The sequence below is a fragment of the Aggregatibacter sp. 2125159857 genome, assembly GCF_017798005.1.
Classification (GTDB): Bacteria; Pseudomonadota; Gammaproteobacteria; order Enterobacterales; family Pasteurellaceae; genus Aggregatibacter.
The window spans coordinates 862,508-920,178 of record NZ_CP072548.1 but is presented as its reverse complement, the minus strand read 5'-3'; the positions used below and the strand labels follow the sequence as shown (position 1 = coordinate 920,178).

Here is a 57,671-nt window from a genome sequence, read left to right as displayed (position 1 = left end):
AACAAAAACAAAAAATAAAACACCTTGAGGCATATCAAGGTGTTTTTGTTTATGTTGACGCATAATGAAAGGGCTTTTTAAAACGTGTCTTCCTCCAAAATACCGAGGAAGCCAAAGACTAAAAATAGGTGACATCCTCTCTTTCAATTTTCAGAGTAAGCTATGAACTATTTCTTTGTTTTTCTTATTCAAACCCTGCTCCCGTTTTCTTTACTACTGGCGTGCAGCTGGGTGCCGTATCCTCACGCTAATCGCAAAAAATTAGTATGGCTTGCCATCTTCGGGTTTATCATCGGCAGTGTCATCACATTAAGTTTGCCCAATACGCAAAGTGTTAAACTCACCCTCGCCATTTTTAGCCTCGGTATCTTCCTCTTTGCTTACGTTTTTCAATTTATTCATTGGCAACGTTTAACCACGCTTTGGCATGTTATGCTCGCCGTATTAGCCGGCAGTTTTTGGGCGAAAGATCCCAACATCGCCGCGATCACCGGCACCGATGTCATCAACACGGATTTCTTATTACACATCAGCGCCATTGCACTCGGTTTTATTTTCTGTTTAGTCGTTGCCGGCTGGTGTGAGATTTTATTTGCGCAAAGTAAAATATCGAAAAAAACGACCGCACTTCGTCTCCTGCTCACCACGGTACTCACCCTCATTTTAGTCACGCCACTCCTTGGCGATGTATTACTGATTTTGATGAAATTGCAAGTCATCGAACTGACCAAAGTGCGGTTAAGTTTTGTGGCAAAATCCGGCAATATCACCACGTATTTAAACTACATTAATGCGGCTATTCTTGCCATTATCGTCCTTATTTTTGCGTTAAATATTCATCGCCCACGCGTGCGCACAGCCAATAACGAACAACAACCTATCGAAAAACGCAAAGCCCTTGCCGCCAAACGCACTTCCGGCAAGATCATCGGCTATGGTATAACGGCAATTTTCATTATGCTCGCCACGCAACTTTATTGGGACAAAATCGCGTCCCAGCCGCCACAACTTTCGGAAGCGCAAAGAGTCACCTTAGATGCGGAAAACAACGTACACATCCCAATCGAACAAGTAAAAGACGGGAAATTACACCGTTTTCTTTGGGTTGCCGACGATGGCAAAGCGGTACGTTTCTTCATTATTAATCGTCTGCCCGACAAACTCAGTCTTGCTGCCGTATTCGATGCCTGCATTTTATGTGGCGACCAAGGTTATGTCATGGAAGGCAACCAAGTGGTATGCGTGGGTTGCGGCGTACGTATGTTTACCCCTTCCATCGGCAAACCGGGCGGTTGCAATCCGGTGCCGATTGATAATTGGAAACAAACAGAGACGGAAGTCATTATCAATAAGAAAAACTTGGAAGATGGCTTGAATTACTTTACGACCATCATTGAAATTGAAGTGGTGGATCCCGTCAATGGTAAGAAATTGACCAACACCAAAACAGAATACAAATACAACCATGAAGGCAGAACCTATTTCTTCACGGATGAAAAGAATTTAAATCTGTTCCGCGATAATCCGGAAGCCTATTTAAATAAAGCCGATGAAGCCTCAACCGCCAAGGAGGAAAAATAATCATGTTAGCGCGTATGTTATTTCAATCTTGGCGTTATGGGCTAAAACGCAAGCTTCTTGCCATTGTCACTATTTTCCTCGCTGCCGGTTTGATTTCCGCCTTGCTCGCCGTGTCCATCGACATTGGCGACAAAATGGCAAAAGAGTTGAAATCTTACGGTGCCAATATTTTGGTGGAACCGGCTAGTAGTGCCGTTTTGCCGGATGATGTCAGCGGTCGTAGTTCCCTCGCCACACAAGATTTTTTAGATGAAAAAGAACTGCCGAATGTGAAAGACATTTTCTGGCGCAACAACATTGTGGGGTTTGCCCCCTTACTCAGCACGCAGGTGAAAGTCAGCGTGGCTAACGGCGTAGAAAACGATGTGAGCATCCTCGGGACGTTTTTTGATCATAATATTCCTGTGCCGGATGAAGAGGATTACCACACCGGGCAAAAAATCATCAGCCCTTACTGGCAAGTAGAAGGCGAGTGGGTGGATGATGCTACTGATGATTTCGGTGAACAAATTCCTGCCCTACTCGGTGCCCAGCTTGCCAAACAACAGCAATGGAAAATCGGTGATGTGATTACCTTAAGTTATCAGACGGAAGAACACGCACAGCAACAACACATGACCGCTATCGTAAAAGGCATTGTTAAAACCGGTGGCACAGAAGAACAACAATTGATTTTGCCGTTAAGTGCGGTGCAAAATTTACTTGGATTAGAAGGCAAGGTACAGGCAATTAAAGTCTCCGCGCTCACCGTGCCGGAAAATGATTTATCCCGCAAAGCCCGCGCCAATGTGGACGGTTTAGCCGCAGAGGAATATGACCGTTGGTATTGCACGGCGTACGTTTCCTCTATTTCCCATCAATTGGAAGAAGCGATTTCCGGTGCGATTGTTCGCCCTATTTGGCAAGTCGCGGCTTCCGAAGGCGTCGTCATTGAAAAAATTCAATTATTACTCGCTGTTGTCACCCTTGCCGCACTGATTGCCGCCGCCATGGGCATTGCTTCATTAATGACCACAACCATTATTGAACGCAGCAAAGAAATCGGTTTAATGAAAGCTCTCGGCGCCTATCAATGGCAAATCGTCTTACTGTTTTATTGCGAAGCCATCATCAGCGGTTTAATCGGTGGCATCTTAGGTTGCATTGCCGGTTGGGGGTTAGCTCGTTTTATCGGTGCCACGTTATTTGGCGCACCGCTCAGTTTCGCCTGGATCGTGATCCCTTGCGTATTGGTACTTTCCGTCTTGATCGCCGTGATCGGCGCTTGGTTCCCGGCACACCGAATTGCCCGTCTTTATCCTATCGAGGTGCTTTATGGCAGACAATAAACCTATCAATATGTTTTGGCGCTTGGTATTACGCGCCTTGCGTCTGCGCTTGCAACGGGTATTCATCATTTTTGCCGCACTCACGGTAGGCGCAAGCATTGTGACGGCAATGGCGGCGGTGTACTTCGACATCAACACTAAAATGAGCCAAGAACTGCGTACCTTCGGCGCCAATTTTTATATTGGCCCTAGCAACGGCAATTTAATCAAAGTGGAGCAAGTGCAACAGATCCTTGACCAAGCACCGAAAGGCTTAATCACGGCGGCAAGCCCCTATTTATACGGTGTGACACGTAGTGATTTGGAGAAAATCGTGATGATGGGCGTGTGGTTTGAAGACATGAAAACCCTTGCGCCTTATTGGCAAATCACAGGCAATCCTATCGGGGTGAACTTCGATGAGCGCAACGCCATGATCGGTAAAACTCTCGCGGAGCGGCTCAATTTAAACGTAGGCGATAAACTCACGTTAAGCCTCAATTCCGTGGATAAACACCAGTTCAATATTAAAGCCATCGTAGAAGCAGGCGATGCCACTGACAATATGTTGATCGTGAGCCTCGATTTTGCACAAAACTGGTTGGAAAAAGAAAACTTGGCGACCAACGTATTATTAAACGTCAAAAACGATCAAGGCCAAGTAGATCAATTTGCCCAACAGTTGCAACAACAATATCCCGATTTAGACATTCATCCGATCCGCAAAGTCTCCGCCTCCGAAGGGCAAATTTTAGATAAAATCAAAGGCTTGATGGGCTTGATTTCTGTGGTAATTTTGATTTTAGCTACCCTTTGCGTGAACACCACCTTAATCGCTATTGTGGGTGAACGGGCGAAAGAATTTGCGTTGCAAAAAGCTCTCGGTGCGAAAAGCCGCGACATCATCAAACAAATCGGCGCAGAAACCTTGATTATCGCCCTTTGCGCCATTGTATGCGGCTTAATCATCGGCTATCTATTAGCACAGGTGCTCGGCTTAACCGTATTCAAAGCCTATATTGATATGCGCCTGCCGGTGATTCCGATTACCATCACTTTATCCTTATTAGTGGCGTTTATCGCGGTTATCGTACCGACCCGCCGCGCTTTAGACATTCAAACCGCCAACGTATTGAAAGGGGAATAACATGGCTAAAATCGTCATTGAAACACAGCATTTATACAAAAGATTCGGCCAAGTGACCGCACTTGAAGACATTAATATTCAAATTGCCGAAGGTGAATTCGTCTCTATCATGGGGGCCTCCGGTTCCGGTAAAACCACATTAATGAATATTCTTACCGGCTTGGATACCGCGACAGAAGGCAAAGTGATTTTAGACGGAGTGGACGCAGCACAACTGGACGAAACGGGCAGACAACGTTTCCGCGCGGAAAAAATCGGCTTGGTGTTCCAACAATTTCACCTCATCCCCTATTTAACCGCGCTTGAAAACGTGATGCTGGCGCAACATTATCACAGCGTGGTAGATGAAGCCGCCGCCAAAGCAGTGTTAGATCAAGTGGGCTTAGCACATCGCATGAATCACCGCCCAAGCCAACTTTCCGGCGGGGAACAACAACGGGTGTGTATTGCACGCGCCTTAGTGAATCAGCCGCCAGTCATTTTTGCCGACGAACCGACCGGCAACCTTGATGAAACAAATGAACATTTAGTGTTGAATTTACTCACAGAATTAAACCGGCAGGGGCGTACGATCGTCATGGTGACCCATAACCCGGACTTAGGCAAACTCACCAACCGCATTATTTACTTGCAACACGGCAAATTATTGCGTGAGGAAAAAAATGCTGGCTAATTTTCTTCGTTTTCTGGGGATAAGTGCGGTTATTTTTTTTAGTGTTTCCTGCAAAGAGGAATCTGTGCAAATTGGCCAACCTGCCCCGGAAATTGCCGCCTTCGATCTGCAAGGCAATAAAGCCTCATTAAGCGATTGGCAGGGCAAAACCGTGCTCATCAACTTCTGGTCGGAAACCTGTGGCGCATGCATTGCGGAATTAAGAACCTTGCAACAATGGGCGGAAAAATACCCGAACCAAGTGCAACTGGTCGCTATGAATATCGACGGCGAAAAGGCCGATACACAAGCGATTGTGACCAAACGACAACTCACCTTGCCGATATTTAAAGATCAAATGAAAATTACGGCAGAACGTTACCAACTTGTCGGCACACCAACCTCTTTCGTGATTGACCCAAGCGGCAAAGTAATATATAAATTCGAGGGTTTACTCCCTGAAGAGGAACTACAACGTCTCTTTACCCCAACGAAAATCAATTAAGGAAAATCATGAAAATTTACTCTACTATACTCTCTCTTATTGCATTAAGTGCAATTTCAAGCGTTCATGCGGAAGGCAATATTGAACACGGACAAAAGATTTTTAACCGTTCATGTGCACTTTGCCACGGAAAACAAGCTGAAAAATCAGCGATGGGACAATCTCAAATTGTGAATACGTTCTCCCAAGAGAAAATTATTAGCTCACTTCAAGATCGTAAAAGCGGAAAAATTGAAGGTCCCGGCAATCGCGTGAAAGAAGGATTAAGCGAACAAGATATGCAAGATGTTGCGAGTTATATCCAGACCCTCAAACAATAATGGAAGTGCGGTGAATTTTAGCGCTATTTTTCATCGGAATGCATTCGCTAAAATAGGCATTTTGCTTTAGAATCACCGCCTCCCTTTTTTCAAGAGATTATTATGTCGATTACATTATCAACCAAACAAAAACAATATTTAAAAAGTCTTGCCCATCATTTAAGCCCGGTGGTGATGTTAGGCGGTAACGGATTAACCGAAGGGGTATTGGCGGAAATTGATTTATCCCTCAGCCACCATGAGTTAATTAAAGTGAAAATTAGCGGGTCCGATCGTGAAACCAAACAACTGATCATCAATGCCATTGTGCGTGAAACCGGTGCGGCTGAGGTGCAAACGATAGGACATGTGTTAGTGTTGTATCGCCCTAGTGAAGAACATAAAATTTCACTGCCACGCAAATAACTTAACCTTAAAATAAACAAGCCATAAAAAATCAGCCCCCTTAAAAATAAGAGGGCTGATTGGTTAGAGATTGCAATTAAAGTGCGGACACATTTAAACGAGAACCGCCTACGATGCGTACACGTGCGCCAGGAACAAGATTCGCTTCTGCTTTTTGCACCACAACGATTTCTTTACCGTCATCTTTCTTAATCACCATTTCAAGCGCACTAACTTGGCTGGCTTTTTCTTCGACTTTGCTACCAATGACCGCACCGGCAACCGCGCCTACCGCCGTCGCAATGGCTTGACCTGTACCGCCACCGATACCGGAACCGGCGATACCGCCGATAGCGCCGCCACCAATGGTACCAAGCACACCTTGATTATCTGCTTGAATTTTCACCGGACGGGTGGAAACAATGGTACCGTAGCTAATTGAACGCGCTTCTTTTGCTTGATCGCCAGAATAGACGTTACCGCCATAAATGTCTTCATTGGCACAACCCACAAGAGTTAAGCTCATTAGCACAGCGAATGCAATTTTTTTCATAAATGCTCCTTAAATACTGGATTAATTGTTACGTCGCCTTATTCATAAAGCGAGGCGACTCATTTTAGTAAAATCGTTTCATACAATCAAACCGCACTCACGATTTGTTTAATACTGTATGGATGAACCTTAATGCAAACATGATTACAGTGCTTATCTGCAAAACTGATCGCCACCGATAAATTGGCCAGTTTTTCACCATCCGCTTTCGGTTCGCTCGTTTTGACTTTCAATTCTGCCGATTGGTTCCGTAAAAACAAATTTTTTATGCGCGCTAACCATGCGGTGGCGGTTTCATCCGATAAAAATGGCACAACCACTTCAATATGCTCCCATGTTTCTTTCGGATACGCTTTATCCTTAGGAAACGGCAATTCCACAATATCAATGGGACGACCTGCAAGGTATAAAGGCTCCGCTAAAGCAATTAAATAAATCACCCGCCCATTCACTTGATTATCACTTAACACGGTGCCATAGTTTAATAACAATGCCAGCCAAGCACAGGCTCTCTGTGCCGAATTAACCCGGAGCGAAAGATGATCAATTTCATATTGGTTTAAATCTAAATTGATCTGTTGTGCCAATGCCTGAATTTTTTGCTCAAAATCCTGAAAGTCGGCAAAAAGTGCGGTCTGTTTTTCAAACATTTTATGGGGAAAGCGAAACGACATAATTTTCCTTTTTGGCTTTTCTGAAAGGTGAAAGAACGGTATTATATCGAGCTATTTTTATCAGCCCAAACTTATTTCAAAAAATTAAGGTTCAGCCGTGAATATTCAATCTATTTTATCCGAAAAAATCAAACAGGCGATGATCGCTGCCGGTGCCGACGCACAATGTGAAGCCCTCGTTCGCCAATCGGGCAAAGTGCAGTTTGGTGATTATCAAGCTAACGGCATCATGCCGGCCGCCAAGAAATTGGGATTAAACCCACGTGAATTTGCTCAAAGCGTATTAGACAAAGCCGAATTACAAGATATTGCAGAAAAAACGGAAATTGCCGGCCCGGGATTTATTAACATTTTTCTAAAAGACGCTTGGCTGGCAGACAACATCAACCGCGCGGTACAAGATCCGAAATTAGGTGTACACAATCCGGAAAAACAAACTGTCGTGGTGGACTATTCCTCCCCAAACGTTGCCAAAGAAATGCACGTGGGACATTTGCGTTCAACCATTATCGGTGATGCCGTCGTACGCACACTTGAATTTTTAGGCAACAACGTCATCCGCGCTAACCATGTAGGTGACTGGGGCACCCAATTCGGTATGCTGATTGCCTATTTGGAAAAAATGGAAAACGAACACGCCACCGAAATGGAATTGAGCGATTTAGAAGCTTTTTATCGCGCGGCAAAAAAACATTATGACGAAGATCCGGTCTTTGCCGAAAAAGCCCGTAATTACGTGGTGAAATTACAAAGTGGTGATGAATATTGCCGTACCATGTGGCAAAAACTGGTGAAGATCACCATGCAACAAAACCAACATAACTACGATCGTCTCAACGTGACTTTAACAGACAAAGATGTGATGGGTGAAAGCTTGTATAACCCAATGTTGCCGGGCATTGTTGAAGATCTGAAAAAACAAGGTTTGGCTGTAGAAGATGACGGCGCATTAGTGGTTTATTTGGATGAATTTAAAAATAAAGACGGCGATCCAATGGGCGTTATTGTACAGAAAAAAGATGGCGGTTTCCTTTACACCACCACTGACATTGCTGCCGCTAAATACCGTTATGAAACCTTAAAAGCCAACCGTGCATTAGTCTTCTCCGATACGCGCCAAAGCCAACATATGCAACAAGCTTGGCTGATTACTCGTAAAGCAGGCTATGTGCCGGATAGCTTCCAGTTGGAACACAAAAATTTCGGCATGATGTTAGGCAAAGACGGCAAACCGTTCAAAACCCGTAGTGGTGACACCGTAAAACTGGCGGATTTATTAGACGAAGCCATTGAACGTGCGGGCGTATTAATTTCGCAAAAATCCACCGCACTTTCTGAGCAAGAAAAAGCGGATGTGATTGAAGCTGTTGGTATCGGTTCGGTGAAATATGCGGACTTATCGAAAAACCGCACCACGGATTATGTATTCGACTGGGACAATATGTTGAGCTTTGAAGGCAACACGGCGCCTTATATGCAATATGCCTACACCCGCATTCGTTCGATTTTCAATCGTAGCCAAATTGCCCTAAGCGAAGTAGAACAAGCCCAATTAAGCATTACGGATGAAAAAGAACGTGCTTTGGCAATCAAATTATTGCAATTTGAAGAAGCCGTTCAAGTGGTTGGAAAAGAAGGTACACCACATGTACTTTGCGCTTATTTATACGAATTAGCTGGCGTATTCTCTTCCTTCTACGAGCATTGTCCAATTCTGAATAACGACGATCAGCAAGTGAAACTCAGTCGCTTAAAACTGGCGTTGTTAACAGAAAGAACGCTAAAACAAGGATTGGATTTACTCGGCATTAAAACCGTTGAGAAAATGTAATCTCACACAACAACCTCAAAGGGCGCGTGTTCATGGGAGTTTTCCCATTCAACACCGCCCTTTTTTATTAAAATAACAATCCACACGTAAAACGTGCGTTTTTTAGGCTCCCCTATAAGGGCCTATACTTCACAAGCCCCTCAAGGGGCTTGTGAAAACCGGTCACCGTTTTATTTTCATATCACTATTTTAGTAAATCGTAGCGTGCAACTTGTTGCACGAAATGAATAACGCGCTTGACGGTTGATAATACGTTGGTTGAAAGAATACCTCCAAAAATCACCGCACTTTATTTCGTTCCGTGATTGATTCTGTCGTGTATCAAGATGCACGCTACGCAGGAAATCATAAATCGTAGCGTGCAACTTGTTGCACGAAATGAATAACGCGCTTGACTGTTGATAATACGTTGGTTGAAAGAATACCTCCAAAAATCACCGAACTTTAGTTCGTTCCGTGATTGATTCTGTCGTGTATCAAGATGCACGCTACGCACTATTTGGATCCATACGCATAGCGTATGGTTTTATAGCCGGACTTTGGCTGGCTATAAATAAAAAAGCCGATCTTAAGAAAACTTAAGATCGGCAATCAGCAAAATGCTTATTACAAGCTTGCTGTCTCTATTATTTTTTTAGAACCAATACCACGGAGTCACCGGCAACCACTTCCCCGGTTTTCTTCTCAAGATGATTAATCTCATCCATATTGGAAATCACCACCGGCGTTAACACAGACTTCGCTTTGGATTCCAATAATGGCAAATCTAATTCAATCACCGTGTCGCCACGTTTAACGGTTTGACCTTCTTGCGCCACACGGGTAAAGCCTTCACCTTTTAATTCTACGGTATCAATACCAAAGTGAACAAATAACTCCACGCCTTCTTTGGATTCCATGGAAAACGCATGATTAGTTTCAAAAATTTTACCAATCACACCATCTACCGGCGCAACTAATTTATTGCCGGTTGGGCGAATAGCAATGCCATCACCAACAATCTTTTCAGAAAAAACGACATCCGGCACATCTTCAATATTCACGATCTCACCGGAAAGTGGGGCATAGATTTCCACTTCAACCGCTTTCTTCTCTTTTGAGCCAAATAGTTTGTCAAATAAACCCATTTTAATCATCTCCTGAAGTTTGAAATTTAGTCGTATTTTAGCTTAAAAAGCCTAATTTGTATTTAATTTAATGCTTTTTCTGCTAAAAAATCAATCACTAAACGTTCGATTTCTGCCGCAGTCGGTTGTTGTAACGCCTTTTCTGCCAGTAATTTTGCGTCTTGATAATTAACATTACGAATTAATTTCTTAATCCGCGGCACAGAAATCGCACTCATACTAAATTCATCTAGCCCCATTCCTAACAACAAGACAGTAGCACGTTCATCGCCGGCTAATTCACCGCACATTCCCGTCCATTTTCCTTCCGCATGAGAAGCATCAATCACTTGTTTAATTAAACTCAGTACAGACGGACTCATTGGGTTATATAAATGAGAAATGAGCTCATTGCCACGATCTACGGCTAACGTATATTGGGTTAAATCATTTGTACCAATGCTAAAGAAGTCCACTTCTTTCGCTAAGAATTTGGCATTCACTGCCGCTGATGGCGTTTCAACCATGACACCAATTTGAATATTTTCGTCAAAGGCCTTACCTTCATTACGCAATTCAACTTTCAATTCTTCAATCACAGATTTAAGCTCTCGAATTTCTTCCACAGAAATGATCATCGGGAACATTACCGCTAACTTACCGTAAGCCGAAGCACGCAATACTGCTCTTAATTGCGCATTTAAAATTTCGCGGCGATCCAACGCAATACGAATAGCACGCCAACCGAGGAATGGATTCATTTCTTTCGGCAAATCCAAATACGGCAATTCTTTATCACCGCCAATATCCATGGTACGCAATATCACCAAATTGCCATTCATGGCTTCCACGACGTCTTTATAGGCGATAAATTGCTCTTCTTCTGTCGGCAATTGATCACGATCCATAAACAAGAATTCCGTGCGGTATAGCCCCACCCCTTCTGCGCCGTTACGCTCCGCACCTTCGATATCACGAATGGTACCGATATTCGCAACCACATCCACGCGGTGTCCATCTAGCGTTAATGCCGGCAAATCTTTTAACTTCGCCAACTCAGCTTTCTCATCGGCTAATTTCGCTTGCAACGCTTTTAAACGCTGAATGTCTTCTTGAGAAGGATTAACATAAACCACATTATTTAACGCATCCAGAATTAAAAAATCACCGGTATTTACCAACTCGGTAACATTGTTCGTCCCAACAATTGCCGGTAATTCAAGGGAACGCGCCATAATGGAGGTATGTGATGTGCGACCACCGATATCCGTCACAAAACCTAACACCTTATCTAAATTTAGCTGTGCTGTTTCAGAAGGCGTTAAATCATAGGCAACTAAAATCACCTCTTCATTAATTTCACCTAAATCAACGATGTGCATGCCTAAGATATTTTTAATTAAGCGATTGCCAATATCACGAATATCACCGGCACGCTCTTTTAAATACTCATCGTCGATTTCCGACAAAATGGCGACTTGCTGATCAATCACCACATTCGCCGCCACTGCCGCATTCACATGATTTGAACGAAGATAATCAATGATTTCCTCTTCCAGCTCTTCATCTTCCAAAATCATTAAATGTCCTTCGAAGATGGCCGCTTTTTCTTCACCTAAAGATTGATAAGCACGCGCTTTAATTGAGTTTAACTGCTCTACAGCCGCCTCACGCCCTGCGTAAAAACGCGCGATTTCTTCATCGACTTGGCTGTCTTTAATCTTTTGCATATCCAGTACAATTTTTTCTTCTTTAAGCACAAGTGCTTTACCAAAAACAATGCCTGGTGAAGCCGGAATTCCTGAAATCATAGTTACCTTCTATAAAAAATCTATCCTAAAACTCAAATTGATTAAAAATCAATCATTCTTAAAATAAAGCAAAAGCCATGACCTGCTACATCGCCTCTTTAATCATAAAGAAAGATTGCCGCAAATCATGGCTTGGTTATTATTCTAAGGTTGGAATTAATGCCACAAGATGTTCAACAGCTTTTTCTGCATCCTCACCTTCTGCAGAAATCGTAATCACGGTACCTTGCGTGAGCATCAACGTTTGTAATTTAAACAAACTTTTTGCACTGGCACTTTTACCGGCTGAAGAAACCGTAATATCAGAAACAAATGCTTTCGCTTCTTTAACGAATTGTGCTGCCGGACGCGTATGCAAACCATTAGGTGCAGTGATTTCAACATCTTTTGAATACATATGAGTTTCCTCTAAAAAATTAATTGAATCCGATAAGTCCATTTAGCATTTTGATGGAATCTTGTCTAAAAAGACTAAAATAAATGCGCCGTAGTATCCTGATAATCGCTCCATTACGCAAGGCGATTTCAATAAAAATTTGAACTGGATCACAAAAAAACGACGTCAAAGTTTAATTTATTAACCCAAATTTAACAAGGTTTTGCGCAAAAGAAGTGGCTGACATTGACTTATTCAGCAGAAAAATGGCGCTGCGATTTCATTTCCTTTTTGCTGGTTAACAAACGATGATAATTTTCATAGCGAACGGCACTGATTTTTCCTTCTTCTACCGCCTGACGTAAGGCACATCCGGGATCATTTAAATGCTTACAATCACGAAACTTACAAGTCCCCAGCACCGTTTGGAATTCTCGATAACCTTTTGTAATCTGCTCATCTTCCAAATGCCACAAACCAAATTCACGGATGCCCGGTGAATCAATTAAACTGCCTCCCTGCGGTAAATGATATAAACGAGAAGAAGTGGTCGTGTGTTGCCCAAGGCCTGAGGTTGAACTAATTTCCCCGACCAACGCGTCCACCTCCGGCAAGACAGCATTAATCAAACTGGATTTTCCTACACCGGATTGCCCTACAAAAATAGACACGCCATCCGATAAAAGTGCGGTCAGTTTTTTCAGATTTTTTTTATTTTGCGCCGAAACCATCAGCGTTTGATAGCCGATATCACGATAAATTTTCAGTTGTGAATCCACGTCTTGCCATTGTTCTTCCGTCAACATATCGGCTTTATTCAAAACAATAATGGGTTCAATGTTGGCCTCTTCGCATACCACCAAATAACGATCAATAATATTCAGCGACAAACTCGGCAATACGGAAGAAATGATGATAATACGATCAATGTTAGCAGCAATAACTTTAATGCCGTCGTAATAATCCGGACGAGAAATTTCATTTTTGCGCGGATGAACCCCCTCAATCACGCCATTTACACCTTGCAACTGCTCATTACCTTGTCGCCAGATCACACGATCGCCCACGACGACACTCGCCAATGTGCGACGCAAGTTACAACGAAAAATCTCGCCTTGCGCATTTTCCACATCCGCATGACGGGCATAGCGCGTGACGACCAAACCCTCCTGCGAATCGCCCAGCATATCATCCTGCCAATCAATGTCTTTCTTCTGGTGGCGATGTAATACCTTATGATTATTGGATTGAATTCGGCGTTTTTGATTTTGCGTTAATTTAGGTTTACTCATATAAGTGCGGTCGTTTTTTCTCGCGTTTTTCGCTAGAATAAGGAAAATTTTCGCATAGGATACCTTATATAATGACATTAGATAAACAAAATCTGATCTGGATTGATCTTGAAATGACAGGCTTAGATCCGGAAAAAGAACGCATTATTGAAATCGCAACCATTGTGACCGATAAAAATTTAAATATTCTTGCCGAAGGGCCGGTACTCGCCATCCATCAATCGGATGAATTACTCAATAAAATGAGCGACTGGTGCGTGAAAACTCACACCGCCAATGGGCTGGTTGAACGTGTTAAAAACAGCAAATTAACCGAACGCGCCGCCGAATTACAAACCTTAGATTTTCTCAAAAAATACGTGCCGAAAGGGGTATCACCGATTTGTGGCAACAGTGTGGCACAAGACAAACGCTTTCTCTTTAAATATATGCCGGAGCTTGCAGATTACTTCCACTATCGCCACCTTGATGTCAGTACATTAAAAGAATTAGCCGCCCGCTGGAAACCGGAAATTCTGAACGGCTTTAGCAAACAAAACACCCATTTGGCCTTAGACGACATTCGCGAATCCATCAAAGAGCTCGCTTACTATCGTGAACATTTTTTAAAGATGGACTAAATCGACGAATATATAAACAAGCGCATCATTTTCATGATTTTATACTTGCACTACCCAAAAATATTTGTATAATGCCGTCTCATTCATTTGATGTGAATGCGGGAATAGCTCAGTTGGTAGAGCACGACCTTGCCAAGGTCGGGGTCGCGAGTTCGAGCCTCGTTTCCCGCTCCATTCTCAACATCAAATCTCTGCGGGAATAGCTCAGTTGGTAGAGCACGACCTTGCCAAGGTCGGGGTCGCGAGTTCGAGCCTCGTTTCCCGCTCCAAATTCACAATCCCTCGCGTTTGCGGGGGATTTTTTTTATGCTTAATTTTTCTTCGTTTGTTTCCCTTTCTCTGACGAAAAAGGGAACCTGTTTCTTCTATGTTTTATTCATTTGGCTTAAAAAAGCACCGCACTTTTAGCGCCTTTACAGCACTAGCTGCTTATTATGAAACTGTTGCAACGTGCAACGATGGCCGACACTGAGAATAATCATGTTTGGGAAGCGGCTGCGGATAATTTTATACAGCAATTCTTCCGTCGGTTCGTCCAGTGCCGATGTGGTTTCGTCTAAAAAAATCACATCGGGTTGCATCAGAAGAATGCGAATAAACGCCACCCGTTGTAGCTCACCCGGCGAAAGAATGGCTTGCCAATCATTGGATTCGTTAAGAGACGGAATGTATTTGCTCAAACGGCACTGCTCCATAGCCAACTCCAATTCGCCACGTTTAGGTTCAATATTCGGATAGCAAATCGCTTCGCGCAATGTACCTTGCGGCATATACGGGCGTTGAGGCAGAAACAGGCTGTTGCTACATGGGCGCTCTACCCGACCTTCCGTATCAAACGGATAAATCCCCGCAATGGCTTTGAGTAACGAGGTTTTTCCTGCGCCTGACGGGCCTTGAATGAGCAAAGCATCGCCATTTTGCAAATCCACGTTCAAATCCTTCAACAAGACTTTTCCGTTGCCGTCTTTAATCCCGAAATGATGCAATGACACCCGATGAGAACACTCCACCGGTTGATGAATGTCCGTGCCGTCCAATTCGTCTAATTTGGTAAAAAAACCATACAAACGATTAAGACGCGCTTGATACAACGTGAATTCCTCATAGAACAAACGGAAGAAAGATAACGCCCGCATAAGGCGATTGAAGGCTTGCACCGTTTGGTGCATATCGCCTAATTTCACCTGTCCGGCAAAGAAACGTGGCGCTTGCAACATGAGCGGTAGAATCATGGCGATTTGCGTCACGCCGGTATTAAACCCGTCCAATCCCAACATACGGCGCACAATTACCCAGCGGTTGTGAATGATAGCGTGAAATTTCGCTTGTAAATTTGACCGCTCTTTTGTTTCACCACCGTAAAATGCAATACTTTCTGCGTTATCACGCACGCGAATTAAGGAATAACGGTAATCCCCGTTCAATCGTTCTTTATCAAAATTCAATTTAATCAGTGGGTGTCCAATCCAAACGGAAAGTGCGGTGGCGACGATGATAAAAATATAAATAAAGAACACCACGCCTTTTGGAATCGGCACGCCGAGCAACACCAATATCCCTGACAAGCCCCACAGAATAATCGTAAATTCAATGGTGGACATCACGGAATTAATTAAGCCTTGCAGCATGGTAACCGTGCCGCTAATAAATTCGCGGGCATCTTGTTCGATACGTTGATCGATGTTATCCGGCAATTCTTTTTCGTATTTCAGACGATAATAATTTTTATGGCGCAACCAACGCACCAGCATTTCATTATTGAGTTTTTCTAACCAACGAATTTCAAACAGCTGGCGTACAAAATAATTGATAATGGAATGCACGATTTTGAACATCACCAACAAGGCATTCAGCCCGGCAAAAAACCAAAAGGCATCGGCTTTTTGTTCTTGTAACGAGGTATAAAGCCCGTTATAGAAAAAAGAATTCAGCACGCTGATTCGCACTTCCAGCAAAATCAAGGTCAGCAACAATAAAAGCAAACCGATAATTTTGTATGCCGATGAGGTTTGCACACAAGGTTGTGTAATCAGCCAAAAGCGTTGCCCGAAGCCTGTTCGTTTAAGCGTCAATGCTAATACTGCCAACACTGCCGACACGCCCAAAAGTGCGGTCAAAATCCAAGATAAACTATTATTAACTTCTGTTTGCCAATCCATTTGAATATCCAAAAAGAAAGGGCGTTAAACGCCCTTTAGGGATGAATGTATTTAATTAGAATTCCACTTTGGTATTAAAGATAAACTCACGCCCATAACCCAACGCCACCGGAATCAGCGTGTTTGTTGCATTGCCTGAAGTGGATGGGAAGTAGGTTTTATCCGTTAAGTTTTTACCGTTAAGTTGGAATGACACTTTCTTGCCGGAGATTTTGGTGTCGTAGGCAATGAAGGCGTCATACACCACGGCGTGTGGAATTTTATACGATTTCGCGTAGTTATTTGTATAGGCATACCAAGATCCCAAATAACGGGCACCACCGCCAATACGGATATTACCGAAATCAAATTCGCCCACATTATAAGCCAAGAATAAGGAGGCTTGATGTTTCGGTACGCCGGAAAGCTGTTGATTCACCGCCTCAGGGTATTTTGCATTTTCTAGGGATTTCACTTTCGTGTAAGTATAGTTTGCGGCTGCACTCAAGCGTTCGGTAAGTTGACCGTTTAAATCAAATTCGACACCACGAGAGCGTTGTTTACCAACAATGTTTAACTCAGCATTAGCGCCGCTACCCACCGTTTCTGCCACATTGCGTTTATTAATATTAAATAAAGACACCATGGCGTTAAAATCAGCATTTTCATACTTCGCACCAATTTCAACGGATTTGCCTTGTTCAGGTTTCAAATCGCCGTTCACAGGGGTTGCAACGCTCATTTGCGGGCGGAAGGATTCCGCATAGTTGGCAAAGGTCGCGATATTCGGCGTGAATTTATACACTGCGCCTAGTTGATACAACAATTTGCCATCATGTTGATCTGTATTAGCGGTCTTCGTTAAGTTTTGCCCTTTTGACAGATCACAATTCGCCGCATTTAAGCAATGGCGACCGGCAAATTGGTCAAAATATTCATAACGCAAACCACCGGTAACAATAACGCTATCCGTTAAATAGGCTGTATCCTGAACATAAACGCCAAGGGTTTTTAGATGGTTATATTGATAGGCATTACCGTTGCCGTTTTTCTTCTGCGCCACCGGATTAGTATAGTTTGGATGATCAATGCTGAGGTCAGAATCCATGATGCCTTGGTTATAAATTGGACCAATCTCACGAATATTACGCATCACATCCACACCGGCGACAAAACGGTTACCAATCTCACCAATACCGAATTCACCCACAACATTAACGGTTCCGCTATGCACACGTTGATCACCTTGTTGTTGCTCAATAGCACGGCGCACATGACGTGCTTTTAATTCCGGAGAGGTGATCACGCCCTTTTTATTTTTAACCGCAGGAATCGGTGTGTCTGCAACATTAATATTCGAAATACGCGCTTGATTATAGAAATATTCATAACGGGCATAGTTATAACCGGCGTTTAACTTCCAGTTATCGTTAAGCTTATGCTCAACTTTAAAATCAATGTTATCGGTTTTTGCCGAGGTTTCATTATTCGGTTCGTCTAAACGACGAGAGACCGGAATATTCGGCAGAGAATTTGTCGCCGTTAATAAATTCGTCCCACGATCAAATGGCTCAAGAATGTCTTTATGTTCATACGCCACTAAGGCTTTGGTGGTGTCATTTTCCCAAGAAAGAGAAGGCGCGTAAGTGGTGTTTTTAACTTTGCCGAAGTTACGCCAATAATTCTTTTCTTGTTTGTCATAAATAAAACGATAAGCAAAGCCGTTGCCTAAGCCACCGGTGAAATCCACTTGTGTTCCCCACAAACTATGATTTCCCAATGTGCCACCAACCACATATTTCGGTGTTTGATGTGGTTTTTTCGTCACAATATTAACGACACCGCCCGGATCTTGAATGCCATAAAGCACAGAGGCAGGGCCTTTTAAGACTTCGACGGTTTCCGTGGTGGCGCTAAAGTTCTTGGCAGGTCCGGCTTGCAAGCCGTTACGCATAATCGAGTTATCACGATTGCCGCCGAAACCGCGTTTTTGAATAGAATCAAACATGCCGCCTAAGGTATTGGCTTGACTAACGCCACTCACATTGTAAAGCGCATCAATTAAGGATTCAGGTTTGCGATCTTTTAATAATTGGGTGGAAAGAATATTGACCGTGTTCGGTGTATCCAGCACAGGCACTTCGGCTTTTGAGACCACAGAGGTCCCGGTGGTTTGATAACCGTTTTGCTTAATGCCGGTATCTTCAACAGTGATTTGTTCAAGATTTTCCGCTTTTTCTTCCGCATAAGCAGACATGGATACCGCCGTTAAAAGTGCGGTGGAAATCACGCTTAATTTAAATTTCATAACATTACCTTTTCAAGTCAAAAAACGGCGACAGTATAGCTGAAAAGTTTCAGCCGAAAAAGAGAATTATTCTCTTTTAAGCACTAAAAAACATCTCAAAAAAACAACCGCACTTTAGATGAAAAAAGCCTGCTACAAAAGTAACAGGCTTCTCTTTATTTCAATTTTTCCAAGCGCGCTAGCAGCACGTCATCAGGTAATCGCTGAATTTTTCGGAGACGATAAATTAATAAAATAGCCGCTAAGGTTAAACTCACAATAAAGGCAATCCAAAACCCTTTTGCTGCAATGCCACCGGTAATGATCACATCAGTGCGCGCCAAAGTGTAACCCAGTGGCATGCCGACCACCCAGTAGCAAAATAGCGTGATGTACAAAATGGCCTTCGTGTCTTTATACCCACGCAACACGCCTCCAATAATCACTTGCACCGTGTCAGAAAATTGGTATAAGGCGGCAATTAATAATAAGGTGCCTGCCATGGCAATCACATCAATGTCTTTCACAAAAATAGCCGCGATATGCTCGCGCAAAACCACCGTTAAAAAGGCAGTCACGATCGCAACCGATAATCCCACCGCCAAGGCGGAATAGGCCACCAATTTTGCCCCATGCGGTGATTTTTCGCCTAACCGTTGCCCTACGAGGATCGTGGTTGCCATACCAATCGACATCGGCAACATAAAGATAAACGAACTGGTGTTTAAGGCAATTTGGTGGCTCGCCACCACATCAGCACCAAGGGGGGATAGAAATAATGAAGTCAACGCAAATAACGCCACTTCACAACAAAGCGCCATGGCGATAGGAAACCCAAGTTTCAGCAATTTTCTCAAGGTACGCACATTCGGACGTTCGATAATCTTGTCGAAGACCTTTAAATCACGTTGATTTCTCGCGCGCATGCAATAAGTCAACATGAGAAGACACATCGTCCAGTTCACGATTGCTGTCGCAATACCACAGCCCACCGCCCCAAATGCCGGAATACCGAGTTTGCCGTAAATGAAAATATAGTTAAGGGGAATGTTGAGCATTAAACCAAGGAAAGCAATCACCATGGCCGGCTTGGTTTTGGCAATACCGTCATTTAAACAACGAAAATTAATCATTAATAAATAACCCGGCAAGCCCCAAATCATAGCGTGTAAATAACCGCTTGTGATCTCTGCCAAACGTGGTTCCATATCCATGTTTTGCAAAACAACATCACTGTGATAAATCAATAAACCGAGGGGAATGCAGCTAAAGAACACAATCCAGATGCCTTGACGTACCTGATGAGCAATCCGCTTACGCTGACCGGAGCCATTCAAATAGGAAATGGTCGGGGGCAAGGCGAGTAACAACCCGTGTCCGAATAACACCAACGGCAACCAAATGGAGGCACCCACGGAAATGGCTGCCATGTCTGCTGCGCTCACGCGCCCTGCCATGATGGTATCCACCATCCCCATGGAATTTTGCACAATTTGTGCAAGCAAAATCGGTATGGCGATAGCAATTAATTTTTTGGCTTCAATATGATATTCTTTGACGAAGTTTACATTCATAAATAAATAGATTTCGAGGTCATTATGTTTACAGGCATTGTGCAAGGTACGGCACAAATTAAGGCTATTACAGAAGCGGCTAATTTTAGAACACACGTGGTGGAAATGCCACAAGAAATGCTGAAAGGATTACAAATCGGTGCGTCCGTTGCGCACAATGGCGTGTGTTTAACCGTCACGGAAATCAAAGGCAATTTGGTGAGTTTCGACTTAATGCAAGAAACCTTGAAAATCACTAATTTAGGCGCATTAAAGGCTGGTGATTTTGTCAATATCGAACGCGCCATGCAAATGGGCACAGAAATCGGCGGGCATATATTATCCGGCCATGTGTATTGCACCGCGGACATCGTTGAACGCATTCCTTCCGAAAACAACCTGCAAATTTGGTTCCAACTGCCGAATCAAGACATGATGAAATATGTGTTAACCAAAGGTTTTATTGCTGTGGACGGTATCAGTTTAACCATCGGTGAAGTCCGTGAACAAAGCTTCTGCGTCAACCTGATTCCGGAAACCATTCATCGTACGCTAATTGGCAAGAAAGCGGTGGGTGAAAAAGTCAATATTGAAATCGATCCGCAAACACAAGCTATCGTGGATACGGTGGAACGTTATTTGGCGCAGAAATAATCACAAAGTGCGGTCGAAAAAGACAACGTTTTTTAAGCTAGCTTTGCTTAGCGTGCCAAACGACCGCAAAAATTACACACATTTTCTTAAAATCACTTTACAAAGGATATAATTTATGCAAGCGAGACGAGACGAGACGAGACGAGACGACCAAGATTGTCGATGAAAATCACGCATTACAACAAGCATTTTTAAATGAATTAGATGAAAAACTTTGGGCATCTGCCGATAAACTCCGCCAACAACTTGATGCGGCTAACTATAAACACATCGTCCTTGGTCTGATCTTCTTAAAATACATTTCCGACAGTTTTACCCATCAACAAGCCAAAATTCAGACGGAACTAACCGATCCTGAAAACGCGCTTTATCTTGACCGCACTTTTTACGACACCGAAGAAGAATACCAAGAAACCTTAACCGCCGAACTGGAAAACCGCGACTACTACACCGCCGACAATGTGTTTTGGGTGCCGCAGCAAGCCCGTTGGGACGAGATTAAAGCCGTTTCCATCTTAAACATCGGTGCAGAATTACCTTGGGGCGGGAAATTTTCCGGCGTAGCAAAACTGATTGACGATGCCTTCGATGCCATTGAAAAAGACAACGAAAAACTGAAAGGCGTACTCCAACGCATCATCGGCTATGCCGTAAACGAGGACACCCTGCGCGGGCTGATTATCCTCTTTTCCGATACCAACTTTACCCGCCCGACTTACAACGGCGAGCCCGTGCATTTAGGCGCAAAAGACATTCTCGGCCATGTTTACGAATACTTCCTCGGTCGCTTTGCCCAAGCAGAAGGCAAACGCGGCGGCCAATATTTCACGCCCAAATCCATTGTTTCCCTGATTGTCGAAATGCTCAAGCCATACTCCGGCCGCGTGTATGACCCGGCTATGGGCAGCGGCGGCTTCTTCGTGCAAACCGAACGCTTTATCACCGCCCATCAAGGCAACATCAACAACGTGTCCATCTACGGGCAAGAATTCAACCCGACCACTTGGAAACTGGCGGCGATGAATATGGCGATTCGCGGCATTGATTACGACTTCGGCAAACACAACGCCGACAGCTTCACGCAACCGCAACACATCGACAAAAAGATGGATTTCATTATGGCAAACCCGCCATTCAATATCAGCGATTGGTGGAGCGAATCCCTGGCCGATGACCCACGTTGGGCATACGGCACGCCGCCCAAAGGCAACGCAAACTTCGCTTGGCTGCAACACATGATTTACCACCTCTCGCCCAACGGCAAAATGGCATTATTGCTTGCCAACGGCTCCATGAGCAGCCAAACCAACAATGAAGGCGAAATCCGCAAAGCCATCATCAATGCCGACTTGGTCGAATGTATGGTTGCCCTGCCCAGCCAGCTCTTCACCAATACCCAAATCCCCGCCTGTATTTGGTTTTTAAACCGCAACAAAAAGCGCAAAGGCGAAGTGTTATTTATCGATGCCCGCCAAATAGGCTACATGAAAGACCGCGTATTGCGTGACTTCACCGCTGACGACATCGCCAAAATTGCCGACACCCTCCATGCTTGGCAAACATCAGACGGCTATGAAGATCAAGCTGCTTTCTGCAAATCTGCGACTTTAGAAGAGATTGCGGGCAACGACTTCGTCCTCACACCGGGACGCTATGTCGGCACCGCAGAACAAGAAGACGACGGCGTGCCATTTGCAGAAAAAATGCAACATCTGACCGCGCTTTTGAAGGAACAATTTGCGAAAAGTGCAGAGTTGGAAGCGGAGATTAAGAAAAATTTAGGGGGATTGGGGTATGAGTGATTGGCAAATGGTAACATTAGAAGGTGTAACAGAAAGTATTAATACAGGATTAGATGCTATTCGTAGAGCTCCGATTGTTGAACATAAAACAAATTTACGTTGCTTGAGAATACAAGATATTTCTCAAAATAAGTCATTTGATAAATGGGGATATACTGAGGTTAAAGATACAGACTTCAAAAAATTTCAGCTTGTTCCTAACGATATTATTATGGCAAGAACTTGTTCTACAGGTATTTGCTATCTAGTAAAAGAAGAATTACCTGCCGTTTTTAATAATGGCTTAGCAAGAATACGTTTGAAAATAGAAAAAGTTGATCCGCAATTTATTTATTATGTTTTCAAGTCAAAACATTTTAGCGGTTATATTGATGGAATATCTGGTGGTACATCTGTTCAATTAAATATGAAAATTGGTGATTTATCGAAATACCAATTTAAGTTACCTCCACTTTCAGAACAAAAAGAAATTGCTAGAATTTTATCTGATTTAGATAAAAAAATAGAACTCAATACTCAAATCAACCAAACCTTGGAACAAATCGCCCAAGCCCTGTTTAAAAGCTGGTTTGTCGATTTCGATCCTGTGCGTGCCAAAGTCCAAGCGCTTTCAGACGGCCTTAGCCTTGAACAAGCAGAACTGGCAGCCATGCAGACAATCAGCGGAAAAACATCCGAAGAATTGACCACACTTTCACAAACACAGCCTGAACGCTACGCCGAATTAGCCGAAACCGCCAAAGCGTTTCCGTGTGAGATGGTGGTAGTTGATGGGGTGGAGGTGCCGAAGGGGTGGGAGGTTAAGCCTTTTGGTTCTCTTTTAGAAAATACAATCGGAGGGGATTGGGGTAAAGAGGAAGAAGACGAAAAACATACGGAAAATGTTTTTATCTTTAGAGGAACAGATCTTCCTAATATTCAAACAAATGAATTTGACGCAATCCCTAAACGATATATTACAAAAAATAAATTGAAAAGCCGTAAGGCAAAATATGGCGATATTATTATTGAAGTCTCAGGAGGAAGTAAAAACCAACCAACAGGGCGGTCATTGTTAATTACAAAAAATTTACTTTGTAACTTTGATCTTCCAGTTATTCCTGCTAGCTTTTGTAGATTATTTACACCAATCAATGAAAAAATTGCTGTATTGCTGGCTTGTCATTTAAAAATGATTTATACACAAGGAAAAACTTGGGAATATCAATTACAAAGTACAGGGATTAGCAATTTCCAAACAAAAAATTTTCTTGAAAATGAACTTATTGTTATTCCTGATGAAAATATATTCAATACCTTTTATGAAAAAGTAGGTGTTATCTTTGAAAAAATGACATCAAATGAAAATATGCTTTTAAGTAAAACAAGAGAGTTATTACTGCCTAGATTATTGAATGGAGATTTTTGTGCTCATGTGTAAAGTAACTAATATTGATAAAATTAATATCATTAATATATCAAATGTAGATTCAATAGAAGATTATATATTAGAAAAATACGATAACAACCAAGAAGGATTTCATTCAATCAAAATAGAAACAATGGAACAACTAAAAGTTTTAATTAATAGCATATATAATGACTCTCTAAAAATACCCTTTATTTTCAGAGGGCAACGAAATTCAAACTGGAAAATAACAAGCACATTGGAAAGAGAAATTACATCAGTATTTACACCTACAAGTGAAGATTATAATAAGATTGCAAAAGCACATTTAGCTAACGTTAAAAAATTGATAAGAGGAAAGGCTAACGTTCAATTCCTTCTTCTTAATGATTCTCCTGAAAATGATGAAGAACTTTGGGCGATTGGTCAACACTATAACTTAAAAACACCTTTAGTGGACTGGACAAAATTTTTTCAATGCTCTATTCTTTGCATTTCATAAACAAAAAAATGATACATCATATAGAGCTGTTTACAGATTAGCCTATAACTTTCAAAATATAGACAAAGAACATAAATATATTTATGAACCAAAGATAGATTACTATGGGAGAATCACAGCTCAACAAGGATTATTTACTTACTGGGGAATTGATTTTCATTTAAAAACATTAAAAGAGAAGTTATTTAATATACCTCAAATAAAATCGGAAGAAGATAAAAATGCAATAACCAGCATAATGATTAGAAAATATTATATTTCTGAGAATTTAAGAGATGAAATTTTAAAGCTACTTAATTTCTATGGTGTTACTGAAGAATATATATACCCTGACTTAGACGGAATAATTAATAAAGCTAATAATGATTTAGAAAAAATAATAATATCCTCTTTACCAAATAATCCACAAGGTTGATTTCACTTCTGCCAAATCTCCCCTATCCCCTCTTTGCTAAAGAGGGGGACTATTTGGAAGGTTTATTAGCTTCAAGCGGTCGAATTAACAGCAAAATTACTCATGAAAAACACCTAAACTAAAACTATGCTCAATACCATTCCCCTCTTTAGCAAAGAGGGGGGACTATTGGGGAGGTTTATTGGCTACAAGCGGTCGGATTAACAGAGAAATTACTCATAAAAAACACCTAAACTAAAATTACGCTCAATACCATTCCCCTCTTTAGCAAAGAGGGGGGACTATTGGGGAGGTTTATTGGCTACAAGCGGTCAGATTAACAGAGAAATTACTCATAAAAAACACCTAAACTAAAATTACGCTCAATACCATTCCCCTCTTTAGCAAAGAGGGGTTAGGGGAGATTTAAAGCCAAACACGCTCAGGAATCTATGATGCTCAATAAAAACATCACCATAGACAAATCCGTCAAATCGCCTTAGTATTTGCCTTATATTTTAAGGCAAATAGAAGAGGGAATCGCTGTATGATGAATGAGAAATATATTTGGCAACAGAAAAATTGGACAACATGGAATTATGATTTAACCGCATTACTGCCTTTGCTCAATCAAGCGCACTATCAGCAAGGACGACTATTTGGTCGTTTATGGGATATTGGCTTTGAGGAATTGGCACAACTGGGTCTGCAATCGCTGACGCATAGCATCGTCAAAAGCAGTGAAATTGAAGGGGAATGGCTGAATCCTCAATCAGTGCGTTCTTCCCTTGCGCGTCGTCTTGGCGTTGAAATCGGCGGTTTATTGCCAGTGGATCGAGCCGTTGAAGGCATCGTCGAAATGACCCTCGATGCTACGACCAATGTAGATACACCCTTGACATTAGAACGCTTATTTGCATGGCACGCTGCGCTTTTTCCGACCGGTTATAGCGGAATGTCGAAAATTAACGTTGCGGCATTGCGCGATGACAAACAGGGCGCAATGCAGGTGATTTCCGGCAACATTGGAAAGCAAAAAATCCATTTTGAAGCCCCACCGGCAGAAACACTAGACGTTGAAATGCAACGTTTTTTAGCTTGGATTAATCGCGAAGAAAAAGGTGATCCCTTTATTAAAGTGGCGATTGCCCATTTGTGGTTTTTGACGTTACATCCTTTTGAAGATGGCAATGGACGTATTGCCCGTGCGATTGCGGATTTTTTACTGGCAAAAACAGAAAAAAACGCTCCGCGTTTTTATAGTCTTTCCGCACAAATTCAAAAAGTGCGGTCGGATTATTATGAGATTTTAGAAAATACGCAAAAAGGCTTCACAAATATAACAACGTGGATTGCATGGTTCATTCAAAATATGATTGAGGCAATGCATGCTACCCAAGAGACCTTAGATCAGGTGTTAGCCAAACATCGTTATTGGCAAAAATGGCGAAAATTCGATTTAAACGAACGACAACGCAAGGTATTAAATCGTTTATTGGATGATTTTGAAGGCAATTTAACCAATAAAAAATATGCCGCATTAACGAAAGTTTCGCGCGATACGGCACTGCGCGATCTCACGGATTTAGTTGCAAAAAACATTTTGCGTGCAAGTGGCGGCGGACGAAGCCTGTATTACGAAATCGTGCCGTAGAAAACTTGGAGGGTTAAAGTCCCCTTACAAGGGCTAATGAACCATAAGGCTGATTTCACTTCTGCCAAATCTCCCCTAACCCCTCTTTGCTAAAGAGGGGGATTTGAGCGAAGGTTGATTGGTTAAATGTGGTCGGATGAATAAATATTTGGTGGGCTAAAGTGCACCTTACAAGGACTCATGAGCCACAAAGCTAATTTCACTTCCACCAAATCTTCCCTACCCCTCTTTGCTAAAGAGGGGGATTGAATCGAGGGTAATTTGAATTTTGGTTTACTACTTTAATATGCGATGAGAGATTGAAATTTTCTTAGATTAGCAATGAGCCAGTTGCCGGCAATTTACTCAAGAAATCCTCCTCTTTAGCAAAGAGGGGTAGGGGAGATTTGGCAGTATCAATAAACGAAGAAATTAATCCATTAGCTCCCCAAAGACAGCAAATACACAAAAGGAACACCTATGCTCAACGAAAACGACATCGAACAACTCACCATTCAACGCCTACAATCCCTCGGTTGGGAATATCGCTATGGTAAAGACTTGCCTGTTCATGAAGGCGAGTTTGCCCGTGGCGATTTGAGCGGCGTAGTCTTTATTGAGCAACTGCGTGAGGCGGTGCGTAAACTTAATCCGCAACTGCCTGAAAGTGCGGTTGATTCTGTGGTGAAATCCGCGACGAAAACCGATATCGGCGACTTGGTGGTGCGTAATCAGGCGTTTTATAAACTGTTGCGTGATGGCGTGCGGGTGGAATACCAGGCAAACGGTGAGCAAAAAATAGAAATGGCGCGCTTGGTGGATTTTGAGCAGGTGAAGAACAACCGCTTTGTTGCCGTCAATCAGCTGGAAATCCGCAGCCGTAAAGGGGGCAAACGGATTCCCGATATTATCGGCTTTGTCAATAGTCTGCCCTTGGTGGTATTTGAGCTCAAAAATCCGCTGCGTGAATCGGCAGATTTATTGCAGGCATTTAATCAGTTTGAAACCTATAAAGATGAGATTGCCGAGCTGTTTGTTTACAACCAAGCCCTGATTATTTCAGACGGCATTGCCGCACGCTTGGGCTCGCTTTCGGCAGATTTCCAACGCTTTACACCGTGGAAAGTGGTGGATGAAAAAAATCAAAGCGCGCGCTTATATTTTGACGATGAATTGCAAAGCCTGCTCAATGGCTTGATGAAGCCTGAGGATTTATTGGACTATATCCGCTATTTCGTCTTATTTGAGCGGGATTCCAATGGTAAAACCATTAAAAAAATCGCGGCATACCATCAATATTACGGCGTAAATGAAGCGGTCGATTCCACTCTTTTTGCGACTTCGGAAAAAGGCGACCACCGCATTGGCGTGATGTGGCATACGCAGGGTTCGGGTAAATCTATTTCCATGTTGTTTTATGCCGGCAAACTGCTTGCGCAGCCTGAATTGAAAAATCCTACCATTGTGGTGGTCACCGACCGCAACGATTTGGACGGTCAGCTTTTCCAAACCTTTTCTTCAGGCAAAGATTTAATCAAACAAACACCGCAACAAGTGGAAGACAGCGATCAACTGCGCCAACTGCTCGCGCAAAATGAAGTCGGCGGCGTGTTTTTTACGACGATTCAGAAATTCGCCCTAAATGAGGAAGAAAGCTGCTTCCCTGTTTTAAATGAGCGCAGCAATATTATTGTAATCAGCGATGAGGCACACCGCAGCCAATATGGCTTTACGCAAAAATTGCATAAAGGCAAATTTCAGGCAGGCTACGCCCGCCATTTGCGCGATGCGCTACCTAATGCTTCGTTTATCGGTTTTACCGGTACGCCGATTAGCCTAGAAGATAAGGACACGCAAGATGTGTTTGGGCGTTATGTGTCGATTTATGACTTGCAAGATGCGGTGGAAGATGGCGCAACGGTGCCGATTGTGTATGAAGCGCGCCAAATCCGCTTAAACGAAAAAGAACACGATGAACTATTCAAAGAAATTGATGATTTGCTGGAAGAGGAGCAATCCCCTGCCCTGCGTTTGCAGGAAAAATTGCTGGGTTCGCAAGCCCGCCTTGCCGATTTAGCCGCAGATTTTGTGCAGCATTTTGCCAAACGCAATGAAGTGGTCGATAGCAAAGCAATGATAGTGGTTTCCAGTCGTCAGATTTGCGTGGACTTATACAATGAAATCATCAAACTGCGTCCTGAATGGCATTCGGACAATATTAACGAAGGGGCGATTAAAATTGTGATGACAGGTTCTGCTTCCGATGCGCCGGAAATGCAGAAACACGTTTACAGTAAACAGGAAAAACAAACGCTGGAACGCCGCTTTAAAGACCCAAACGATCCGCTGAAAGTGGTGATTGTGCGCGATATGTGGCTGACGGGCTTTGATGCGCCTTGTTGTAATACGATGTATATCGACAAGCCGATGCAGGGGCATAACCTGATGCAGGCGATTGCTCGGGTTAACCGTGTATTCCGTAATAAAAGCCGAGAAAATGGCGGCTTGATTGTGGATTATGTAGGCATTGCTGACGAGCTCAAAAAAGCCACCCGGCAATACACCAATTCGCAAGGCAAGGGCAAGCTGACGGATAGCGTGATTGATGTGTTCTTTAAAATGAAAGAGCATTTAGAATTTGTGCGTAGCCTGTTTGCAACGCCGGTTGAAGGGAAAACGTTTGATGTTCAAGCCGCCTTAGAGAAGGACGAACCACATGAATTACTAATGGCGATTCGTTTTGCCGCCAACCATATTTTAAGTCTTGATCAATTACCTTTTGATGGCAAAGCGCACGAGCAACATTGGTTTGATAAAAAAGAAGCCGAGCCTCGCAAAAAAGCCTTTTTGAAAGCGGCTGGCTTGGTGAAAAAAGGTTATATGCTATGTGGTGCCTTAGCGGAAGTCGAGCCATACAACCAAGAGATTGCCTTTTATGATGCCGTGCGTGCCATTCTCACTAAGCGCGAACAAAACGGCACGGGCACAAATGAAAGACAGATTTTATTAAAAAAATTGGTCAATCAAACCGTCTATTCCGAAGGCGTCATTGATTTATTTGATCTGCTGGAAAAACCGCAGCCACAAATCAGCCTGCTTTCCGAAGAGTTTTTACAGACCATCAAAAACAGCCCGACGAAGAATTTATGGGTCAGCGCAATGGAGCGGTATTTGGCAAGCGAAATCAAAGCCAAATCAGGTGCAAACCTCACCTTGCAAAAAGACTTTGAGCAACGTTTGAAAGAAGCCTTAAACCAATATCACAACCACAATTTAAGCGTGGTAGAAATTTTGGATGAGCTCTTCAAAATGAGCCAAGACTTCCAAGAACGCTTAGCTTTAGGTGAAAAGTTAGGCTTGAAAAAAGAAGAATTGGCATTCTATGAAGCACTTGCACAAAACCAAAGCGCACGGGAACTGATGGGCGATGAAGTGCTTTCCAAACTAGCCAAAGAAATTACTGATACATTAAAACGCTCAGTTACGATTGACTGGCAATACAAAGAAGGCGTTCGTGCCAAAATGCGTATTCTCGTGAAACGCGCCTTGCAACGCTACAAATATCCGCCGGATAAACAAGAAGAAGCCGTGAGCTATGTGATTAAGCAAGCGGAAGAAATTGCAGAAGAATTAGCCCAGTAAGGGTCTATACTTCACAAACCTTCAAGGGGCGTGTGAAAACCGGTAACCGTGTTTATTTTCATATCACTATTTTAGTGAATTGTAGCGTGCAACTTGTTGCACGAAATCGCGAATGCCTGAAAGCGTTAAATAACGTTCCTTGCGTAATTTGGTCGTGCATCAAGATGCACGCTACGAACGAAATCGTGAATGCCTGAAAGAATTAAATAACGTTCCGTGCGTTATTTGGTTGTGCATCAAGATGCACGATACGCATGAAATCGTAAATTACGTACCGAAGTTAATTATTCGTGCAACAAGTTGCACGCTACGAGGGGTTAAATAATCGTCCTATATGTTGAGTTTCGGTTGTCAGCCTTGTTCATTATGTAGCGAGGATTTTTTTCTGTTCATCGCTTAAGCTATTTGGCGCCATACGCATAGCCTATGGCTTTTACAGCCAGACTTTGGCTGGCTATAATAAAACGGCTGAAAAATCCACCGCACTTTTAAAATACACTTTTCGGCGTATCAAAAAGTGCGGTCAGTTTTGTTAAAATTCGTTCACCTACCTTGCTTATTTTTTTATTGTTCTTAAGCCCATAAATGGCGATAATACACCGCTTATACGAACGAATTGAACGCTATGACACATTACATTCTACTGATCATCGGCACGGCATTGATTAATAACTTCGTGCTGGTCAAATTTCTCGGACTCTGCCCTTTTATGGGTGTCTCAAAAAAAATTGAAACCGCTATCGGCATGGGCTTGGCAACAACCTTTGTGCTGACAGTGGCGGCGCTTTGCTCCTATTTAGTGGATAATTATATTCTCGCGCCATTAAACGCAACATTTTTACGTACACTCGTTTTTATTTTAGTCATCGCCGTAGTGGTGCAATTTACTGAAATGGCGATTCACAAAACCAGCCCAACTTTATATCGTTTACTGGGCATTTTCCTGCCGCTTATTACCACCAACTGTGCCGTGCTTGGCGTGGCGTTGTTAAACGTGAATCTTGCGCATAATTTAACGGAATCGGTGGCTTACGGCTTTGGTGCCTCTGCCGGTTTTGCCTTAGTTTTAGTCTTATTTGCCGCATTGCGTGAACGCTTGGTTGCCGCTGATGTGCCGATGCCATTTCGTGGTGCCTCTATCGCCTTGATTACGGCAGGCTTAATGTCTCTCGCCTTCATGGGCTTTACCGGATTGGTGAAACTATAATGGCGACTTTCTATTATGTTCTCATTGCCATTGTTGTATTGGCGCTGATTTTCGGCGCCATTTTGGGCTTTGCATCCGTAAAACTGAAAGTCGAAGCAGATCCCATTGTCGAAAAAATCGATGCGATTTTACCGCAAAGCCAATGTGGACAATGTGGCTATCCCGGTTGCAGACCCTATGCAGAAGCCATTGCCAACGGAGACGTAATTACGAAATGTATTCCGGGCGGCAGACCCACTGTCATTAAAATCGCCGAATTGCTTGGCGTTGAACCGCCGGAGACCGATAATTTAGCCGAAGATCCTGCGCCGAAAGTCGCCTTTATTGATGAAAATATGTGTATCGGCTGCACCAAATGCATTCAGGCTTGTCCGGTAGATGCCATTATCGGTAGCAATAAACTCATGCACACGATTATTCCTGATTTATGTACCGGTTGCGAGCTTTGTGTTGCGCCCTGCCCGACCAGCTGTATTTCCATGATTAAAGTCGAAAAAAATATTGATACTTGGGATTGGAAATTCGATCCTAATCTAGTGATTCCGATTGTTGATACCACATCGGCAGAGAAGAAAATCATTGTGGGGAAATAAATGGCGGATGTATTAACACGTTTTAACAGTGGCAAACTTTGGGAATTTGACGGTGGTATTCACCCGCCGGATATGAAGTCCCAATCCAACGGCACACCCATTCGCACGCTACCCTTGCCCGATGATTTTTATGTGCCGGTAAAACAACACGCCGGTCGTGCAGGAAACCTGTTGGTAAAACCTGGGGATCAGGTTCTCAAAGGACAACCTCTGACACAAGGCGATGGCTTACAAAGTTTACCTGTTCATGCCCCCACCTCCGGTACAGTGATTGATATCGCGCCTTATGTCGCGCCACATCCATCCGGATTGACAGAAACCTGCGTACATATTCAAGCAGATGGCTTGGATCAATGGCGACCACAAATGCCAATCGAGGATTTTTTCACCCAAACGCGGGAACAGCTCATTGAAAAAATTTATCAAGCAGGCATCGCTGGCTTGGGTGGCGCGGTATTCCCGACAGCCGCCAAAATTCACTCTGCTGAAAAACAGGTCAAACTGCTGATTATTAACGGGGCAGAATGTGAACCCTACATCACCTGCGACGATCGCTTAATGCGCGATCGTGCCGATGAAATCATCGAGGGCGTGCGTATTCTGCGTTATATTTTGCGCCCTGAAAAAGTCGTTATCGCCATAGAAGACAATAAATTAGAAGCAGTCTCCGCCTTAGAACATGCATTACATGGCGCGAATGATATTGAAATCCGTGTTATTCCAACAAAATATCCGTCCGGTGCGGCAAAACAACTCATTCAAGTGCTAACAGGTATGGAAGTGCCAAGCGGACAACGCTCTTCTAGCATTGGCGTGCTCATGCAAAATGTAGGAACCGCCTTTGCCATTAAACGCGCCGTACTTGATGATGAGCCTTTAATCGAGCGCGTTGTTACCCTCACCGGCGATAAAATTCCTAATAAAGGCAATTATTGGGCTCGCTTTGGCACACCGATTTCTCATTTATTGCGTGAAACCGGCTACCAATATGACGACCGTTTCCCAGTCTTCATGGGCGGTCCAATGATGGGTGTCATTCTACCTGATTTAAATGCGCCGATGACCAAAGTGGCAAACTGCTTATTGGCACCGGATCATTTTGAATATGCGCCACCGGAACCGGAAAAAAGCTGTATTCGCTGCTCTGCCTGTTCCGATGCTTGCCCGGTAAAACTGATGCCGCAGCAACTCTATTGGTTTGCCCGCAGTGAAAATCACGAAAAATCGGAAGAATATTCTCTCAAAGACTGTATTGAATGTGGTGTGTGTGCCTATGTTTGCCCAAGCCACATTCCGCTTATTCAATATTTCCGCCAAGAAAAAGCCAAAATTTGGGAAATTAAACATAAAGCAAAATTAGCAGAAGAAGCGAAGATCCGTTTTGAACAACGCCAAGCCCGCCTAGAACGGGAAGAACAAGAACGCAAAGCGCGTTCTCAACGCGCTGCCGCAGCACGCCGTGAGGAATTAGCACAGCAAAAAGGCGTCGATCCGGTCGCCGCTGCCTTAGAACGCTTAAAAGCGAAAAAGGCCGAGTCTGCAGAAAATACGCAAATTGAGCAAAAAACCCTTATTGATGAAAAAGGTCACATTCAGCCTGACAATCGCGACATCATGGCACAACGCAAGGCGCGCCGATTAGCCCGTCAAGCGGAAGCCGTAGCCTCTGCCGAACCCGCAACAGACCAAAGTGCGGTTCAAATTTCAGATGAAAATCCGGCAGACACGGATCCGCGCAAAGCTGCGATTGCTGCCGCGCTCGCACGCGCCAAAGCAAAAAAAGCGGCGCAGCAAGGGGAAACCGTAACCTCTGCCGAACCGGCTACAGACCAAAGTGCGGTTCAAATTTCAGATGAAAATCCGGCAGAAGCGGATCCACGTAAAGCTGCCATTGCGGCTGCGATCGCGCGTGCTAAAGCGAAAAAAGTAGCGCAGCAAGGAGAAAACGTAGCATCTGCCGAACCGGCAACAGTCCAAAGTGCGGTTCAAATTTCAGATGAAAATACAGCGGAAACAGATCCACGCAAAGCTGCCATTGCGGCTGCGATCGCGCGTGCTAAAGCGAAAAAAGCGGCGCAGCAAGGGGAAAACGTAGCCTCTGCCGAACCTGAAACAACCCAAAGTGCGGTTCAAATTTCAGATGAAAATCCGGCAGACACGGATCCGCGCAAAGCTGCCATTGCTGCTGCAATCGCACGTGCTAAAGCGAAAAAAGCCGCTCAGCAAGGGGAAAACGTAGCCTCTGCCGAACCGGCAACAGACCAAAGTGCGGTTCAAATTTCAGATGAAAATCCGGCAGACACGGATCCGCGCAAAGCTGCCATTGCTGCCGCGATCGCACGCGCCAAAGCGAAAAAAGCCGCTCAGCAAGGGGAAACCGTAGCCTCTACCGAACCGGCAACAGCTCAAAGTGCAGTTCAAATTTCAGATGAAAACCCGGCAGACACGGATCCGCGCAAAGCTGCCATTGCCGCCGCGATCGCACGTGCTAAAGCGAAAAAAGCGGCGCAGCAAGCCCAACAAAATGAACAGCATTAAGGAATCACCCATGTTTAAGATGATAAGTTCACCCCATACTCATTCGGGAAAACTCACCATGCGAATTATGCTTTGGGTGATGTTAGCCATGCTGCCGGCGATTGCATTACAAGTGCATTACTTCGGCGTTGGCGTGCTGATTCAAGCCGCCTTGGCAATCAGTTTTGCTTTGGTGCTGGAATTGTTGGTGACTTTTTTACGCAAACAACCGACCTTGAGTTACCTTTCCGATTTGAGTGTAATTTTGACCGCACTGATTCTTGCGGTGGCGATTCCGCCTTATGCGCCTTATTGGATTATTCTTATTGGCACATTTTGTGCGGTGATTTTGGGCAAGCACGTTTATGGCGGATTAGGGCAAAATCCCTTTAACCCGGCTATGGTAGGGTATGTAGTGTTGTTGACCTCATTCCCATTGCAAATGACGACTTGGATGCCGGCGATTCAACTTCTGCCGGAACCGCCAACCTTTGCCGATGCCTTACAATTGATTTTTCATGGTTTAACCACCGATGGTTTTAGCTTACACCAATTAACCGCCTCCATTGACGGCATGACACAAGCCACGCCGCTGGATACCACGAAATTGTTTTACGCCACACAGGCTTCCGATCACAATATCAGTTCGGTTTATGCCGACTTAGTGAAATTACCGATATTTACCCAAAACGGTTGGGATTTTTCGCAAGGTTGGTGGCAAATCAATTTCGCCTTTTTACTGGGTGGAATTTTCTTAATCCTGAAAAAAGCCATTCACTGGCACATTCCCGTGGCAATGTTAAGCAGCTTTACCCTTTTGAGTCTGTTAACCGAACTCTTCTCAACGAGTGGTCACTTAAGCACGGCAAGCCAACTCTTCAGCGGTGCCATGATGTTCGGCGCATTCTTTATCGCCACTGATCCGGTTACGGCTTCGATTACGCCGAAAGGCAAATTGGTATTTGGTGCATTGGTGGGATTATTCGTTTATTTAATTCGGTTTTATGGCAACTACCCTGACGGCGTGGCATTTGCCGTCTTACTCAGCAACATTTGCGTGCCGTTAATTGATCATTACACCCGACCACGGGTCGCCGGTCATCGCGGATAAGGAGGACATCATGCAAGCAATTAAAATTACCTCCAAATACGGCGTGTTATTGGCTTTTGTGGCATTTTGTTGCACAGCAATTTCGAGCGGCGTTTATTTTCTCACGAAAGATAAAATCGATCAGGCAATGCAAGCGCAACAACGGGCGTTATTATTACAAGTGATTCCACAGGACTATTTTACGAATGATTTAACGCAAGATTGCTACATGCCGAAAAACCACGCTTTACAAAACGTAGATATTCAGAAAATCTGTATGGCAAAAAAAGACGGCAAAATCACCGCTTATGCTTTTGAAAGCGTGGCGCATGACGGTTACTCCGGTGATATTCGTATTTTAGTCGGCATGAAGCCGGACGGCGAAGTGCTTGGTGTGCGCATTACGGAACACCATGAAACGCCAGGCTTGGGCGATAAAATCGAAACGCGTATTTCCAATTGGATTTTGAGCTTTGATCATCAAGTCATCAGCCAAGAGAAAGCGGCAGAATGGGCAGTCAAAAAAGACGGCGGTAAATTCGATCAATTCGCCGGAGCGACAATCACGCCACGCGCTGTGGTCAACCAAGTAAAACGGGCTGCACTTGCCATGTTGGATAACTTGCCGAAAGAGAAAGAATAATGAATAAACGAGATGAAATAACTGAAACGCCGGCAGAAAGCCAATCTGTCGAAAATAAAAGTGCGGTGACAATTTCAAATGAAAAAAGCATTTGGAAAACCATTTTCGTTCAAGGTATTTGGACGAATAACTCCACGGTGGTGCAATTGCTGGGATTGTGTCCGCTACTTGCTGTGTCCAATACGGCAACGAATGCCCTGGGTTTAGGGTTAGCCACCATGCTGGTACTCACCTGTACCAATACGGTCATATCGATTTTTCGTCAACATATTCCCAACGAAATTCGGATTCCGATTTACGTCATGATCATTGCCACGACGGTTACTGTGGTGCAGTTACTGATGAATGCTTATACTTACCCGCTTTACCAATCACTCGGTATTTTTATTCCGCTGATTGTGACCAACTGTATTGTGATCGGGCGGGCGGAAGCCTTTGCCTCAAAGAACAGTATCGCCCATTCTGCCTTTGATGGTTTTTCCATGGGATTAGGGATGTTATGCGGCTTGGTCGCATTAGGTGCCCTACGTGAAGCTATTGGCAATGGTACGTTATTTGACGGCATCGAAAACTTATTGGGCAACTGGGCAGCATTTATGCGAATTGAATTTTTCCATAGCGACAGTAATCTGCTACTGGCAATTTTGCCCCCCGGTGCATTTATCGGTTTAGCGTTGCTATTAGCGTTAAAAAACATCATAGATACAAAAAAGTAGTTTAAAAATAAATAATGCTCAGATAATTCGTCCCCATCTAATTTGCCTGAGCGACTGAGAATTTTTAGGAAAATTTAGCTTGTTTGAGCAACCTAGTTGCGAGTTCTAAATTTTCCGTAAAGAAAATTCTCACCAAGCTCAGACAAGCAAATTAGCTTGGGGTGTGTTTTTTGCTACTTTTTTGCACAAGCAAAAAAGTAGAAGGAAAAGTATGAATAAAGAAAAAAGAATTGAAATTCTAAAACGTCTGCGTGCTGCCAATCCGCACCCAACCACGGAACTGAATTTTAGCTCGCCCTTTGAATTATTAATTGCCGTGATTTTGTCAGCACAAGCCACTGACAAAGGGGTAAATAAAGCGACAGATAAACTCTTTCCTGTCGCCAATACACCGCAAGCGATTTTGGCTTTGGGCGTGGATGGTTTGAAGGAATACATCAAAACGATTGGCCTATTTAATAGCAAAGCAGAAAATATCATCAAAACCTGCCGTGATTTAATTGAAAAACACCACGGTGAAGTACCTGAAGATCGCGAAGCGTTAGAAGCCCTTGCCGGCGTAGGAAGAAAAACGGCTAATGTGGTATTAAATACCGCATTTGGACATCCGACTATCGCCGTGGATACCCATATTTTTCGCGTCTGTAACCGTACCGGCTTTGCGCCCGGCAAAGATGTGGTGAAAGTCGAAGAAAAATTGATAAAAGTGGTTCCTGCCGAATTTAAGGTAGATGTACACCACTGGTTAATTTTGCATGGACGATATACTTGCGTAGCGCGCAAACCTCGCTGCGGTGCGTGCATCATTGAAGATCTGTGCGAATATAAAAATAAAACAGAATATTAAAAATACAGGAAAACTTATGACAACACCAAAATCAGAGCGACAAACCTGGTCCAGTCGTTTAACTTATGTGCTTACCGTTGCCGGCGCAACTGTCGGTTTTGGCGCAACATGGCGCTTTCCCTATTTAGTGGGAGAAAACGGTGGCGGTGCCTATGTCTTGCTATTTTGCATTGCGATGATTGTCATTGGTATTCCAATGATTTTAGTAGAAAACGTGATTGGCCGTCGTTTACGGGTCAACTCTATTGATGCCTTTGGCGATAAAATTTTAGATAAAGGCAAAGGAATTTCTAAATATTGGAAACTGCTTGGTTATATGGGGCTTCTCGGTGCGTTCGGGATCATGGCGTATTACATGGTACTTGGCGGCTGGGTGATTACCTATATCATTAATCTCATCAGCGGTACGCTTGATATTTCTGCGCCCATCACCAAAGATGTCGCAAAAGATTTCTACGATTTACACATCAGTAACAGCCCGGTTGAAATCATTATTTACACCGCACTTTTTGTACTCGTCAATTACATTATTTTGGCAAAAGGCATTATCGGCGGCATTGAACGCTCCGTGAAATACTTAATGCCATTACTGTTTATTTTCTTGATTGGCATGGTTATTCGTAATATTACCTTGCCGGGGGCAATGGAAGGCATCACCTTTTATCTCAAACCGGATTTTTCTAAAATTACCCCCAAATTATTTGTGTTCGTGTTGGGACAAGTTTTCTTCGCTTTAAGCTTAGGTTTTGGCGTATTAATCACCCTTTCCAGCTACTTAAATAAAGAAGAAAATTTAATCCAGACGGCGGTAATCACCGGTTTCACTAACACCATTATTGCCGTGTTAGCCGGCTTTATGATTTTCCCGTCCTTGTTTACCTTTGGCATTGAACCGAATGCCGGCCCAACATTGGTATTCCAAAGTTTGCCGATTGTGTTCTCCCATTTATGGGCAGGTAAATTCTTTGCAATTATCTTCTTTGGCTTATTGCTTATCGCTGCTTTAACGACATCTATCACCATTTACGAAGTGATCATCACGGCCTTACAAGAAAAACTCAGAATGCGCCGTAGCAAAGCCATTATTCTAACGCTCAGCGGAATTTTTCTCTTGGGCAACGTGCCGTCTATTTTAGGGGATAATCTTTGGAAAGACGTCACCTTCTTCGGCAAAAGCATTTTCGATGCCTTTGATTTCGTCAGTGGCAATATTCTGTTTATGCTTACCGCGCTTGGTTGCGCACTTTTCGTGGGTTTCGTGTTAAAAGACGAAGCGAAAAAAGAACTGTCTCCAACGCCGGATTCTACTTTTACCAAACTTTGGTTTAACTATGTGAAATTTGTCGTACCGTTTATTATTTTGGTCATTTTTATCAGCAATTTACTTTAAGTGAGATCAAAGTCCGCTCAACACCGAGCAGGCTTTGTTTTATGCGCATAAATGCAATAGATCCCCATGATGATCACGGTTTATTAAGTAAAAAAAAGTGCCTCATAAGAGGCACTACTCGGAAAGCAAAATATGTTTGGCTATTTTTATAGCACTTGTTTTTATAGGGTTAAGCATACTCAACGCCACCTAACAACGCAAACGCTTATTTACAAATTTGTGAACTAACTCACGCTTTTAAATGATTTATTTTCACCAAACAGCGTCGCGTGATATTTAGCTTTCTCACGATAAGCCTCCCCCATCCAAACGGAGAAACCCCATGCAGATTTTTAACAACGGTAAATACAAAAGCCTCCTTGCGGCAGAATCCGGTGAGCTTGCGGAAATTGCTCAAACCGTGCAAAAAGACAAGGATTTTCGACCGCACTTTCATATTGAGCCTCCAACCGGACTGATGAACGATCCTAACGGTCTCATCTTTGATGGTGAGAAATATCACCTTTTTTATCAATGGTTTCCTTTTGATGCCATACACGGTATGAAACATTGGAAGCATTTAATCACCAAGGATTTCCAACATTATCAATCCGCTGACGATCTCATTCCTTGTGAGCTTTTTGAATCTCACGGCTGTTATTCCGGTGGCGCGTTAAAAGTCGGTGATAAATTAGCTATGTTCTACACGGGCAACACCCGTCGTCCAAGTGATAATCAACGTGTCCCTTACCAAAATTTAGCCATTTTCGATCTTGATGGAAAATTGCTCAGTAAACGTCCGTTAATTGAAAATGCGCCTGAAGGTTATACGGAACACGTTCGCGACCCGAAACCTTATTTCACCGAAAACGGTAAAATCCGTTTTATCTGCGGTGCACAACGGGAAAATCTCACCGGCACGGCGATTATTTTTGAAATGGACAACCTTGAAGATACACCGCGTTTGCTGGGAGAGCTTTCCTTACCCGCGTTTGATAATACCAATGTGTTTATGTGGGAATGCCCTGATTTGTTGAAACTGGGCGATAAAGATGTGTTTATTTGGTCGCCTCAGGGCAAAGATCGTGAAGCGCATCAATTCCAAAATAATTACCATGCAACTTATGCCGTGGGGAAATTAACGGAGTTAACCTTTGAAGCAGACTATATCGATGAATTAGATCAAGGCTTTGACTTCTATGCCCCACAAACTTTCGCCGGTTTAGACAATAAGACCCAAGCCGTACTTTTCGGTTGGGTCGGTTTGCCAGATTTAACCTATCCAACGGACAAATTCAAATGGCATTCCGCCTTAACCCTGCCGAGAGAATTACGCTTAGAAGGCACCAAAATCTATCAACGCCCGATCGCAAAAACCTATGAAAATCTGACCGCACTTTCGACGCTTCATCTTGATAGAAACGCTGAAATTGCCGATTTAGATCAGGCTTATGTAAAATTTGAAGCCCATAATCAAGCCTTTGATTTGACGTTTTTCCAAAATAAACAAGGACAATCATTGCGCCTTTCTTATAAAAACGGATTGGTTTGCTTAGATCGCAGCCAAAACGAGCAAACCGAACTCATGGAAAAATTCGGTAGCAAACGTTTCTGTGAAATTGAGAATCTACAAACGGTGGAAATTTTCTTTGATCGTTCGATTGTGGAAATTTTCTTTAATCATGGTGAAAAAGCCATGACATCAAGATTTTTCATTGAAAACAGAAAAAATACTATGACCGGTAGTCGCCCATTGGATTTAATGGTGGGCTATTTGCCAGTCATTCATTTTATTTAAAGGAAATCGGCGCCTTAAGCAAATGCCGCTTGGTGTTCAATGAGTTGCGCTTTGGTTAAGGCGAATACGCCCACGCCGCCATTGGCAAGTTCAAGCCAGTTAAACGGCACTTGTGGGAATTGTTCAATTAAATGCACCATGCTGTTGCCCACTTCGCAGACTAATACGCCATCGTCCGCTAAGTAATTCGGTGCTAGGCGTAGGATTTCTTTGGTGATAGTTAACCCATCATTGCCGGAGCCGAGAGCCATTTCCGGTTCGTAGTGAAATTCCTCCGGCATATCGGAGAGATCTTCTAGATCTACATAAGGTGGGTTAGTGACAATAAGATCATACTGTTCTTCCAATAAACGGGAGAATAAATCCGACTGAATCGGGAAGACGCGGTACGTTAAGTTGTAGCGTTCAATGTTGATTTCAGCAACATTTAACGCATCAAAAGAGAGATCAACGGCATCCACATCTGCGTCAGGGAAGCGCTCCGCACAGGCGATCGCAATACAGCCGCTGCCAGTACACATATCTAAAATACGTTGTGGTTCACGTGTTAATACGCCGGCGAATCCTTGTTCAATCAAGGCACTGATGGGAGAGCGTGGCACAATCACGCGTTCATCCACATAAAACTCTAAGCCGCAGAACCAAGCACGGTGAATTAAGTAAGCGACAGGAATGCGCTTTTCAATGCGGATGATGACCAAACGGATGATTTCGAGCTTTTCTGCCGTCGTGAGTCGGGTGTCATACAATTCGCTTGGGAAATCTGGCGGTAGGTGCAAGGTAGCTAAGACCAATTGTTGTGCTTCATCCCAAGCATTGTCGTAGCCGTGTCCGTAGTAAATGTCGGCACGATTGAAGGTGCTATAGCACCAACGCAGGAAATCTTTGATCGTGTGCAGTTCTTCTTGCACGTTGGCGGAATAAATATCGTCAATAAGTTCCTGATTAAAGGTAATTTGGTTCATGATTTGCTCGTATCAATGTTAAAATTGCGCGTAGTTATACCATATTTGAGATAGGAAACGAAATGTTAGATGAGGAAGCAATTTCCCTGTTTCGGGCTGAAATGAAAGGCGTGAAACCGTTAAAACAGGATACTTTTGTGGCTGCACGCCCCCATAAAAAGAAAGCACTGGCAACGATAAAAGAACAGCGTGAACAACAGGATACGTTATTTTATTTTTCTGATGAATATGAGCCGTTGTTAAATGAGGAAAGTGCGGTCAAATATTTGCGTGAAAATGAAGATTCCCATTTGTTGAAACAATTACGGCGTGGTGATTTTTCACCGGAGATTTTTTTGGATTTGCATGGCTTAACGCGTGAACAGGCGAAATTAGAGCTGGCGGCATTAATTCAAACCTGCGAGAAAGAGCATCTTTATTGCGCCTGTATCATGACAGGTTACGGCACTTATACGTTAAAACGCCAGATTCCCCGTTGGCTAGTGCAACACCCGAAAGTGCGAGCATTGCACCAAGCCCCAAAGGAATGGGGCGGTGAGGCAGCCATTTTGATCCTGATTGATGTTTAACAACATTTATGAACGGCATGGTAAAGCGGCGGTAAAATTTGGTTGATCATGCTAAGTTGCTGCATTGGAATGTGTCCTTGCAGCTGTGCCGCTTTATGATTTTTTTCTAAATGGCTTTGTGCCTGTTTCAAACTCACTTCAATGTTATTTTGTAATTTCTCGAAAACCATCGGTGTAAGCTGTTCAATATGCTCTAAAATGTAAATAATTTTCTTCGCTGCCGGATAAAATTCCGCCAAGAAAAAAGTGCTTTGTTGCATTTGTTTCATTTTACTGCGGTAAGCTCCTAGCGTAGAAATGTAACTCAGCAGAGAATAGTTAATTTTTAAAAGCTCAAATCCTGCCTGCAAATACGCCTGATATTTTTTCGGCTCATGGTTCATGTTGGAAATGGTGGCGCTTAATGCCGAAGCATATTCATGGGCATAGCGGCGGGCAATGCGGTATTTCAAGTTATCGCCTTTGCCAAACTGTAATTGACTGATGATATACAACAAATATTTCGCATCACTTTTAATTGCCTGACGGCTAACTTTATCCAACTGTAAATACTTCCAATCCGGCCATAAGTAAGATACGGCAAACCAAGAAATGGTCGCCCCGATCAGGGTGTCAATGACGCGAGAATAAAGCGCTTGTTCCACATTAAAGCCCATCACATCAAAGCTGAAAATCACCTGTAAGGTAATAAAGAAAGTGGAAAAGCTGTAATTATTGGTACGGAAAAAGAAAAATAGCGTGCTAGTCAGCACGATTAAACCTAATTGTAACTCCAGTGTTGGATTCGCATAAGGCAGAAGCGATGCCAGAATGACGCCAAGAATAGTACCGACAATTCGCTGTTTTAGTCGCAGTTTAGTCGCCGTGTAGTTAGGCTGGCAGACAAAAACAGCGGTTAATAACACCCAATACGCCCGATCTAAGGGCAAAAATTCGCCGATAGTACAGCAAATAAACACCACAATCGACAAACGTACCGCATGACGAAACAGTTGCGAATTGAAATTAAAGTGGCTACGCAGGGCAAGCAGGATATTTTTAAAGCCGGTAATTTGCTCCGTATAAATTTGAGCCGTATCGGTTTGTTCCAACTCGTTCACTTCTTGATCAATATGACGTAATTGATAGTCAACGCTTTTTAAATTATCCAGTAATGTTTGGAGATTGATAAGATTTTCGGTTTCTTCAATATGGCTATTACTATAAAGCTCGAACGATTGATTTAATCCGTTAATGGCTTTTTCTAAACGCAAGTCATAACGGTAGGTTTTATTTTGTTGCAAACTTAGCGCAATATCACGGCAAGCTTGGGCTTGGAGTTCCAGTAAGCGTTGAATACGAAAAATTAAATCGGTATTTTTCAGGTGTTCCGCAAGGGTTTGGTAGTCAAAATGATTAGAGCTGATGCGCTCATGAATATCTTGCGCAGAAAAATAGTAGCGAATCATTTTGGTCGTACGGCTGTGGCGGTGTTGTCCTCGAATACGATAAAACAGCGCCGTTCTCGTCTCATTAAATGCACTTATCAGTTCACTATTTTTCATTGCCATGGCGATATGCTTATTTTCAATTTGCTCAATATCGTCAGGATCAAAAAAAGTGGCTTTCGCATCAAGGTAATTGGCTAGCGCAATAAACGATTTTGCAACGCTTTCCTGTACGGGACGGTTAGGAAAAAATAAATGCACACAAAGAGTGGTTACGCTATAAAGCAATGTTCCGCACAAAATCATCAATGGATTCATATACCACACGGTTTCCGGCAAATACGTCAGTGTGGTGTATAGCGCCACAACCAACGTACCGAACGCGATGGTGCTATAACGTTGCCCGATTGCCCCAATCATGGTGAAAACAAAGGTCATCGCCGTCATCAACACCATAAATTGGAAATTATGGTTGATGCTTAGTTGCACACTGATGGTAGAAACTGAAAATGCGAGCAGCGTATAAAGTACATTTTTGATTCGACCGGTTAATCGGTTATCTAAATCTACCAAACCGCCGGCAATGATGCCTAATACCAAGGGCATACTTTGTTCGGAAATATCAAAATACCAAATGGCAATCACCGCCAAATTGACGGCGATAAAAATCGGAATGGAGGCGATAACTTTTGCATTAAACCAGTGATTCATGCGAAATCCTTAAGACTACTTATAAAAACGATCATATTGCGTTGCGTGTTGTTGACGAATCAAATCCACCATCGCTTTAGGAACAACCCGTTGCCCCACTGGAAATAACGCAATTCTGGCGATATGAAAATTTGCCAAGCCGGTTGGGATACCGATGATAGTTAGACATTGAGAAATGCCACAAAAAACATGGGCAAGAAACAGCCACCAACCGAAAAGAATGAACCAGACAACATTGAGCAACGATCCGAGGGAATTTCCCACCGCACTTTTGGGTTCCAAATACTTCACATGAATTAAATCGTTGCCGAAGGGAACCAATGACATTTTACAAATTTCCCAACAGCTACGCGTATAAGGCAATGTAACGATCAAGACGGCGCTCATGAGGGTGGCAAATAACCACCCTAACGTGGTTGCAAACCCGCCAAGGACAAAATTGAGAATATTGAGAATCAGGCTCCAATTCATAGCAATGTCTATTTTAAGCGTTCGTTTAAATAACCTTGATAGTCCGGAATACGAATATCGCAGGTATCATTAAAAAATGGCGAAGAAATCAGAAAATCGGCACTTGCCATATTCATAGCAACCGGAATATTCCAAACGGTGGCAATGCGCATTAACGCTTTAACATCCGGATCATGCGGCACAGCATTCATCGGATCCCAAAAGAAAATCATTAAATCAATTTTATTTTCAGCGATTAAGCCGCCGAGTTGTTGATCGCCACCCATTGGGCCACTGAGTAAGCTATTCACAATTAAACCGGTTTCACGATGAATGAGACTCCCTGTGGTGCCTGTACCATACAGGGTATGATGCGCTAATAAAGTGCGGTGCATTTTACACCAGTTTATCAAATCCGCTTTACAGTGGTCATGCGCCACTAGGGCAATGTGTTTATTCGCCGACAATGTGCGATAAGTCGTTTGCATAAGTGCTCCTAAAATAAAAAGTGAGCGAACAAGCTCACTTTTCGGACATCAATGAATGAGAAGAAATCACCGATTATTTTTGTTTTTTCGCCCAATCAATAAAACGTGCTTGGGTTTCTTTATCGGCTTGTTGATACCAATATTGCAACATTTGTTCTGCCACATTTTCACCTTGTAATGTCACCTTGCCTTTGTTGACTTTACCGGCTGCAGCAGTGCCACCAACAGCCACTGCGGCTGGTGCTGTACCGGCAAATGCCGCCACCGCAGCAGGCGCGCCAGAGGCGTTATATTCACTTAAGTCTTTGATTAAGCTCACTGAAGGGAAGAAACCTTCTTGTTTTAAATATTCTTGCTGGTTCGCAATGTCTCTTCCGGATGGCGTTTTTACACTGATGATCGGTGCCTGTTTAAATGCATTTACATCACGTTCATTTTGTAAACGAGGTGCAGAAATAAGGATATCATCAGGAGTTCCCTGAAATGCCACAACGATCGGATCAGACTCAAACAAAACACGGTCAGAGCCGCTTTGAATAATTTCGGATACTCGCACGACCACTTGGTGTTTTTGTGTATCATTCACGTTAAATGCATGATTCTCTTTTAACATGGATTTAGCCGGTTTTTGACCATCAATGGCTAAAAAATCAATATTCGATGAACCGGTAACTACGCCGGCAAAGCTCGCCGTACTGGCTAAAAATGTTGCAGCTAATGCAGCGAAACGAAATTTCATATTTACTCCTGTTTTGAAGGGCATTCATTAAAATTAGATGACACTCTATAAAATAAAGCGTAGTTTGTATGCTATGCCAAATTAGCGAAAAATGAAAATAAAAAATACGCATTAGGCGTGAGTTTTTGTATTTTTTCGCACATTTTAAGGAGAAGGCTGATGATCAAAAAACGCTTTCGTATTTACGGTCATGTACAAGGCGTTGGATTCCGTTATTTTACTTGGCAATATGCGCTGAAAATCGGCGTAACGGGATTTGTGCGTAATCTTGCCGACGGTTCTGTGGAAGTTATCGCCGCCGGTTCAGAAAGTCAAATTGACGCATTAGATGCTTGGTTACAACATGGTCCTCGTACGGCTAGTGTAAATCAAGTGCTTGTCGAAGATTATCTTGGTGACAACACATGGACAACCTTTCAAGTTCAACACGACACGATTTGATTAATACAATAGCGTAAAACGGCAACCTCTCACGGAGATGACAAGAACATGGCGCTTTTGTTTTTTTGCGGTTCTCGATAAGAAAACGCGTTGATGCGGTTTTACCGCACTCGCAAAGGATATGAAATCGCCTTATCTCATTCCCCAACACCACGCCTAAAATCATGCACGACATAATGAAACCATTGCAAGGCGGTTCTATCTACGTATAATCACGCCTTTATTTTTAGCGAGGAAAAAGATGAGAAACACAAATTCAAACCTTTTTTTAGTCATTCTGCTTGGCGTACTTTCCGCCTTTGGACCTTTTGTCGTGGATCTTTATTTGCCGTCTTTGCCACAATTAGCGCAATTTTTTGCGACGACGCCTTCGATGACGCAACTGACGCTCACCACAGCAATGATTGGGTTAGCCGTAGGACAACTCCTGCTTGGGCCGATGAGTGACAAATTTGGTCGTAAAAAGCCGCTGATTCTATCGTTAGTAATTTATATTATCAGCACGGTATGCATCATCTTTTCGCCAAATGTTGAAACCATGATTGTATTGCGTGTCGTGCAAGGGCTTTCCTCTGCCGGAAGTGTGGTGATTTCTCGTGCGGTGGCGACAGATTTATATCGTGGTCGTGAAATGACACGCTTCTTTGGTCTATTAATGACAATCAATGGCATAGCGCCCATTATTTCCCCTATTTTAGGCAGTTTATTACTCGAGTATGTCAGCTGGAAAGGCGTGTTTGTTTTCTTAGCGCTAATTGGTCTGGTGGTGCTGGTATTTTGCTTCCGTTTAAAAGAAAGTTTAATGCCGGAAAATCGTTTATCAGGTTCTATCCTTTCAACTTTTTCCACCTTTGGCATCATTGTCAAAAATCGCTTATTTATGAGCTACGTGGGCATTGAAAGCTTTTTACTTGGTGCCATGTTTGCTTATATCGCTGCGTCACCTTTTATTCTGCAAAGTTTTTATGGATTAAGCGCTTTTGCTTTCAGTTTATGTTTTGGTGCCAACGGGGCAGCACTGGTGATTGGTTCAAATATCGGTGGAAAATTGCCAAATCGCACCGCACTTTCTCTTGGCGTACTTGGCTTTTTTGTTGCCGCGCTTTACACCATTATTCTATTACTGATTCAACCTTACTGGTTCTTCGTCGAAATCGGTTTCTTCTCAATGTTGCTCATGATGGGATTAACGTTCCCGGCAATTTCTTCGTTAGCCATGGAAAGTGAACGTCAGTATGCCGGCAGTGCGTCCGCATTACTTGGTTTTTCCCCATTTTTCTTAGGCGGTGTGGTATCGCCGCTAGTCGGAATGGGGAATATTTTTTATTCAACGGCAGTGGTGATTTTCATTTGTGGTTTGCTCGCCGTGGGAATTTATCTGATGATTAAAAATCAAATTGTGGATACGCAATAATTGGCTTGCCATGCGTGATGCATCAATCCCACGTCTAAAAAACGTTTTTTATGACCGCACTTTAATGGTTTATTGAATGTCAGACATGGCACTGAAACGCAGTTTGATTTTGCTATAAATAAGTGCGGTTAAAAATACCGCTGCTTGTAACAAAATAATGCAAGGTCCTGTAGCACCGTCAATATGATAGCTGATAATTGTGCCAAAGAGACTGGTACTGATCGAGGTTACCAAGGCAATGGCAATCATATGATCAAAGCGCTTGCTTAAAATAAATGCCGTAATGCCCGGGGAAATAAGCATCGCAACAACTAAGATCACGCCCACCACTTGCATGGCGCTGACAATCGTTAAGGCAAGGAGAATCAGCAAGCTGTAATGCAAAAGTCGAGGCGATAATCCCACAATTTTGGCTTGCGTAGCATCAAAACAATAAAGTAGAAAATCTTTCCGGCGCAAAAAAATGACGAAAAAAACGACCGCACTTATGACAAGCGTTTGTAGCATTTCCGCATTGCTCACACCAAGCAAGTTCCCAAATAAAATATGGGTTAAATGTTGATCCGTTTCAATTTTGCTAAACAGGACAATCCCAAGCGCAAACATTCCTGAAAAGACAATCCCCATGGCGGTATCTTCTTTGATGCGGCTATTTTCTTTTAAATATCCCACACAGACAGAACAGAGCAATCCTGCGACAAAGGCACCGATGGTTAAAGGCAAACTCAACCAGAAAGCCACCACAATGCCCGGCAGAACAGCATGAGATATTGCATCTCCCATCAACGACCAGCCTTTCAACACTAAATAGCAAGATAGCATGGCGCAAATAATGGAGACTAATAACGCCGTGATTAATGCGTTTTGCATAAATGGATAGGCGAAAGGCTCGGTGAACCATTGATAAATAGCATTCATTGTTGCACCTCTTCTTTCGTGATTGGTTTACGCTGGCGGATTAAGCCGTATTTTGGCGAAAAAATAAAAGCCAGCAGGAAAAGTGCGGTCTGAATACAAACAATAACGCCGCCTGTTGCGCCATCCAAGAAATAGCTGATATAAACGCCAATCGCGCTGGAAAGAATGCCTAGGATAACGGCAATCATGGCAAGGGTTTTAAAGCGATCAGTAAGCAAATAAGCGGTGGCACCCGGTGTGATCACCATGGCGATAACTAAAATCGCACCGACGGTTTGTAATGCGGCGACGACACAAGCGCTGAGTAACGTAAAAAACAGCACTTTGTAATAAATTGGGCTGAGCCCTACCGAGGTCGCATGGACTTCATCAAAGAAAATTAATAACAGATCTTTCCAAAAAATAAGCAATAAAATCAGACTAATGCCGATGATGATTGCCACTTGAAGAATATCTTCGTCTGCAATACCTAGGATGTTACCTAACACAATATCTTGCACATTGACGGAGGTAGGATTAAGGGAAATGATCAACAAGCCGAGCGCAAAAAAGGTGGTAAAAATGAAACCGATAACTGCATCTTCCCGCAGTTTGGTAATGGATTTGACCCATAAAATAGACACGGCAGCTAAGATACCGGAAAAGAAAGCGCCTAATGCATAAGGCAGAGAAAGCGCATAAGCGATGGCGACACCAGGAACAACCGAATGGGAAAGGGCATCACCAATGAGTGACCAACCTTTCAGCATTAAATAAGCAGACAAAAAAGCACAGACACCACCAACGGCAGAACTGAGCAAAATGGCTTTCACCATATAATCATAGGAAAAAGGCTCCAGTAATAGATCTAACATTAGGGTTTTTCCTCTGATTTACAGTGTTTTACAATCGGTGCCGGTGGATCGACTTTGGTTTTACCATAGAACACCGCAGCCCGTTCATCATCAGTAAGTACGGTCACTGCACGTGGATCTTCATCATCGTGCAAATCTGAACCCAGTAACTTAATGTGGCGCAATACGCCACCAAAGACCAATTCTAAGTTATGTTGATTGAACGTGGTTTCTGTTGAACCGGCGGCGATGACCGTACGATTAATCATCACCACCTGATCGCAAAAATCCGGTACGGAACCAAGGTTATGCGTAGAGACCAAAATAAGATGCCCTTCGTTGCGTAATTGCCCCAGTAAATCAACGATGGCATTTTCGGTTTGCACGTCCACGCCGGTGAAAGGTTCGTCTAATAAAATAATCTTACTTTGTTGAGCAAGCGCGCGAGCGAGAAATACGCGCTTTTTCTGCCCACCGGAAAGCTCGCCAATTTGACGATGGGCAAGGTGCTCAATGTTCACCCGTTGCATGGCTTCTTGTACTTTTTGCTTATCGGTTTCACTTGGGCGGCGCAAGAAATTCATGTAGCCGTAGCGTCCCATGAGCACCACATCATAAACAGACACTGGGAATTGCCAGTCCACTTCTTCCGATTGAGGCACATAAGACACCAGGTTTTGCTTTAATGCCTGTTTAATTGGTAGATGACACAACGTAATATTGCCTCGTTGTGGATGAATCAATCCCATTAGGCTTTTAAACAAGGTTGATTTGCCGCTTCCATTTACACCCACAAGGGCGCAGGTGGTGCCACCTTCTAAACGAAAGGTGACATCGTGGATAGCGGTGTGGCCGTTGTTATAGCGAACCGTGACATCTTCAACACAGATCGAGGCAATATTCGATGACATTATTTTTCAAATCCTTTTGCGATAGTGGAAACGGTCGTGTTCAATAAATCAATATAGGTTGGTACCGGACCTTTTTTATTGGAAAGGGAATCCACATAAAGTACGCCACCGTATTTTGCGCCGGTTTCTTTCGCGACTTGTTTTGCCGGTTTAGGTGAAATAGTGCTTTCACTGAAAACAACCGGAATGTTGTTGGCTTTAACGGTTTCAATCACTTTGCGAACCTGTTGTGGCGTACCTTGTTGTTCTGCGTTAATCGGCCATAAATAGGCTTCTTTAAAACCATAGTCACGAGTGAGATAGCTGAAAGCGCCTTCACTGGTGACCAACCAACGTTGAGCTTCCGGCACTTGTGCTAATTTTTCGCGAAGCGGTTTATCCAACTCTTTGATTTTTTGTGCATAAAGTGCGGCGTTTTTTTCGTATGTTTCTTTATTTTGTGGATCGTATTTTACCAACGCATTTTTAATGTTCTCAATATAAATCAATGCATTGGAAGGGGACATCCAGGCGTGCGGATTTGGGTTGCCGGTATAAGGACCTTCATTAATAGACATTGGCTCGATACCCTCAGTCACAACAGCCGCTGGTTTGTCTTTCACGTTTTGGAAGAATTTTTCAAACCAACGTTCAAGATTTAGACCGTTCCATAAGACTAAATCGGCAGATTGGGCTTTCACAATATCTTTTGGGGTCGGCTCATAATCATGAATTTCAGCACCAGGTTTGGTGATTGATTCCACGGTAGCCGCATCACCGGCGATATTTTGCGCCATGTCTTGAATGATGGTGAAGGTGGTCACTACTTTAAATTTTGCATAAGCTAAGCTGCTGCCTAAACTCAATGCAAGCACACTGATTAATGTCGCGAATAAACGCATGTTTTTCTCCTTAGAAAAGTTTTAGTTATAAAATAACAACATAAGTTGCGGGGATGATTATATTCTTTTATTTTTTAAATGCAAATGATTCGTAAATGACTTATAAACATTTTGCCGGTTTTGGCAACCCAGCTAATTTGGTTGCTTGTTTTGCCGGACCGTCAGGAAACAAACGTTGTAAATAACGGCTATTGCCTTTGTCTTCCCCCAGTTTTTGTGCTGTGGCTTTTACCAACATACGAATAGCCGGTGAGGTTTTGTATTCCTGATAAAACGCCCGCACAAAATGAATGATTTCCCAGTGGGCGTCAGTTAATTCCAAATTCTCTAATTTCGCAATGGCTTGCGCGACTTCGATATTCCAATCATCAATATTGAGCAAATAACCCGAAGCATCGGTTTCAATGTGTTTATTATTGACTTCAAGCATGATAATAACCTTAGTATTTATAGGGGAAGATTATATAAAAACGCCCCAAAAAAGGGGCGTTGAATTTATCTATCAAATTAATAATTAATCTCTAGAAGAGAAGAAGGAAAGTAAGTTTAACAAACTGATAAACAGATTGTAGATAGACACAAATAAACTGACGGTTGCTCGAATATAGTTGGTTTCACCGCCATGAATAATGTTACTGGTTTCATACAAAATTCCCAGGGTGGAGAAAATCACGAATAACGCGCTAATTCCCACGTAAAGTGCCGGGAATTGGAAGAAGAAACTCGCTACCATGCCAAGTAATAACACCACGAATAAGGCTAGAATCGTACCGGATAAGAAAGACATGTCTTTCTTCGTGGTTAAGACATAAGCGGAGCAAGCAAAGAATGTCGCTGCGGTACCGGCTAAGGCTAACACGATGGCATCCCCCAAACCTGCGCTCACATAGGCATTTAAAATTGGCCCTACGGTGTAACCTAAGAAACCGGTGAAGGCAAAGGCAGATAAAATTCCTAATGCGCTATTCGCTAAGGCATTAGTTAAGAAAAGCAGCCCATAGAAACCTACAAGCATGATGATAAGCCCCGGTCTTGGTAAATTCATCGCCATGGACACATAAGCTACCACAGCGGAAAAGGCTAATGTTAACGCTAACAAGAAATAGGTGTTACGCAACACTTTGTGCGTGCTAAGCAACGATTCTTCTCTGCTGCCAACAATAATACGAGATTGCATAAAAGCTCCTTTTTTGTAAAGAAAATAATCGATTGAGATCGCTGTGTAAGGTAAGGGCTGAGACGCTAAATGTCAATTGATCCGTGAATATTTAACATTGAAAAAAATTGGACTCAATAACCACCGCACTTTCATTTAGATGATCGTCATTTATTCATCATGAAAAATAAAAATTTTCTATTATTCACAATAATTAACAAATAATTCTTCAAACAAACCTAGATTTTATTAAATTATTTAATAATAAAGGCATTATTTTAGATAAATTTTATCACTTGCTTTCATTTTTTTTTTTTGATTTATAATTTTGCCGTTATTTTTATATAACATTTAATTCAATATTTAGTAAAAAATAAAGGAGCATGACAATATGTCAAAAATCACATTTTCTACTCTCATACTCAGTACTTTGATGATAAGCGCTTGTGGAGGCAGTGGTGGAAGCAGTCATTCCGATCCTCAACCAATTCCTTCTACGCCAAACAATTCGTCTACAACAACCACGACGCCGTCAACACAGCAGGAACCGACACCGGCAGCAACCCCTTCCAATTCCCATCCTCAGGTGGCTGAAAAAACAGCAACATCACAGCCTCACCAAATTACGCCACCAACACAGCAAGAACCGACGCCGGCAGCAACCCCTTCCAATTCCCATCCTCAGACATCGGAAAAAACAGCAGAATCACAGGCGCAACAAGAACGCCCACAAGCACAACGTCCTCCTGTCACGCCATCTGTTCCATCTACGCACTTAACGCGTTCTGATCTTACTATTTCCCAAGATGAATTTAAGAAGGGTATGCTGGAAAACATACCGGTTCGCTCAGGTAACACCAAAGTCGGTACCCTTTCCGGCTATAACCGCACTTATTCCTTTAACGGCGCATTCAAAAAGGAAGAAGGCAAGGATGTACAAACACTGCTTGTTGACAACATGGCAATCCAGATTATTGGGAAAGTATCTCAATCTTTTGCCGGACTCTCCTCCACTATCGCCTCACGTTGGCTTAGCGCTGCTTGGAATGCAACAAAAGATCCTACGCGAGACATTTTCTACATGGGAAGCGAAACACCTGTTGAAAATATTCCACAACACGGTGTTGTTACCTACCAAGGCAATGCAAGCCGTTATGACAATGTCAAAAATCAGGTTAAAAACATCGGTGATGCTAAATTAGTCACAAACTTCGATGATAAAACAATCTACGGCGAGTTGGATATGGCTTACCCTCGAAGAAATATTGCACTTCACCAAGCGCCAATTGTCGGAAATAGCTTCCAAGGCAAAGCGATTGCGGAAGGAAACTTGCCTTTTTTCATAAGCCGTGACGGTCAATACGAAGGTAAATTCTTCGGTCCTCATGCAGAAGAAGTCGCCGGTAAAGCAACATTTAGCGGAGAAACGCTTATCGGCCAAGTAGAAAGTTTAAATACCAGTTTCAGTGCAGAACAAACTAAATAAAAGGACACCATAATGAAAAAAATGATTGTCAACACAGCATTACTCATTGCCCTTAGTACGTTACTTAGCGGTTGCGAAATGCAGATGCAACACCGAGTTGAAGAATGGTATAAAGAAGGGGTCAGTAAAAAAGACACCGACACAAAACTCGCTAAATGCACCTACGATGTAGGCATGAATAAAGTAGCGCCTCTCCAAGAGCAAACCTTGATTACTGCCTGTATGAAAGCAGATGGTTTCCGTTGGCGTGTCAGAATGGTGAATTAAATCAGCTAAAAGTGCGGTGGGAATTTCTTGTGTTTTTAATTATGCGCAAACAAAAGGATTCCACCGCATTTTATGCAAAAAATATTTCTAATACACATTGCTCAAACAATCACCTCCCTATTTTCCCCTACTCTCATTCAACGCCCCTTACCTTGTCATTTCTCATCACTGCCAAAATCCGCTATAATGCCAGCCATTTTTCAAGTGCCGAGATCAATATTCCTGTGGCACGTTCATTTATAAGAGGTTTTTATGACAACTCCTGTAGTTGCCTTGGTGGGTCGTCCAAACGTGGGCAAATCCACCCTATTCAATCGCCTAACCCGCACCCGTGATGCCTTAGTCGCTGATTTTCCCGGTCTGACGCGCGACCGTAAATATGGCCAAGCGCATCTTGCCGGACACGATTTTATCGTCATTGACACCGGCGGTATCGACGGCACGGAAGAAGGCGTAGAAGAAAAAATGGCGGAGCAATCATTACTTGCCATTGAAGAAGCAGACATCGTTTTATTCTTAGTAGATGCCCGTGCCGGCTTAACGTCAGCAGATATCGGCATTGCAAACTATTTGCGCCAACGCCAAAACAAAACCACCGTGGTGGTTGCCAACAAAGTGGACGGCATTGATGCTGATTCCCACTGTGCAGAGTTCTATCAATTAGGCTTAGGTGAAATTGCGCAAATTGCTGCCTCTCAAGGGCGTGGGATCACAAGCTTGATGGAACACGTGCTTGCCCCATTCGCAGAGCAAATGGCAGAAACGACAGAAGAAAGTGCGGTCGAAAATACCGATGTTTCTTCCGAAGTCGCTGAATTTGACGAATGGGATGAAGATTTCGATTTTTCAAACGAAGAAGACACCGCACTTTTAGATGAAGAATTAGCGCAAGAGCAAACACCGGATAAACAAAATATCAAAATCGCCATTGTGGGACGCCCAAACGTAGGGAAATCCACATTGACTAACCGCATCTTGGGCGAAGATCGCGTCGTGGTTTACGACATGCCGGGCACCACCCGCGACAGTATTTACATTCCAATGGAACGCGATGGACAAAATTACACGTTAATCGACACGGCGGGTGTACGCAAACGCGGTAAAGTGCATTTAGCGGTAGAAAAATTCTCTGTGATCAAAACGCTACAAGCCATTCAAGACGCCAACGTAGTGCTATTGGTTATTGACGCCCGTGAGAACATCTCTGATCAAGACTTGTCCCTCCTCGGCTTTATTTTAAACGCCGGCCGTTCTTTGGTGATTGTGGTCAATAAATGGGATGGACTGGACACCGATGTCAAAGATCGCGTGAAATCCGAGTTAGATCGTCGTTTAGATTTTATTGATTTTGCCCGCGTGTACTTTATTTCTGCTTTGCACGGCAGTGGCGTTGGCAATTTATTTGATTCCGTTAAGGAAGCCTATGAATGCGCCACACAGAAAATGACGACATCTATGCTCACTCGCATTCTACAAATTGCGGTGGACGAACATCAGCCACCAATGATTAGCGGTCGCCGCGTGAAACTAAAATATGCCCACCCGGGTGGTTACAATCCGCCAATCATTGTGATTCATGGTAACCAAGTGGATAAACTACCAGATTCTTACAAACGTTATTTATCCAACCATTTCCGCCGTAGCCTCAAAATTATCGGCTCGCCGATTCGTCTGCAATTCCAAGAAGGGAACAACCCATTTGCCGGCAGACGCAATAAACTCACGCCAAACCAATTACGTAAACGTAAACGCTTAATGAAGTTTATTAAGAAATCCAAAAGATAATGCTAATGACAGACCCGATATTCCTATCGGGTCTTTTTAATTCAAGTGCGGTCAAAAATAAACACATTGTTATAGCCCGCCGTATCGTAAGGAATATTAAAAATTTTCATCAACTTTCAGAAAATTATTAATTTGCATAATATGCCTAATTCCGTCATTCTAGCCTCGTACAGACGTTTAGCCGTCTAAATTATTTAATCTATCGAGGAATTAACATGACAACATTTCATTTATCGGGTTTCCCACGCGTAGGGGCAAAACGTGAACTTAAATTTGCCCAAGAACGTTACTGGCGCGGTGAAATCGCTGAAGCTGATTTATTAGACATCGCAAAAAAACTGCGTGAAATTAACTGGCAACACCAAGCCAATGCGAATGCGGATTTTGTAGCGGTGGCAGATTTCACTTTCTACGATCACATTTTAGATTTACAAGTCGCAACAGGCGCCATTCCTGCGCGCTTTGGTTTCGACAGCCAAAACTTAACCTTGGATCAATATTTCCAATTGGCACGTGGCAACAAAACACAATTTGCCATTGAAATGACCAAATGGTTCGACACCAACTACCACTATCTTGTGCCGGAATTCCACAAGGACAGCCAATTTAAAGCCAACCCGGCGCACTATGTGCAACAAATCCGCGAAGCGAAAGCCCTTGGTCACAAGGTAAAACCCACCCTCGTTGGCCCATTAACCTTCCTTTGGTTAGGGAAAGAAAAAGGTGCCGCATTTAATCGTTTCGATTTGTTAAACAAACTCGTGCCGGTTTATGTGGACATCTTAAACGCATTGAGCGCTGAAGGCGTGGAATACATTCAAATTGACGAACCGGCTTTAACCCTTGATTTACCGGCAGAATGGATTGCCGCTTATAAAGCGGTTTATGCCACGTTTGCTGCGCAAGTCAATGCCAAACTCTTGCTTGCCACCTATTTCGGATCTGTGGCAGAACATGCGGATTTATTGAAATCCTTGTCGGTAGCCGGTCTTCACATTGATTTGGTGCGTGCACCGGAACAAGTGTATGAATTCGTTGATTACGACAAAATCCTTTCCGTGGGCGTAATTGACGGACGTAATATCTGGCGTGCGAACTTAAACCAAGTGTTAGATGTGGTTGAACCACTAAAAGCAAAATTAGCTGAGCGTTTATGGATTGCTCCAAGCTGTTCCCTACTCCATACGCCTTATGATTTGGCGGTGGAAACCCAACTGCAAGCCAACAAGCCGGAGCTTTATCAATGGTTGGCGTTCACCTTGCAAAAAATTCAAGAATTACGCGTCATTAAGACCGCAC

Annotated in this window: 51 protein-coding genes and 2 tRNA genes (1 of these 53 cut by a window edge); 33 read left to right on the top strand and 20 right to left on the bottom strand. The window is 43.2% G+C overall.

Translation table 11 applies throughout. The features are described from left to right. The first annotated feature begins 162 nt into the window (after nt 1-162). The 7 genes from J5X96_RS04655 to yhbY all read left to right on the top strand — a co-directional run bounded on the left by J5X96_RS04655 (nt 163) and on the right by yhbY (nt 5,917). Nucleotides 163-1,581, top strand: a complete 1,419-nt coding sequence (locus J5X96_RS04655) for a Fe-S-containing protein (protein WP_209364583.1) — start codon at nt 163-165, stop codon at nt 1,579-1,581. Nucleotides 1,582-1,583: 2 nt separating this feature from the next. Further along, nucleotides 1,584-2,909 (top strand): ABC transporter permease, encoded by a 1,326-nt coding sequence (locus J5X96_RS04650; protein ID WP_209364581.1) that lies wholly within the window; start codon nt 1,584-1,586, stop codon nt 2,907-2,909. After that, on the top strand, nt 2,896-4,035 hold the full coding sequence (locus J5X96_RS04645; RefSeq protein WP_209364579.1) for an FtsX-like permease family protein: 1,140 nt from the start codon (nt 2,896-2,898) through the stop codon (nt 4,033-4,035). The genes J5X96_RS04650 and J5X96_RS04645 overlap by 14 nt, the downstream gene beginning before the upstream one ends. Nucleotide 4,036: 1 nt before the next feature. Further along, complete coding sequence (locus tag J5X96_RS04640) at nt 4,037-4,708, top strand: ABC transporter ATP-binding protein (RefSeq protein WP_209364577.1); 672 nt, start codon at nt 4,037-4,039, stop codon at nt 4,706-4,708. Next, a complete protein-coding gene (locus tag J5X96_RS04635) occupies nt 4,698-5,192 on the top strand; it encodes a TlpA disulfide reductase family protein (protein ID WP_209364575.1) in 495 nt (164 codons plus the stop codon). Before J5X96_RS04640 ends, J5X96_RS04635 begins: the two co-directional genes overlap by 11 nt. A gap of 8 nt (nt 5,193-5,200) precedes the next feature. After that, a complete protein-coding gene (locus J5X96_RS04630; RefSeq protein WP_021616727.1) occupies nt 5,201-5,512 on the top strand; it encodes a c-type cytochrome in 312 nt (103 codons plus the stop codon). A gap of 102 nt (nt 5,513-5,614) precedes the next feature. Then, nucleotides 5,615-5,917, top strand: a complete 303-nt coding sequence (yhbY, locus tag J5X96_RS04625; RefSeq protein WP_209364573.1) for a ribosome assembly RNA-binding protein YhbY — start codon at nt 5,615-5,617, stop codon at nt 5,915-5,917. A gap of 76 nt (nt 5,918-5,993) precedes the next feature. Here the strand turns inward: yhbY and J5X96_RS04620 are convergent, their stop codons facing one another. Further along, nucleotides 5,994-6,449: a glycine zipper 2TM domain-containing protein gene (locus tag J5X96_RS04620; RefSeq protein ID WP_021616729.1), complete on the bottom strand. Its 456-nt coding sequence runs from the start codon at nt 6,447-6,449 to the stop codon at nt 5,994-5,996. A gap of 86 nt (nt 6,450-6,535) precedes the next feature. After that, nucleotides 6,536-7,123 carry a VOC family protein gene (locus J5X96_RS04615; protein WP_209364571.1) on the bottom strand — a complete coding sequence of 196 codons (588 nt, stop codon included), beginning with the start codon at nt 7,121-7,123 and terminating at the stop codon, nt 6,536-6,538. Nucleotides 7,124-7,220: 97 nt separating this feature from the next. On the opposite strand from J5X96_RS04615, the gene argS reads away from it, so the two are divergent. Beyond that, nucleotides 7,221-8,954: an arginine--tRNA ligase gene (gene argS, locus J5X96_RS04610; protein WP_209364569.1), complete on the top strand. Its 1,734-nt coding sequence runs from the start codon at nt 7,221-7,223 to the stop codon at nt 8,952-8,954. Between the two features lie 626 nt (nt 8,955-9,580). Here argS and crr read toward each other — a convergent pair. The 4 genes from crr to rsgA form a co-directional block, all read right to left on the bottom strand. Next, the gene (gene crr, locus J5X96_RS04605; protein ID WP_209364567.1) at nt 9,581-10,081 is read right to left on the bottom strand and encodes a PTS glucose transporter subunit IIA; all 501 of its coding nucleotides are present in this window, start codon (nt 10,079-10,081) and stop codon (nt 9,581-9,583) included. A 62-nt stretch (nt 10,082-10,143) separates the two neighbouring features. Beyond that, nucleotides 10,144-11,871: a phosphoenolpyruvate-protein phosphotransferase PtsI gene (gene ptsI, locus J5X96_RS04600; protein ID WP_209364565.1), complete on the bottom strand. Its 1,728-nt coding sequence runs from the start codon at nt 11,869-11,871 to the stop codon at nt 10,144-10,146. Nucleotides 11,872-12,010: 139 nt separating this feature from the next. Further along, nucleotides 12,011-12,268, bottom strand: coding sequence for a phosphocarrier protein Hpr (ptsH, locus tag J5X96_RS04595; protein ID WP_209364563.1), 258 nt, complete (start codon nt 12,266-12,268; stop codon nt 12,011-12,013). Nucleotides 12,269-12,498: 230 nt separating this feature from the next. After that, complete coding sequence (gene rsgA / locus J5X96_RS04590; RefSeq protein WP_209364561.1) at nt 12,499-13,539, bottom strand: small ribosomal subunit biogenesis GTPase RsgA; 1,041 nt, start codon at nt 13,537-13,539, stop codon at nt 12,499-12,501. A gap of 71 nt (nt 13,540-13,610) precedes the next feature. Here rsgA and orn point away from each other — a divergent pair, with 71 nt between their 5' ends. The 3 genes from orn to J5X96_RS04575 all read left to right on the top strand — a co-directional run bounded on the left by orn (nt 13,611) and on the right by J5X96_RS04575 (nt 14,428). After that, nucleotides 13,611-14,159: an oligoribonuclease gene (gene orn, locus J5X96_RS04585; protein ID WP_209364559.1), complete on the top strand. Its 549-nt coding sequence runs from the start codon at nt 13,611-13,613 to the stop codon at nt 14,157-14,159. Between the two features lie 98 nt (nt 14,160-14,257). After that, nucleotides 14,258-14,333, top strand: a tRNA-Gly gene (locus tag J5X96_RS04580). 19 nt (nt 14,334-14,352) lie between these two features. After that, nucleotides 14,353-14,428, top strand: a tRNA-Gly gene (locus J5X96_RS04575). Nucleotides 14,429-14,572: 144 nt separating this feature from the next. Here J5X96_RS04575 and J5X96_RS04570 read toward each other — a convergent pair. The 3 genes from J5X96_RS04570 to J5X96_RS04560 all read right to left on the bottom strand — a co-directional run bounded on the left by J5X96_RS04570 (nt 14,573) and on the right by J5X96_RS04560 (nt 20,158). After that, a complete protein-coding gene (locus J5X96_RS04570) occupies nt 14,573-16,318 on the bottom strand; it encodes an ABC transporter ATP-binding protein/permease (RefSeq protein WP_209364557.1) in 1,746 nt (581 codons plus the stop codon). A gap of 55 nt (nt 16,319-16,373) precedes the next feature. Beyond that, entirely contained in the window at nt 16,374-18,605 is a 2,232-nt protein-coding gene (locus tag J5X96_RS04565) for a TonB-dependent siderophore receptor (RefSeq protein WP_209364555.1), read from the bottom strand. Nucleotides 18,606-18,760: 155 nt separating this feature from the next. Continuing rightward, the gene (locus J5X96_RS04560; RefSeq protein ID WP_209364554.1) at nt 18,761-20,158 is read right to left on the bottom strand and encodes an MATE family efflux transporter; all 1,398 of its coding nucleotides are present in this window, start codon (nt 20,156-20,158) and stop codon (nt 18,761-18,763) included. A 24-nt stretch (nt 20,159-20,182) separates the two neighbouring features. Between J5X96_RS04560 and J5X96_RS04555 the strand changes: the two genes are divergently transcribed. The 15 genes from J5X96_RS04555 to J5X96_RS04485 all read left to right on the top strand — a co-directional run bounded on the left by J5X96_RS04555 (nt 20,183) and on the right by J5X96_RS04485 (nt 40,931). Next, nucleotides 20,183-20,791 (top strand): riboflavin synthase subunit alpha, encoded by a 609-nt coding sequence (locus tag J5X96_RS04555; protein ID WP_209364552.1) that lies wholly within the window; start codon nt 20,183-20,185, stop codon nt 20,789-20,791. 80 nt (nt 20,792-20,871) lie between these two features. Next, nucleotides 20,872-22,593, top strand: a complete 1,722-nt coding sequence (locus tag J5X96_RS04550) for a type I restriction-modification system subunit M (protein WP_245193488.1) — start codon at nt 20,872-20,874, stop codon at nt 22,591-22,593. Further along, nucleotides 22,586-24,013, top strand: a complete 1,428-nt coding sequence (locus J5X96_RS04545; RefSeq protein WP_021616745.1) for a restriction endonuclease subunit S — start codon at nt 22,586-22,588, stop codon at nt 24,011-24,013. The genes J5X96_RS04550 and J5X96_RS04545 overlap by 8 nt, the downstream gene beginning before the upstream one ends. Further along, nucleotides 24,006-24,482, top strand: a complete 477-nt coding sequence (locus J5X96_RS04540) for an FRG domain-containing protein (protein ID WP_209364547.1) — start codon at nt 24,006-24,008, stop codon at nt 24,480-24,482. The genes J5X96_RS04545 and J5X96_RS04540 overlap by 8 nt, the downstream gene beginning before the upstream one ends. Nucleotides 24,483-25,426: 944 nt before the next feature. After that, nucleotides 25,427-26,530: a Fic family protein gene (locus tag J5X96_RS04535; RefSeq protein ID WP_209364766.1), complete on the top strand. Its 1,104-nt coding sequence runs from the start codon at nt 25,427-25,429 to the stop codon at nt 26,528-26,530. 459 nt (nt 26,531-26,989) lie between these two features. Next, nucleotides 26,990-30,151, top strand: coding sequence for a type I restriction endonuclease subunit R (locus J5X96_RS04530; protein WP_021616614.1), 3,162 nt, complete (start codon nt 26,990-26,992; stop codon nt 30,149-30,151). Nucleotides 30,152-30,776: 625 nt separating this feature from the next. Further along, nucleotides 30,777-31,358: an electron transport complex subunit RsxA gene (gene rsxA, locus J5X96_RS04525; RefSeq protein WP_209364546.1), complete on the top strand. Its 582-nt coding sequence runs from the start codon at nt 30,777-30,779 to the stop codon at nt 31,356-31,358. After that, nucleotides 31,358-31,951: an electron transport complex subunit RsxB gene (gene rsxB, locus J5X96_RS04520; RefSeq protein ID WP_209364544.1), complete on the top strand. Its 594-nt coding sequence runs from the start codon at nt 31,358-31,360 to the stop codon at nt 31,949-31,951. The genes rsxA and rsxB overlap by 1 nt, the downstream gene beginning before the upstream one ends. After that, nucleotides 31,952-34,489 (top strand): electron transport complex subunit RsxC, encoded by a 2,538-nt coding sequence (gene rsxC / locus J5X96_RS04515; protein WP_209364543.1) that lies wholly within the window; start codon nt 31,952-31,954, stop codon nt 34,487-34,489. It begins immediately after the preceding gene. A 10-nt stretch (nt 34,490-34,499) separates the two neighbouring features. Continuing rightward, a complete protein-coding gene (gene rsxD, locus J5X96_RS04510; RefSeq protein ID WP_209364542.1) occupies nt 34,500-35,579 on the top strand; it encodes an electron transport complex subunit RsxD in 1,080 nt (359 codons plus the stop codon). Nucleotides 35,580-35,589: 10 nt separating this feature from the next. Beyond that, a complete protein-coding gene (gene rsxG / locus J5X96_RS04505) occupies nt 35,590-36,201 on the top strand; it encodes an electron transport complex subunit RsxG (protein WP_209364541.1) in 612 nt (203 codons plus the stop codon). Beyond that, entirely contained in the window at nt 36,201-36,917 is a 717-nt protein-coding gene (locus tag J5X96_RS04500) for an electron transport complex subunit E (protein WP_245193480.1), read from the top strand. Before rsxG ends, J5X96_RS04500 begins: the two co-directional genes overlap by 1 nt. 211 nt (nt 36,918-37,128) lie before the next feature. Then, complete coding sequence (gene nth, locus J5X96_RS04495) at nt 37,129-37,764, top strand: endonuclease III (protein WP_021616606.1); 636 nt, start codon at nt 37,129-37,131, stop codon at nt 37,762-37,764. A gap of 16 nt (nt 37,765-37,780) precedes the next feature. Further along, on the top strand, nt 37,781-39,154 hold the full coding sequence (locus tag J5X96_RS04490) for a sodium-dependent transporter (protein ID WP_209364540.1): 1,374 nt from the start codon (nt 37,781-37,783) through the stop codon (nt 39,152-39,154). Between the two features lie 322 nt (nt 39,155-39,476). Continuing rightward, a complete protein-coding gene (locus J5X96_RS04485; protein ID WP_209364539.1) occupies nt 39,477-40,931 on the top strand; it encodes a glycoside hydrolase family 32 protein in 1,455 nt (484 codons plus the stop codon). Between the two features lie 14 nt (nt 40,932-40,945). On the opposite strand, the gene prmB is transcribed toward J5X96_RS04485, so the two are convergent. Beyond that, nucleotides 40,946-41,896, bottom strand: a complete 951-nt coding sequence (prmB, locus tag J5X96_RS04480; RefSeq protein WP_209364538.1) for a 50S ribosomal protein L3 N(5)-glutamine methyltransferase — start codon at nt 41,894-41,896, stop codon at nt 40,946-40,948. Nucleotides 41,897-41,958: 62 nt separating this feature from the next. Between prmB and smrB the strand changes: the two genes are divergently transcribed. Then, nucleotides 41,959-42,465 carry an endonuclease SmrB gene (gene smrB, locus J5X96_RS04475; RefSeq protein ID WP_209364537.1) on the top strand — a complete coding sequence of 169 codons (507 nt, stop codon included), beginning with the start codon at nt 41,959-41,961 and terminating at the stop codon, nt 42,463-42,465. On the opposite strand, the gene yccS is transcribed toward smrB, so the two are convergent. The 4 genes from yccS to J5X96_RS04455 all read right to left on the bottom strand — a co-directional run bounded on the left by yccS (nt 42,462) and on the right by J5X96_RS04455 (nt 46,280). Continuing rightward, the gene (gene yccS, locus J5X96_RS04470; protein WP_209364536.1) at nt 42,462-44,603 is read right to left on the bottom strand and encodes a YccS family putative transporter; all 2,142 of its coding nucleotides are present in this window, start codon (nt 44,601-44,603) and stop codon (nt 42,462-42,464) included. The two genes, smrB and yccS, sit on opposite strands and share 4 nt — an antisense overlap. Before the next feature lie 15 nt (nt 44,604-44,618). Then, on the bottom strand, nt 44,619-45,074 hold the full coding sequence (locus J5X96_RS04465) for a YccF domain-containing protein (RefSeq protein WP_209364535.1): 456 nt from the start codon (nt 45,072-45,074) through the stop codon (nt 44,619-44,621). Nucleotides 45,075-45,082: 8 nt separating this feature from the next. Then, the gene (gene mgsA, locus J5X96_RS04460) at nt 45,083-45,541 is read right to left on the bottom strand and encodes a methylglyoxal synthase (protein ID WP_209364534.1); all 459 of its coding nucleotides are present in this window, start codon (nt 45,539-45,541) and stop codon (nt 45,083-45,085) included. A 73-nt stretch (nt 45,542-45,614) separates the two neighbouring features. Continuing rightward, nucleotides 45,615-46,280: a DUF2057 domain-containing protein gene (locus tag J5X96_RS04455; RefSeq protein ID WP_209364533.1), complete on the bottom strand. Its 666-nt coding sequence runs from the start codon at nt 46,278-46,280 to the stop codon at nt 45,615-45,617. A 159-nt stretch (nt 46,281-46,439) separates the two neighbouring features. On the opposite strand from J5X96_RS04455, the gene J5X96_RS04450 reads away from it, so the two are divergent. Both J5X96_RS04450 and J5X96_RS04445 read left to right on the top strand, forming a co-directional pair. Beyond that, nucleotides 46,440-46,721: an acylphosphatase gene (locus J5X96_RS04450; protein WP_209364532.1), complete on the top strand. Its 282-nt coding sequence runs from the start codon at nt 46,440-46,442 to the stop codon at nt 46,719-46,721. A gap of 241 nt (nt 46,722-46,962) precedes the next feature. Continuing rightward, entirely contained in the window at nt 46,963-48,135 is a 1,173-nt protein-coding gene (locus J5X96_RS04445) for a multidrug effflux MFS transporter (protein ID WP_209364531.1), read from the top strand. Between the two features lie 69 nt (nt 48,136-48,204). Here the strand turns inward: J5X96_RS04445 and J5X96_RS04440 are convergent, their stop codons facing one another. The 6 genes from J5X96_RS04440 to J5X96_RS04415 all read right to left on the bottom strand — a co-directional run bounded on the left by J5X96_RS04440 (nt 48,205) and on the right by J5X96_RS04415 (nt 52,855). Next, nucleotides 48,205-49,053, bottom strand: a complete 849-nt coding sequence (locus tag J5X96_RS04440; protein ID WP_209364530.1) for a metal ABC transporter permease — start codon at nt 49,051-49,053, stop codon at nt 48,205-48,207. Continuing rightward, the gene (afeC, locus tag J5X96_RS04435) at nt 49,050-49,907 is read right to left on the bottom strand and encodes an iron ABC transporter permease subunit AfeC (protein WP_209364529.1); all 858 of its coding nucleotides are present in this window, start codon (nt 49,905-49,907) and stop codon (nt 49,050-49,052) included. Before afeC ends, J5X96_RS04440 begins: the two co-directional genes overlap by 4 nt. After that, complete coding sequence (gene afeB, locus J5X96_RS04430; RefSeq protein WP_209364528.1) at nt 49,907-50,797, bottom strand: ironABC transporter ATP-binding protein AfeB; 891 nt, start codon at nt 50,795-50,797, stop codon at nt 49,907-49,909. Before afeB ends, afeC begins: the two co-directional genes overlap by 1 nt. Continuing rightward, nucleotides 50,797-51,678: an iron ABC transporter substrate-binding protein AfeA gene (afeA, locus tag J5X96_RS04425; protein ID WP_209364527.1), complete on the bottom strand. Its 882-nt coding sequence runs from the start codon at nt 51,676-51,678 to the stop codon at nt 50,797-50,799. Before afeA ends, afeB begins: the two co-directional genes overlap by 1 nt. A 100-nt stretch (nt 51,679-51,778) precedes the next feature. After that, entirely contained in the window at nt 51,779-52,108 is a 330-nt protein-coding gene (locus tag J5X96_RS04420) for a TusE/DsrC/DsvC family sulfur relay protein (protein ID WP_109127751.1), read from the bottom strand. A gap of 84 nt (nt 52,109-52,192) precedes the next feature. Next, a complete protein-coding gene (locus J5X96_RS04415; protein ID WP_209364526.1) occupies nt 52,193-52,855 on the bottom strand; it encodes a Bax inhibitor-1 family protein in 663 nt (220 codons plus the stop codon). Nucleotides 52,856-53,225: 370 nt separating this feature from the next. Here J5X96_RS04415 and J5X96_RS04410 point away from each other — a divergent pair, with 370 nt between their 5' ends. The 4 genes from J5X96_RS04410 to metE form a co-directional block, all read left to right on the top strand. Beyond that, complete coding sequence (locus J5X96_RS04410) at nt 53,226-54,320, top strand: transferrin-binding protein-like solute binding protein (RefSeq protein ID WP_209364525.1); 1,095 nt, start codon at nt 53,226-53,228, stop codon at nt 54,318-54,320. Nucleotides 54,321-54,332: 12 nt separating this feature from the next. Then, the gene (locus tag J5X96_RS04405; RefSeq protein ID WP_209364524.1) at nt 54,333-54,587 is read left to right on the top strand and encodes a hypothetical protein; all 255 of its coding nucleotides are present in this window, start codon (nt 54,333-54,335) and stop codon (nt 54,585-54,587) included. Between the two features lie 252 nt (nt 54,588-54,839). Beyond that, nucleotides 54,840-56,372 carry a ribosome biogenesis GTPase Der gene (gene der, locus J5X96_RS04400; protein ID WP_209364523.1) on the top strand — a complete coding sequence of 511 codons (1,533 nt, stop codon included), beginning with the start codon at nt 54,840-54,842 and terminating at the stop codon, nt 56,370-56,372. A gap of 215 nt (nt 56,373-56,587) precedes the next feature. Beyond that, nucleotides 56,588-57,671, top strand: the 5' end (the start) of a protein-coding gene (gene metE / locus J5X96_RS04395; RefSeq protein WP_209364522.1) for a 5-methyltetrahydropteroyltriglutamate--homocysteine S-methyltransferase. Its footprint extends 1,190 nt past the window's final position; 1,084 of the gene's 2,274 nt are visible here — the first part of the coding sequence; it begins with the start codon at nt 56,588-56,590; its stop codon lies beyond the right edge, outside the window.

Excerpts from the sequence above, each read along its gene's own strand:
- J5X96_RS04455 (WP_209364533.1), bottom strand. The coding sequence starts at position 46,280 with ATGAAATTTCGTTTCGCTGCATTAGCTGCAACATTTTTAGCCAGTACG.
- rsgA (WP_209364561.1), bottom strand. The coding sequence starts at position 13,539 with ATGAGTAAACCTAAATTAACGCAAAATCAAAAACGCCGAATTCAATCC.
- J5X96_RS04450 (WP_209364532.1), top strand. The coding sequence starts at position 46,440 with ATGATCAAAAAACGCTTTCGTATTTACGGTCATGTACAAGGCGTTGGA.
- J5X96_RS04635 (WP_209364575.1), top strand. The coding sequence starts at position 4,698 with ATGCTGGCTAATTTTCTTCGTTTTCTGGGGATAAGTGCGGTTATTTTT.
- J5X96_RS04570 (WP_209364557.1), bottom strand. The coding sequence starts at position 16,318 with ATGGATTGGCAAACAGAAGTTAATAATAGTTTATCTTGGATTTTGACC.
- J5X96_RS04555 (WP_209364552.1), top strand. The coding sequence starts at position 20,183 with ATGTTTACAGGCATTGTGCAAGGTACGGCACAAATTAAGGCTATTACA.
- afeA (WP_209364527.1), bottom strand. The coding sequence starts at position 51,678 with ATGCGTTTATTCGCGACATTAATCAGTGTGCTTGCATTGAGTTTAGGC.
- ptsH (WP_209364563.1), bottom strand. The coding sequence starts at position 12,268 with ATGTATTCAAAAGATGTTGAAATCACTGCACCTAATGGTTTGCATACG.
- crr (WP_209364567.1), bottom strand. The coding sequence starts at position 10,081 with ATGGGTTTATTTGACAAACTATTTGGCTCAAAAGAGAAGAAAGCGGTT.
- J5X96_RS04465 (WP_209364535.1), bottom strand. The coding sequence starts at position 45,074 with ATGAATTGGAGCCTGATTCTCAATATTCTCAATTTTGTCCTTGGCGGG.
- orn (WP_209364559.1), top strand. The coding sequence starts at position 13,611 with ATGACATTAGATAAACAAAATCTGATCTGGATTGATCTTGAAATGACA.
- rsxC (WP_209364543.1), top strand. The coding sequence starts at position 31,952 with ATGGCGGATGTATTAACACGTTTTAACAGTGGCAAACTTTGGGAATTT.
- nth (WP_021616606.1), top strand. The coding sequence starts at position 37,129 with ATGAATAAAGAAAAAAGAATTGAAATTCTAAAACGTCTGCGTGCTGCC.
- J5X96_RS04445 (WP_209364531.1), top strand. The coding sequence starts at position 46,963 with ATGAGAAACACAAATTCAAACCTTTTTTTAGTCATTCTGCTTGGCGTA.
- J5X96_RS04490 (WP_209364540.1), top strand. The coding sequence starts at position 37,781 with ATGACAACACCAAAATCAGAGCGACAAACCTGGTCCAGTCGTTTAACT.
- J5X96_RS04655 (WP_209364583.1), top strand. The coding sequence starts at position 163 with ATGAACTATTTCTTTGTTTTTCTTATTCAAACCCTGCTCCCGTTTTCT.
- J5X96_RS04405 (WP_209364524.1), top strand. The coding sequence starts at position 54,333 with ATGAAAAAAATGATTGTCAACACAGCATTACTCATTGCCCTTAGTACG.
- der (WP_209364523.1), top strand. The coding sequence starts at position 54,840 with ATGACAACTCCTGTAGTTGCCTTGGTGGGTCGTCCAAACGTGGGCAAA.
- smrB (WP_209364537.1), top strand. The coding sequence starts at position 41,959 with ATGTTAGATGAGGAAGCAATTTCCCTGTTTCGGGCTGAAATGAAAGGC.
- afeB (WP_209364528.1), bottom strand. The coding sequence starts at position 50,797 with ATGTCATCGAATATTGCCTCGATCTGTGTTGAAGATGTCACGGTTCGC.
- J5X96_RS04640 (WP_209364577.1), top strand. The coding sequence starts at position 4,037 with ATGGCTAAAATCGTCATTGAAACACAGCATTTATACAAAAGATTCGGC.
- rsxG (WP_209364541.1), top strand. The coding sequence starts at position 35,590 with ATGCAAGCAATTAAAATTACCTCCAAATACGGCGTGTTATTGGCTTTT.
- prmB (WP_209364538.1), bottom strand. The coding sequence starts at position 41,896 with ATGAACCAAATTACCTTTAATCAGGAACTTATTGACGATATTTATTCC.
- J5X96_RS04410 (WP_209364525.1), top strand. The coding sequence starts at position 53,226 with ATGTCAAAAATCACATTTTCTACTCTCATACTCAGTACTTTGATGATA.
- yccS (WP_209364536.1), bottom strand. The coding sequence starts at position 44,603 with ATGAATCACTGGTTTAATGCAAAAGTTATCGCCTCCATTCCGATTTTT.
- J5X96_RS04535 (WP_209364766.1), top strand. The coding sequence starts at position 25,427 with ATGAATGAGAAATATATTTGGCAACAGAAAAATTGGACAACATGGAAT.
- J5X96_RS04620 (WP_021616729.1), bottom strand. The coding sequence starts at position 6,449 with ATGAAAAAAATTGCATTCGCTGTGCTAATGAGCTTAACTCTTGTGGGT.
- J5X96_RS04630 (WP_021616727.1), top strand. The coding sequence starts at position 5,201 with ATGAAAATTTACTCTACTATACTCTCTCTTATTGCATTAAGTGCAATT.
- J5X96_RS04530 (WP_021616614.1), top strand. The coding sequence starts at position 26,990 with ATGCTCAACGAAAACGACATCGAACAACTCACCATTCAACGCCTACAA.
- J5X96_RS04500 (WP_245193480.1), top strand. The coding sequence starts at position 36,201 with ATGAATAAACGAGATGAAATAACTGAAACGCCGGCAGAAAGCCAATCT.
- J5X96_RS04645 (WP_209364579.1), top strand. The coding sequence starts at position 2,896 with ATGGCAGACAATAAACCTATCAATATGTTTTGGCGCTTGGTATTACGC.
- yhbY (WP_209364573.1), top strand. The coding sequence starts at position 5,615 with ATGTCGATTACATTATCAACCAAACAAAAACAATATTTAAAAAGTCTT.
- J5X96_RS04440 (WP_209364530.1), bottom strand. The coding sequence starts at position 49,053 with ATGAATGCTATTTATCAATGGTTCACCGAGCCTTTCGCCTATCCATTT.
- J5X96_RS04565 (WP_209364555.1), bottom strand. The coding sequence starts at position 18,605 with ATGAAATTTAAATTAAGCGTGATTTCCACCGCACTTTTAACGGCGGTA.
- J5X96_RS04650 (WP_209364581.1), top strand. The coding sequence starts at position 1,584 with ATGTTAGCGCGTATGTTATTTCAATCTTGGCGTTATGGGCTAAAACGC.
- ptsI (WP_209364565.1), bottom strand. The coding sequence starts at position 11,871 with ATGATTTCAGGAATTCCGGCTTCACCAGGCATTGTTTTTGGTAAAGCA.
- J5X96_RS04615 (WP_209364571.1), bottom strand. The coding sequence starts at position 7,123 with ATGTCGTTTCGCTTTCCCCATAAAATGTTTGAAAAACAGACCGCACTT.
- mgsA (WP_209364534.1), bottom strand. The coding sequence starts at position 45,541 with ATGCAAACGACTTATCGCACATTGTCGGCGAATAAACACATTGCCCTA.
- J5X96_RS04560 (WP_209364554.1), bottom strand. The coding sequence starts at position 20,158 with ATGAATGTAAACTTCGTCAAAGAATATCATATTGAAGCCAAAAAATTA.
- rsxA (WP_209364546.1), top strand. The coding sequence starts at position 30,777 with ATGACACATTACATTCTACTGATCATCGGCACGGCATTGATTAATAAC.
- J5X96_RS04545 (WP_021616745.1), top strand. The coding sequence starts at position 22,586 with ATGAGTGATTGGCAAATGGTAACATTAGAAGGTGTAACAGAAAGTATT.
- J5X96_RS04485 (WP_209364539.1), top strand. The coding sequence starts at position 39,477 with ATGCAGATTTTTAACAACGGTAAATACAAAAGCCTCCTTGCGGCAGAA.
- J5X96_RS04420 (WP_109127751.1), bottom strand. The coding sequence starts at position 52,108 with ATGCTTGAAGTCAATAATAAACACATTGAAACCGATGCTTCGGGTTAT.
- J5X96_RS04540 (WP_209364547.1), top strand. The coding sequence starts at position 24,006 with ATGTGTAAAGTAACTAATATTGATAAAATTAATATCATTAATATATCA.
- rsxD (WP_209364542.1), top strand. The coding sequence starts at position 34,500 with ATGTTTAAGATGATAAGTTCACCCCATACTCATTCGGGAAAACTCACC.
- rsxB (WP_209364544.1), top strand. The coding sequence starts at position 31,358 with ATGGCGACTTTCTATTATGTTCTCATTGCCATTGTTGTATTGGCGCTG.
- afeC (WP_209364529.1), bottom strand. The coding sequence starts at position 49,907 with ATGTTAGATCTATTACTGGAGCCTTTTTCCTATGATTATATGGTGAAA.
- J5X96_RS04415 (WP_209364526.1), bottom strand. The coding sequence starts at position 52,855 with ATGCAATCTCGTATTATTGTTGGCAGCAGAGAAGAATCGTTGCTTAGC.